Raw genomic sequence first — 45,442 nt, 5'->3', positions numbered from 1 at the left:
CAGCCACCAAGGAGAGTGTCCCGATTGGCAGTGAAATCTGGTTGCTCGGGAAGGCCGAGAGGGATGTGAAACTGGCCGGAGACGCCTGACGGCCAGAACCGGTCACTCAGCCCGGCCGGCAAAATCTGCTAAAGTAGGCGCTCGTTCCCGAAAGAAAAAATGACTTTGCTCCATCGTCTATTGATCTCTGTTGCTGCGCTGCTGATTTGCACCTCAGCCGTCAGCCAAGAAGCGCGGATTGCTAAGGCTGAAGCGATAGTTGATGCGTTTCAGGCAATGGATGCGCGGCAGATCGTCAAGTTCGTGGCCGAAGACCTTGTGCGCCAAAACGGCGACTATCAGTTCCGCGCGCAATACGAAGAATTTCTTTCGGACGTCGCCAAGTCTCCAGAATACAGAGCGGCCAAGGCTTCGGCGTATGCCCGAGTCTTCACCGAAGACGAGTTGGATGGAATATTGGCCCTTGCCAAAAACCCAGTGTTCCAGATGTACCAAGAGAGGAATGCGGAGCTACAGAAAGAATCGCGCTTAGCATTGGCGAGCGTTCTCCGGCCCCGGGCGGTGGAATTCGCAAGGAGGATCGAGGTGCTCAAGGCTGCGGGCACCAAGCGCTAAGGTTTGATGTAAGTTGAGCCGTTTGCCTCCGGCTGAAAACGGCCAGGAGCGGTCGATGGGGAACTACGGTGAATGGCCGCTTAGGATTGAACCGAGTCGGTTGAAATCGACCCATCGGGCACCGATCCCCAGGCAATCCCGCAGGGTGATGCGACGCCCCGTCTTCGGAACCAAACGCTGCTCAGCCGCTGTTGTGGTCTGAGGGCAAGTATGCGGTCGCCGACAGCGCATCAAACGAATTCAACTCTACATTTCCCACGTTGACCGCAGAAGCTTGGCCCGTGATGCCCGCGTGCCACCGGATGTTGAGAAGGCGCTTGCGCCACGTGACGGGGATATTTGGGACGTAGACTGTACACATGAGCTCGCGTGCGTTTCTTCTTTCTGACTTTGAGACATCAGATGTCAAGCGTACTGGCGGGATGTCAGAGATCGTGCGCGCTAAATTGACATCGACAGGCGAGAACTGCGCTCTCAAGTTCTCCAGCCGCGCTGAAGGCGACCCCCAAGCGGCCGCCAGCTTTGCTCGAGAAGGGGCCGCTCTTAGCGATCTGTCACATCGTCATATTGTGCGGCTGCTGGGAATCGGTTCCGATGGCGCGAGAAGATTTCTTGTACTGGAGTGGCTTGAAGAGACCTTGGCCGACTACATCCGTTCCGTGGGACCTATGGAGTGGTCTGTGTTCTACGAGAATTTCGGAAGGCCAATTCTCGACGCGCTCAAACATGCACACGCAAGAACCTATATCCACCGCGACTTGAAACCACTCAACATCATGTTGAGCCGCACGCGTGAGCCCAAGCTGACCGACTTCGGTATTGCACGTTCGACTGAAGATATTCGACTGGGTGTGACGTTTGCGTCAGCGGGATCGCCACCCTGGACCCCGCCAGAACTTGACGATGGCCTTTTCAGCGAGCGACGCGACATTTACTCCTGGGCGGCGATCTGCGTGGCATGCCTGACGGGTCGAGTGGACTTTAGAAGCGTCGCCGAGCTGCGCGCGGCGGCAAAGAGCTTAGGGCAGGCGGCTCCCCAGAAACTATTAGAACGATGCATATCCGATTCGCCGCAAGAACGCCCGGAGACCGTGGGTTTCTTGATGTGGAGTCTCGACGACTTTCACCGCGGGCGCCTGCTTGAAGCTGATCGCGTCCGAGACGTTGGCATCGAGATTTCAGCACAGGCTCATAGGAAGTTGGAGGATCTGCTACCTGCGGCGGCAGACGCCGATGCGCGAGTTCAAAGATTGCTGCAGGATTTCGAGGAGCCGTGCGACGTCTCCCGCCTAAACGAAGGTGACTTGGAGTTCGCCGGTCGTACCCTGGTGATTCGTTCGGCTCGGGGGTCGGCGGATTCGCCATGGCTGATTGCCAAAGATATCCGCGCTGCGTCGCTGGTTGCTGCGGTTACCGCGACCGCCCGTTTGTCCATTCGGCTGGTGGAACGTGGTCCTGGGGCGGATGTTACCCCCGACCTCCGGGCAAACATCAGTTTTCTGGAGTCATTTTTGCTTGCTGCGGAGGAGCGAGAGCAGGAGGATCAACGTCGTAGGGATGAAGAACGCTACTTGAACATGCTTCAGGACATGGTGTCATCTCGCATGCGCGCGTTGCGAGATATGCCTGCGCTTGGGTATGAGGATGGAAAGTGGGACGGGGGCGAATTCGTTGTCAAGATCATTGGAGTGCATTCGCTAAAACCCGGCGAGAAGCGTGTAATTCGTACCACTAACGCAATATTGGTGCTCCAAGTGAGCGGGATTCAGCATGATCGAGCTCGCTTGCGGCCGATCGGTCCGCGGCGCCAGATTCCTGCGGAAGGGTTGCTGCGAATCGACACCGTTGCACAGCGGCGTGCACTGGAGCGCCAAGAGGATGCCATCAAAGTTTTAAGATCAGACATGGCGGTTATACCGTCCCTCCGTCGCTTGATGCTGCGTCCAGCTACAGCAGACATTCCGGAGTCGGGCGGACGGCCAGGTCCTGACGGACTGAGCGAAGACAAGGTTGCGGTATTGGACAGCGCGCTGGGAATGCGTCAACTCATGGTGGTGGAAGGTCCACCTGGAACAGGCAAGACAACGCTGATCACAGCAATCGTCAAGCAGTTCTTGCGTGAGCATCCCGGAAGCCGAGTCCTGATTGCAGCTCAAACCCATATAGCAATCGATCATGTTGTGGGCAAACTTCTGAAGGACGAGTCCTTCGTAGATCATGTGGTACGGGTGGCAAGAGCCGATGAAGATAAGGTCGCCGACGAAGTCCGTCCCGCGTTACTAGATCGATGTCTTGCGCGTTGGTGCCGGAACGCGGCCGAACGCTCGCGGGCATTCCTTCAACAGCGCGGCCTTTCGGTCGGCCTTAATTCATCTGAGGTAGAACTTTCTGTTCGGCTCGAGATGCTGCTTGCTGCGTGCGAGCGCCGGAATAAAGTAGTTTCCTCCATGAGTGTCGCCGCGCAACGCCGTGATGAAGCCGAGACGCTAGCTGTTGCAGCTGCGGAAGCTGACGTGGGAGGGTTGGAGACCGCAACTATCGAGACTGTTACGCTGGCCGAGTTGGACCATGAGCGTGAACTGCTGGGCGAGCGCATTCAACGATTGCGAGACGAACTTCGGACTTTAGGCGACGATGGGCGCCTTTTAGCGGAAGTGCCCGAGGATGAACTGTCGGCCTGGTTGGAAATGCTTGAGCAGCGGAGCGAGGCCTGGCCGGCTTTTCGCAAGGAGCTAGAACTTCAGGTCGCCTGGTTAGACGTCCTTGGCCAGCTAAAGCAGCTTGAAGAAGTCGTCCTTCGTGGAGCTTCTGTTGTTGCTGGCACTTGCGTAGGGTTAGGGAGCAGCGAGGCGTTTGCCAAGACGCGATTCGACCTTTGCATCATCGACGAGGCGTCAAAGGCAACGCCTACTGAGGCTCTAATTCCCATGGTCCGTAGCGAGCGCTGCCTGATCGTCGGCGACCCGCGGCAGCTGCCGCCCTACGACGGCGACACTGTTGAAGTGGAGGGGTACAGCGCTGAGGAATCAAGGGAAACGCTACTCGACTACTTGATCCCTCGTCTGCCTCCAGAGTGCATTGGGCGACTAACTCACCAACATCGCATGTGTGCTGGCATCGGGGGCCTGATCAGCACCTGCTTTTATGAGGGAGCGCTTAGAAATGAACGCCCTGACGCGGATCGACCGGGTTGGCTGCGTAAGAAATTCCCTAAGCCAGTGGTCTGGATTGACACACCGAACTCCCCTCAACAAAGACGGGTTCACACATACACGAATCCTGGCGAGCAAGACGCCGTACTGAACTTGCTAAGAATGATCCAGCACGGAGCGAGTCGTGCGCAGCAGAACGTCTCCGTGGCAGTGATTGCCGGCTATGCAGCTCAGGCGAACGCGCTCGACGCACGTATCCAACGCGACTCTTTCGGCTCGCTGTCGATCGAAGTCGCCACGGTCGACTCGTTCCAGGGTAAGGAGGCGGATATCAGCATCTTTTCGGTAACGCTAAGCAACTCTTTCGACTTTCTGGGCTTTCTCCGAAGCATGAAGCGACTGAACGTCGCGCTCTCGCGGCCCAAAGATCTTCTGGCTATTGTGGGGGACCAGACGTTCTGCTACCAAGTCACCGGAGAAAACCCGTTTGTCGATGTCATCGACTATATAGAGGCTAACCCATCCTCATGCGAGACCCGTCGTGATAGCAAGTGACGCCGTAAGGCTGGCAGCGGCTCACTTGGCGGAGGGCGACGAGGTGCCGTCAGCCGTCGTTCCGGCAGCCATTCCGTACTTCCTGATTCGCCTAACTGCTGTCTGCATTGAACGCCGCGAACTTGGTGTTGTGCGAGAGTTTGCGCTTCGTGCGTTGGCTACAGGACTTGAGACCAGTTCAGATTTGTCTGGATTTTTAGGGATCGACCAGCAAGAAATGGACTTGGAGCTAGATGCGATGCAGTCTGAGATGTTTATTGGAAAGCTGGCGTCTGGAGGATACCGTCTACTGGAGAAGGGAAAACTAGCGATCAGCCGCAGCGGCCTGCCTCGTGTTGTCGAGCGGGAAGCGGCCTGCTATGTGAATGGGATTACGCGACGAATCGAGCAGTCCGTGGGTGAGCTGAGCGCCAAAAGAAGGCTGCCAGGTAGCGCACTTATCCTGCCCTCAGTTCCTTCAAGGCCGCCCAATGTTAATGAACTCGACTTAGCAGGGGTGCGGTCATCAATGCTTCTGGCACGCACCGCGCTCCCCCGACTTTTGGAGGTGTCAAGGCTTGGACGCGTTATTCGGGCTTCAAACCTCTTCGCGCATGGGCATCTTATGGTCCGCAAAGGCGCGCATGCGGTCCCCCTTGTTTGCATCGACGGTGCGGCGGACTCGGATCTCGCGCGAGGGCTCGGTGCCCACCCTGCACTTGAGGCGCTAAAGACATGCATGGAGAGACATGAGAAGCAGGTCCGTCACTCTCTCGGGCAAATTTCTCCGAAAGTTCGCGGGGCGAAGCATGCGCATCAGGAATCAGTCCGCCGTGCGATCGCGACATGCGTGGCCTATGTCCATGCGGAGGCGGAAGCGGAAGCGGAAGCGGTCGCAAATTTTAAGGCCGCTTTCCTTTCTGTAGTCAAAGAAATGGTCCAGGCCACGCATTGGGCGACTAGCCTAGAGTTTGAAGTTCTACTCGTTGCGCTGCTTTTGATGGCTAAGGATCGCCTTCTAATCGTGGCGCCTAGCATTGTGGAACTTCTTGGATTGAGCCGGGGAGCGCTGATGCAGGACGCCGTACGGCGAGGCGTCAAGATTGAACTTTACCTTCCTTCGTCGCAGTTACAGTTGCTGGATCGCCGTCAGGACCTTCGAAGCAGTCTCGTTGGCGTGCAGGTTGAGGAGCTGAAGTCGATTGGAGATTGGTTCGGATTCTGCTGCGACCAGATGTACACGGTCATAGGAACGTCGCGTCCTGAGTCAACCTCCATGGGCAGATTTGACTATGCCTTTGGGGCTTTCATCGTTGACGAGTCGGAGAAATTACTGCGCGATACAGCCATCAAATTCGGAGCGGCTGTTGTGATCAAACCAAAGCGCAGGCGCTTAAGCTGAATGATCGTCAATGCCGCAGAATCAACTTTTTATTTGCACTTCTGGGCTCTTTCGGGGGAATTAATGCTCTGGCGTGCACAGCGGTCGTTCCGATCTATAAGTTCAATGGCCGCAACGGGCCCATTGCGGTCATATGAGTTCCGTTGAATTCCTACGACCACCGATGGACTCCGCACCTTTAGATTACGTCCACCCGCAGCTCAGGTGGTCTGGCCTGTTTTGCCCGACGATGCGAGATTTGGCTCACAACTGGCTCAGCCGCCGCTCAACCTTCAATTTCCGCTTGGGCGAAAAGCGCAATATCCGCGCATCGCGCTACCCAGAGTTGGTCGCGCACGGTCGACAGGTAGTCGAAAAAGCGCCGCAGGTGCTTGAGCCGGAACGCGTGCATCAGGTAGGGGTGCAACGACACATTGAAGACCAGCGGCTGGCGCCGTGACTGCCGCAGCATCTCGTCCACCTGGTCGATGAGCATGTCGGCCCATTCCTCGGGCGTCCATTTCGCGCCGTGCAGGGCGGTGATGTCGTTGGTCGGCCGGGCATAGGGCAGCGCCACAAGCGGGCCGTGCGCGGTCCGCAGCATCACGGGCTGGTCGTCCATCATCCAGTCCATGACGTAGGCGTAGCCGTTGCGCGCCAGCAGGTCCGGCGTGCGCGGGGTTTCGTTGACCCACGGTCCCATCCATCCCTTCGGCGCCTTGCCTTCTTCGGCACGGAGCCGGGCGGTGACGTTCTCGATCATGCGCGCTTCGGCCTCCGCATCCATTTCGGCCTGGCGCTCCGCGTTCGTGTGGCCGTGACCCACGATCTCGTCGCCGCGCCGCCGCAACGCATGGGCGATCTGTGGGCAGCTGTCGTAGATCGCGGTGTTGAGCAAGGCACTGGCGGGCAGGTCGAACTCGTCGAGCAGTTCCAGCAGCCGCCAGATGCCCACGCGGTTGCCCCAGTCGCGCCAGGTGTGGTTCACCACATCGGGTTCGGGCTGGCGCGGGTTCAGCTCGGGGCCCATGCCCTCGCCGAAGGGGAAGGCCTCGATGTTCAAGGCGACGTAGAACGCGAGCCGCGTGCCGTTGGGCCATTCGTAGGTCGGCCGTTCGACGATGGGCGAATAGTCGTAGCGCCCGTGCGTGGGCAGGGCACGCAGGGGCGAAGCAGGGTCGGTCATGGCTGGCCTTTGACGATCAGGGCGACCACGCCGCCGCCCGGTGGGGCCTGCTGGATGGGGTCGCCGGAGACGAAGAAGCGCGTGCTGCCGAACAGGCTGCCCAGCAGGCCCGACTGCGCCGCGCGCATGTGGCTGTCCGGCGAGTACGCGGAGGTGAAGATGCCGGTGCGGGCGCCGCGCACCTGGCCGTCCGGGGTCGGCCCGGCCTTGCTGAAGACGGCCAGAAGGCGCTCGGGCTCGGTCAGTTCGCCGGCCTCGTCGAAGCGCAGGCCCAGCGACATCGCCAGGCGACGGATGGCGGCGGCGTCGAGCATGTCGCGTGGGTGGCAGACGCCCAGGCGCAACGCACCGCCCTGGCCGTCGGCGCCGTCTTTATGGCCCAGCACGACGATCTCGACCGCTTCCTGCTCCGGGCCGGCAAAGGTCATCGCCTTGGCGCTGCGCAAGGTCGGATCGTTCCCGATCGCCTCGGGCGCGATGCGGGCGCGGTCGATTTCGCCGAGCGCCACCGCCGCACCGAGCGCGGCGATGGCTCGGCCCCGGTGCTGGTCGCTGCGATGCGGCGAGCCGGCGCAGCGGCTGGCGAGCAGCGTCGGACATTTCAGGATGGCCAGGCCGACCTGGTCCGCAGTGAGGCCTGCATCGGCACAGGCGGCGGTCACGCAGGCGGCGACCGCATCGATGGCTTCGGGCTCGCCGACGACAGCCGGTGGCAGCGCGGCCGAACGCGCGATGCCCAGGCGCAGCCCCGGGCCGTCATGCGCTTGCGTGGAGCGGCGCTCGATCAGCGCATAGCCACCCGGGGTCGCCACGCCTTCGCAGCCATTGGCCAGCACGGCGACGGCGCGTCCGGCCACAGTCCAGGGCGTCAGCAGCGGATCCAACGCGGTGCGCGACAGTTGCCGAGCGAAGTCGTTGGTGGCCGTGTGGCCCTCGGTCTTGACCAGCACCGCCAGCCGCGCCACCGAATCGGCATCGCCGATCAAGGCCTGCAGCCCGGCGTAGTCGGCCGGGTGGGCCATGTCGAACCAGTGGACTTCGGTCATCGCACGCTTCAGGCGGTTTGGCCCATCATGGCCTGCAGCTTGTCCGGTGCCAGCTCGTCGTGGTTGGCCGTCGCGAAGCGGCGGCCATGCTCGGGGGCATCGTCCAGGAACAGTGCGCGCGTCACGCCGGAGATCACGCGCGGGGCCGTGTACTTGATGTTGCTGTTCGATGCCGCGCTGGGGCCCAACGAGAGCGTCGCGCCCCGCGTGGTCGTGAACAGGTGGTCCAGCCAGGGTGCGCAGCCTGGCGTCTTTTCGGTGAACTCGCCGAAGCGGCCGAGGTAGGGGAAGCGGCCCAGCCGAGGTTCGGCCTTCGCCGCGGTCGGCACATGGCGGTCGGCCCACAGCGCCGCGTACGGCAGCAGCCCGGCGAACTCCGGCCGCTGCGCCAGGTCCACGAAGGCGCCGGTGGCCGCGAAGACGAAGTCGAAGCGCTCCTGGCCCTGCGGCGTGTCGACCAGCACCTGGCCCGCGTCTTCGCGCACGGCCAGCCAGGGCGTCGACGCCTTCATGACGAAGCCGGGCAGGCTGACCGCGCGGTCGAAGGTCGGCACCGGTGGTGGCTGGCCGATGCGGTAGAGCTCCTGCATGTAGGCCCAGCGCTGGTCGTCGGACAGCTCGGGGTAGTGCGCCAGAAAGCCGGCGAACTCCATCCAGCGCCGCGGGTTGGTACGGGGCAGCGCAGGGCGGCGAAAGCACAGCACCGCCTCGCGTGCGCCGGCCTCCAGCGCGGCGATGGCGGCGTCGAAGGCCGCCGCGCCGGAGCCGAGCAGGCCGACCCGCTGGCCCTCGAAGCGGCGGAAGTCGATCGGCCAGTCGCTGGTGTGGGCGTAGAGGTTCTGGGGCAGGTGTTCGCTGATGAAGTCGGGCACGACATGGCCGCCCGAGGCCTCCGCGCCGCCCGAAAAGACCACGGTGCGGGCCCACACGGTGTCGACCCGGTCCCTGCCTCGGACCGTGAGCCGGAACAGCTGGCAGTCGGCCGCGCTGGGCCAGGGCTCCACGGCGGTGACCTCGACCTCGTTGACCATGTCGATGCCGGTCACCTCCCGATACCAGCCCAGGTAGGCCTGCCAGTCGGGGCGGCTGATGCGGAAGAGCTGCTCCCAGCCCTCGGCGCCGTGCTGCGCCTCGTACCAGGCGCGGAAGGTGAGGCTGGCGTTGCCGAGGTCGTGGCCGGTCGGGTCCTTGGGCGTGCGCAGCATCTTCATGCGGCCGAAGGTCATCCATGGCCCTTCCTGGCCGCGCGGGTTCCTTTCGAACACGCGCACGCGGTCGACGCACTCGCGCCTCAGGCCATGCGCGATGGTCAGGCCGAACTGCCCGCCGCCGACGATGGCGCAGTGCAGCACCGCCTCGGGCGCGACGTCGACGCCCATCGCGCGCAGCCGGGCGGGGTCGAAGTCGAGCACCCAGGGCTTGGCGGGATAGGCCAGGTAGCTCAGGTCGCGCTGCACGCGCGCGCTCAGGGCCTCGAGCGAGTCAGAGGGCATGGGGAATCTCCAGGGAGGAAGGGTTGCGACAGAGGCCGACGAACTGCGCCAGCGCCACGGAAGGGTTGTCCAGACGCCAGGACACGGCGAGTTCGAGGGCGTCGTGGCCTTCGAGCAGCGGCCGGTAGACGACGTCCCGCACTTCCAGGTCGCGCAGTTCGTCGCTGACGATGCCCAGGCCCAGGCCGGCCGCCACCAGGCCCAGCACCGTGGGCATGTGGGTGACTTCGTGCGCGATCTGCAGGTTGAGCTTGGCGCGCGTGAGCAGCGTCATCAGCTGCGCATGGAAGCCGGGGCCGAGCCGACGCTGTGGCGTGATGAGCGGCTCGTTGCGCAAGTCGTCGAGCGCGATGCTGCGTTGCCGTGCCAGCGGATGCCGCACGTGCACCGCGACCATGAAGGAGCGCTTGGCAATCACGCGCGAGGTGAGGCCCGGCTCGTTGCGCAGGGCCCGGCCGATGGCGACGTCGACGCGCCGCGCGTACAGCGCCTCGATCTGCTTGTCCGTCAGCATCTCGACCAGCCGCAGCGAGACCTCCGGCATGTGCTCGGCGGCCTGGCGGATCAGCTCGGGCACCACGTCGAACACGCTGGAGCCCGTGACGGCCACCACCAGCTGGCCGGCGGCGCCATGCGCGGCGCGGCGGCTGGCATCGCGCGCGGCCGACACGCGCTCCAGGATGTCGCTGGCGTGCTTGATGAACTCCCGCCCGGCTTCGGTCAGCACGCTGCCGCGCGGCCCGCGCACCAGCAGCGGCATGCCCACCTCGGCTTCCAGCTCCTTGATGGCCTGGCTCAGTGAGGGCTGCGAGATGTGGAGCGTGGCGGCGGCGCGGGTGACGTTCCCGGTCGCGGCAATCGCCTCAAAGTAACGGAGGTGCCGCAGTTCCATCGAAAAGCATTCGGTTCAGGGCGTGGAGCCGGTCGTGCAAGGCGTGCGGGGCGCCGCGCGTCGCGGCCTCGTCGACGGGAAGGTGTGCCAGCACCAGCGCCAGGTCGCGTCGAAGCCAGTCGAACAAGGTGCTGTCGGCCGGGGCGCGCGTCAGTGCCGCGCGGTGCTGGGCCATCTGCACGGAATGGGCGCTACCGGCAGCCATTGCATCGAAGCAGCGTGCGAGGTCCAGGCCCTGCTGGGCCGCAAAGTCCGTGGCTGCCAGCAGGCCGGCGTTGATGCCGGCGATGGCGATCTGGTTGGTCAGCTTGCTCGCCTGGCCTGCACCGGCCGGGCCCAGGTGGGTGAGGGTGGCGCAGTAGGCCGAGAGCAGCGGGCGCACATGCGCGACCGCACCCGGCTCGCCGCCGAGCATGGCCGACAACGTGCCCGCGCGCGCCCCCGCGGCAGCGCCGGAAAGCGGCGCATCGACCCACATGGCGCCAGCCTGCCCGGCGTCGGCCGCGAACTGCCGCGCCGCGGGGACCGAGGTCGTCGTGTGGTCGACGACGCAGAGCCCGGGCACGAGCGCCTCGTGCAACCCGCCCGGTGCCTGCCACAGGCGCTGCAGCGCGGCTTCGTCACTGACGCAGGTGATGACGGCGGCGGCGCGGCACGCGCGCACCGCGTCGCACACCGATCCGGCCGTGAAGACCCGGCCGCCGGGCAGCGCATCGTGCAGTTCCGGCTGGCGGTCCATGCCCCAGACCGGGACGCCGGCTGCATGCAGCCGCAGCGCGATCGGCAGGCCCATCGTGCCCAGGCCGATGAGCAGCACGGGCGTGCGCTCGGTGGGCGGTGCGTCGCCCACTGGGCCGTCCGCGGCCTCGCCGGCGGTGGGCGAGGTCATGTGCGCTCCTCGGGGTGGTAGCGCAGCGAGAGCACGTCGGGCCGCCCGTAGTGCCCGTTGGTGTCGATGACGGCTTTCGACAGCTTGATCATGCGGGCCGGGCAGTCCGCATAGACGATGGTGTCGCCATACACCGGGCCCACCAGCGGCACGCCGGCCGGCGCGATCACCATGCTGCCGCCGCGCGCGTACGAGATGTTGAGCGAATCGCGCATCGGAAAGTCGGCCGGGATCGACGCCTCGTCGATCAGCCCGACCGCGCAGACCACGAAGGCGCCGGCCTCGTTGGCATGCGCGCGGCATGAGGCGTAGCCGATGAAGTGGCTGCCGTCCGGGTCTTCCACCTGCATCTTCGGGCCGCTCCACACGTTGAACGCGCCGGGGTAGAGCGCGATGTGGAAGTCTTCGCCCTGCGAAATCATGCGGGCCCGGGCCAGGGTCATCACATGCTCGCCGCAGATCAGCCCGCCCACGCGGCCGACGGCCGTTTCGTGCACGTAGAGGTCGTCGCCCGCGCCCTGGCCCCAGAAGGCCGCTTCGACGAAGGTCGGCCGCAGCTTGCGGTGCTTGCCGACGATGCGGCCGTCGTCGCCGATGGTGAGCATCGTGTTGTAGAGCGTGTGCACGCCGGGGCGGGCGTCGAGCTCGTTGCAGCCGATGACGACCGTCACGCCGCTCTGTGCCGCCGCCTCGCACAGGCGCTGGCTCTGCACGCTGGGAATCAGCAGGGCGTTGTCGAAGAAGCGGCTGCGCACGTCCATCCAGGCGTGCGAATCGCTGTTCCAGCCTTCGTCCCAGTAGGGGTAGCCGGCCAGCCAGCTCTCGCTGAACACCACCAGCGAAGCGCCGCCCGCGGCCGCCTCGGCGATCTTGCGGCAGGCCTTGTCGATGGAGCGGTCGAGGTCGAGGAAGACGGGGGGTGTCTGGACGATGGCCACGCGCACGCTCTCGCGCCCCGCCATGATCTTGCCGGCGGCACTCATCGTGCGGCCCCGGTAGCGCGCTGCCATGCCCCGACCGGCGCCACCCAGCCGAAGAAGCGCTCGACGTTCCACAGCGTCGCCTGCCGCAGGAAGTCGGGCCCGGCATGGTGCGTCGCATCTTCAAGGAGCAGCACGAAGTACTCGTGCCCGTAGGCATCGCGCAGGCTGGTCTCCACGCAGACGTTCGCGGCCACGCCGCAGAAGACGAGGTTGCGCATGCGCCGGGCGCGCAGCAGCTGGTCGAGGCTGGTTCCGGCGAAGGCGCTGTAGCGGGACTTGCGGATCACCGGCTCGTCGGCCGCCGGCGCCATCTCGTCCACCAGTTCGTAGTCCCAGGTGCCGTCGGTGATGAGCCGGCGTGCCAGTTCGGGCCGCTCGCGCATCAGCACCTGCGCTTCCGACTTGTGCCACACCGGCGCGGTGGCGCCGCCCACGCACAGGTGCATCGCGTCGAAGCCGCTCTGGATGAAGATCACCTGCACGCCGGCCCGCCGCGCCGCCGCGACGGCGGCCACCACCTGCGCCACGGTGCGCGGCGCATGCGCCAGGTCGTAGCCCACGTTGTCGAAGTACCCGCCCGGCTTGAGAAAGCCGTTCTGCATGTCGACGACGATCAGCGCGGTCTCGTCGGTGCGCCATTGCACCGCGCCGGGTCTCGCGTCGATGGCGAGGGTGCCGTCCATCAGGCGCTCCGCTTCAGCGGGTGGATGGTGGCGGTCTGTGCGGGTGCCAGCACCCGGTCGAGGACCCAGTTGTCCAGCGCATGGACGATGCGCTCCTTGGCCGCGAAGCGCCCGGGATGCACGGGGCCGGCGCGCAGGCCGCGCTGCTGTTGCACCGAGATGGCGTTGTCTTCGGCCACCACGCGGTCCTGCCGCTTGTAGTAGCGCTGTGCGACCTCCTCGAAGTCGGGCTGTGCGACGCGCGAGCGCGGGAACATCGAGGTGTGGACGATCCGCGTCTGCTCCGGCCCCATCGGCAGGCACTGAAAGGACCACATCGTGTCGATGGTCAGCGCGAGCATGGTGCCGGGATAGACGAGCATGAAGCGGCTGCCGCGCACCGACTCGCCGTGCAGACTCTCGATGGGGGCGAATCCGCTGTCGCCGTCGAGCAGGGCGAGCGTGCCGTCGTGCTGCTCGAAGATGGCCGTGTACTGGCCGTTGCCGCTCGGCTCCTCGGGATGATTGACGGCCTTGTGGCTGCTGATGGTCGCGCGGTGCACCGTCGGGATGTGGTAGCCCTCCATGAAGTTCTCGACCCACACCTTCCAGTTGCAGGCCACATCGTGCGTGACGATGCGCGTGGCCACCATGTCGCCGAGCTGGTACATCGCCAGCCGGTCGGGCAACTCGCCCAACCATTCGAGCAGCGGCGGCGTACCGTGGTCGAGGCAGACCCAGATGAAGCCGTCGCTGACGCCGACGCGCGCGGCGACCAGAGGGAAATCGGCCCGGTCGAAGTCCTGTGTCGCCTCCATGCCGGCACAGCCGCGCAACTCGCCCTCGAGGTTGTAGCTCCAGGCGTGGTAGGGGCACACGATGGCGCGCTCGTTGCCGCAAGCCTGGCCTGCGGGCACGTCGAGAAGCCGGGCGCCACGGTGCCGGCATGCATTGACGAAGGCGCGGATGTCGCCTTCGCGGTCCCGCAGGATGACCAGCGACAGTCCCGCCTGGTCATGCGTGAAGAAGTCGCCGGTGTTCGGAATGCGATCGGCACGGCCCACCATCAGCCAACTGCGAGCGAACACGGTCTCCAGTTCGCGCTGGAAGAAGCGGGCATCGTGGTAGCAATCGGCCGGCAGGCCATGCGCCTGCAGCAGAGGCTTTCGAACGTTGTCGTAACGGGTCGAATCGAAGATTGCGTCCATGGGAATCCATCCTGCAGAACATTGAGAGGGCCTATGGCGGCCTCTTTGCGCCGCTTTGGCGCGCAGCAAAGCGCATGCCATCCGCTGGGCCCGATTGCGAGCCTTCGGCCGGGGCGCAGGTCAGCCATAGGTATCAGCTATGTCCAGACTTTTTCGCAGGGAAGCTTCAAAGGAAGATCGGATGGCTGCCGCGAAGCACGGTCCTGCGGCTTGGCCAAAGGACCTCGGGGCATGGAATTTGCGGCCGCAGCGCCCATGTATGCCTTCGCGCCCAACCCTTTCATCGAGCCGCCCTCCCTGAGCGATGCGGCCCTGGCGGCGCAGTACGACAACAACAGCGCGGCCCGCAATGCCGACGACCTGGCCGCCCTGCGCGCGCTGTCGGCCGACGCCTTCGCGCACCGCATCGGGCATGCCACGCATCGATTCAGTGCTGGCGACGATGGCTGGGTCGATGTCTTCCTGCCGCCCGGTGCGCCGGGGCCGGTGCCGGCGATGGTCTTCGTGCACGGCGGCCGCTGGCGCCTGAACACCAGCCGCGAGACGGCCTTCTGGGCCGATGCCTGCATGCGGCAAGGCATGGCCTGGGTGGGCATCAACTTCGCCGCGCTTGGCCAGAGCAGTCTGCCGGCCATCGTGGCGGAGGTGGAAGCGGCCATCGCCACGGTCGTCGCGCAGGCGCAGGCCCTGGGCATCGATCCGGCAGCGATCGCCCTGGCCGGCCATTCGTCGGGCGCGCACCTGGCCCTGTCGGCGGCCGTGACAGCGCGCCCGTGGGCGGGCCGCATGCGTGCGCTGCTGCTGCTCGGCGGCATGTACGACCTGCGGCCGCTGGCGCGCAGCATTCCCCAGGTCACCCTGGGCTTCACGCCGGAAGAGGCCGTCGCCTGCAGCCCATTGCTGACACTCGAAGCCTTGGCCCACGCAGCGCAACGGCCGACGCTGCCACCCGTGCTGGTTGCCGTCGGTGAACAAGAGTCGCCGGAGTTCGTTCGGCAGGCGCAGGCGCTGCATTGGCGGCTTAAGAGCCTGGGCGCCCACAGCCGCCTGCTGCCCATCGAGGGCCGCGCGCATTTCGACGCGGCGCTGGAGTTCAACGCTCCCGATTCGCAGATGCGTGCCTTTGTGGCGAGGGCCATCGCGCCCGCGCAAAGCGCCGCATGACGCTGGTGCTGCGCAGCCTTCGCAATGTTCGGCCCGGTGACGCGCCGGCCGATGCGCCGCGCGTGGACATCGGCATCGAGGGTGGCGTGATCCGCTCGATCGGCCTGGCTGGCAGCATTGCAGGGCCGCCCGGCCCAGCGGACCTGGACGGCAGCGGCCTCATTGCCTTCCCGGGCTTCGTCAATGCGCATGCGCATTCGAACGAGATGTTCGAACAGGGCAGTTGCGATGGCGAGCCGCTCGAAGTCTGGCTGGCACTGGCCTATCCGCCGCTGGGCGGCGACGCCATTCCCGTGCGCTGGCATTACCTGCGCGCCATGATGCTGGCGCTGCGTTCGCTGCGCTCGGGGGTGGCCGCGCTGCATGACGACTTCCTCAACCCTGGCGGCGATGAAGAGGCGCTGCAGGCCGTGCTCGACGCCTACGACGATGCCGGCCTGCGTGCCCGCGTGGCGGTCACGCTGTCCGATCGGGCCTACCTCGACGGGCTGCCGTTTGCGCGCTCGGTGTTCGATCATGACCTGAGCGCGCGCCTTGACGCCCACCCGCCGCGCGCGCTGGACGCGCAATTCGATGTGTTCCATCGCGCCCGCCATGCACTGGCGGCGCGGGGCCATTCGCGGCTCGGCCTGTCGCTGGGCCCGCGTGGCCCGCAGCGCTGCACGCCCGCGTTGCTGCGTCGCGTGGCCGACACCGCCGAGGCACACGCGGTGCCCGTTCATATGCACGTGCTGGAGTCGCGTACCCAGGCCGTCACCGCACAGCAGCAATACGGGCGCAGCTTCATCGAAGTGCTCGACCAGGCCGGGCTGCTGGGCCCGCAACTGGCGATGAACCATGCCGTGTGGCTGACCGATGCCGACATCGAACGCATCGCGCGGCGAGGCGCGCGCGTGGTGCACAACCCGCTGTCGAACTTCAAGCTGGCCAGCGGGCGGTGCCCGGTCGGACGGTTGCTGGCCGCGGGCGTGGAGGTCGCCATCGGCACCGACGGCGCCGCGACCGGCGACAGCGTCGACTACCTCGACAGCCTGCGCATGGCCTCGCTCATCCACAAGCTCGACGCCAGTGCGGCGCATCCCGCGCCCGACGCGGCGCGGCTCGTCCGGATGGCCACGGCCGACGGCGCCGCGACCATGGGCAACGCCGCCACCGCTGGCGAGATCGCCGTGGGCCGCGTGGCCGACATCACGCTGCTCGACGCACGCGACCTGGTCTTCGTGCCGCTGCACGACCCGCGCCGCCAACTGTGCTTTGCCGCGACCAGCAGCGCCGTCCATACCGTGGTGGTCGACGGCCGCGTGGTGTTCGCCGATGGCCGTGCCACGGGCGTCGACGAGGCCGCGCTGCGCGACGAGATCGCCGAGGCGGCCGAGCGCTTTCGTCACGAGGTCTTCGCCCGTCGCAGCGCGGGCGGGCCGGTGGTCGACGCGGTGCGCCGCGTGCTGGCCCTGGCCGCGGCCGAGCGTTCCCCATTTCCCCTCTCCCGATAACCGAAGGACGATCCATGCATCGCAGACAACTTCTCCGTTCCGCCTGCCTCGCCGCCGCGCTGATTGCCGGCGCGGCCACGGCCGTGCAGGCCGACACGCTGGACAAGATCAAGAAGGACGGCGTGCTCGTCATGGCCAACGGAGGGGCCTATCCGCCCTTCGGCTATGTCGAGAACGGCACCATGGTCGGCTTCGACATCGACCTGGGCAACGAGGTGGCGCGTCGCCTGGGCGTGCAGCCCAAGTGGGAGAAGATCGACTTCAGCGGCCTCATTCCGGCGCTGAACTCCAGGCGGGTCGACTTGCTCGTCACCGCCATGACCTGGACCGCCGAACGCGCGCAGCGCATCACCTTCTCCACACCGTACTACAACTCCGGCATCGCGGGCGGGGCCAAGCCGGCCGCCAACATCGTCAAGGCGAACGACATCGCGGGCAAGGTGGTGGCGGTGCAGATCGGCAGCGCCGGCGAGCGCTTCGTGCGCGACCTCGGCATCGCCAAGGAGGTCAAGACCTACAACGACTTCCTGCTGGCCTTCTCGGATGTCGAAGCGGGCCGGGCCGACGTCGTGGTCAACACGCTGCCCACCGTGCGCTACAACGCCGCCCGCCGGCCCAGCAAGCTGGCCGTGTCGGAGACCTGGGACAAGCGCGACGTGGGCATCAACACCCGCATGGACGACACGCGTCTGCTGGAGGCGGTGAACGCCGTCCTGGCCGACCTCAAGCGCGAGGGCTTCCTCGACAAGCTCGACGCGAAGTGGTTCCAATGAGCGGCGCTGCGCTCCAAACCCTTGCCGGGCGCCATGGCGCCTTCGTGTCCGACGGCAGCGATGAGGCCTTCGCGCTGCGGCTTCGGCAGGCCCATGGCCAGGCCGGCCCGCTCGCCGGGCTGCGGCTCGCGGTCAAGGACGTGTTCGAGGTGGGAGGCCTGCGCGTGGGCGCGGGGCAGCCGGCCTGGTTCGCCGAACAGGTCGAGGCGAAGACATCGGCTCCCGCGGTGCGCGTGCTGCTGGAGGCCGGTGCGCAGTGGGTGGGCAAGACCGTCACCGACGAGCTCACCTACAGCCTGGCCGGCAACAACGCCCACTACGGCAAGCCGACCAACCCGGCGGCGCCGGACCGGCTGTCGGGCGGCTCCTCGTCGGGCTCCGTGGTGGCCGTCGCGGGCGGTCATGCCGACATCGCGCTGGGCACCGACTGCGGCGGCTCCACGCGGCTGCCCGCCAGCTACTGCGGCGTGTGGGGCATGCGCCCCACGCACGGCCGCATCGCGGCGCAGGGCTGCTTCACGCTGGCCCACAGCTTCGACACCGTCGGCTGGTTCGCCACCAGCGCAGACGCGATGACGCGCGTGTTCGAGCAACTCGCGCGCACGCGTGTCGGCGCCTCGCAGGAGTTCGGCTCCCTGGTGGTTGCCGCCGACGTGATGCCGCTGCTCGACGCACCGGTGCGCGCGGCCTACGTGGCGCTCATCGCCCAGCTGCGCGAACTGGCGCCTGTCACTGTGCTGCCCGAAGGAACCTTGCCCCTGGCCGACTGGGCCAACGCCTTCCGTGTGCTGCAGGCCAGCGAAATCTGGCTGCAGTTGGGCCCCTGGGTGCGCACGCGCCGACCGCCCATGGGGGAGGACGTGACGCAGCGCTTCGACGCCGCGGCGCGGGTGAGCTTCGAGGAAGTGGCCCAGATGCAGCGGCTGCGGATCGACGCCAACGCCACGATGGCGCGCGTGCTGGCCGGCGGCGCCGCGATCGTCTGGCCTACGGTGCCGACGCCGGCACCGGGCCTCGATGCGTCCTTCGACGCGGTCAACGACATCCGCGCACGCTCCTTCCGCATGCTGGCGCCAGCCGGCCTGGCCGGGCTGCCGCAGCTCAGCATGCCGTGGACGCGCAGCGAGGGCGCGCCGGTCGGCCTGTCGGTGATCGGTGCGCGCGGCGACGACGAAGGCGTGCTGCGGCTGTCGCGGCTGCTGTCGGAGCGGCTCGGCCTGGCGGGCGCCGCGCACTGACGGACCCGGCGGATGGATTTCTCCTTCGACGTCTTCCTGGCGGCGATCCCGTCGCTGCTCAAGGGCATGGTGGTCACCGCGAAGATCGCGGCGCTCTCGGCACTGGTCGGACTGGTGCTCGGCACCCTTGGCGGCCTGGCCCGCGTGTCGCCGCGGCGGGTGCTGCGGCTGCCGGCGCTGGCCTACGTCACGCTGATGCGCGCCACGCCGGTGCTGGTCACGCTGCTCTTCCTGTACTACGGCCTGCCGTCGGCCGGGCTGCTGCTCGATGCGACCACGGTGGGCGTGCTCGCCCTGGGCATCACCAACGGCGCGTACATGAGCGAGATCCTGCGCGGCGGCATCGAGTCGATCGACGGCGGCCAGATGCGGGCGGCGCGCGCACTCGGCATGTCCTACCCGCTGGCGATGCGCCGCATCGTGCTGCCTCAGGCCGCGCGCCGCGTGCTGCCGCCGGTGACCAACGAGCTGATCAGCCTCATCAAGAACACCTCGCTGGTCTCGACCGTCGCCATCTCCGACCTGCTGCGCGCCGGCATGGACTTCATGAGCTGGAAGGCCAACACCTTCAGTCCCTTCGCCGGCGTGGCGCTGGGCTACCTGCTGCTGACGCTGCCGCTCATCGCCATCAACGCCTGGCTCGAAAAGCGCTACCGCGTGACGTGACCTGACGCCATGACATTGCCCCACGCGCCCATCCTGCGCATCACCAATCTCCACAAACGCTATGGCGACGTCGAGGTGCTGCACGGCATCGACCTCGCGGTCCAGGCTGGCGAAGTCGTCGTCGTCATCGGCCCTTCAGGCTCGGGCAAGAGCAGCCTGCTCGCCTGCGTGAACTTTCTCGAACCCTTCCACGCGGGCGAGGTGGTGTTCGACGGCCGCCCGGTCGGTTACGGACCGGCGGGCGGCGCCATACGCCAGCGCGTGCCGGAACAGGCGCTGAACCTGCTGCGGCGCGAGCTCGGCATGGTGTTCCAGCAGTTCAACCTGTTCCCGCATCTCACGGTGCTGCAGAACGTGACCGAGGCACCCATCCACGTCAAGGGCATTGCGCCCGCGGTGGCGCGCGCCGAGGCGATGGTGCTGCTGGACAAGATCGGCCTGGCGAGCAAGGCCGACAGCTATCCGCGCGCGCTCTCGGGCGGGCAGCAGCAGCGCATCGCCATCGCGCGGGCCCTGGCCATGCGGCCCAAGCTGATGCTCTTCGACGAGGTGACGTCCTCGCTCGACCCGGAACTCAAGGGCGAAGTGCTGCGCGTGATGCGCGCGCTGGCCGAGGAGGGCATGACGATGCTCGTGGTGACGCACGAACTCGGCTTTGCGCGCGAGGTGGCCGACCGCGTCGTCTTCATGGAGCAGGGGCGCATCGTGGAGATCGGCACGCCGGAGGCGATGTTCACCGCGCCGCAGAGCGCGCGCACGCGCGAGTTCCTGCAGGCCTCGCAGCACGGCTGAGGCCCGGCAGTACTTCAACCCCAAGGAGCCGACCATGACGACCGACGCCGGGCCACAGGCCCAGACCCTGGCCCAGCTGGAGCGCCAAGTGCAGGCCGAACTCGACCTGCTGGCCTACCCGGGGCGCGACTGGGTGCGGCCCGTCGCGCATCCGTCTGGCGCGCATGTGCACGACGTGCTGATCGTCGGCGGCGGCCAGGCCGGCCTGGCTGCGGCCTTCGCACTCCGGCGGGAGGGCGTGGCCGATGTGCAGGTCATCGACGCCCGGCCCGCCGGGCAGGAGGGCGTGTGGGAAGACTTTGCCCGCATGTCGCACCTGCGCACGCCCAAGCGCACCATCGGCATCGAATCGGGCGTGCCCAGCCTGTCCGCGCCGGCCTTCTACCGCGCCTGCTACGGCGATGCCGCCTGGGCGGCCATCGACCGCATCGAGCGGCCGCGGTGGATGGCCTTTTTGCGCTGGTTCCGGCGCATGACCGGCGTGCCGGTGCGCAACGACACGGCCTGCGTCGGGCTCGAGCCCGAGCCCGGGGGCGATCTGCTGCGGGTGCGCGTGCGAGCGACCAATACGGCAGCTGCGCCGGAAGAAGCTTTGCTGGCCCGCCATGTGGTGCTGGCCACGGGTTACGACGGCGCAGGCGCCTGGCGCATTCCCGCACACATCGCCGACGCCGTGGCGCCGCACCAGGTGAGCCATTCGAACGGGCCGGTCGACTTCGCCGCGCTCAAGGGTCGGCGCGTCGGTGTGCTGGGGCACGGCGCATCGGCCTTCGACAACGCCTGCGTGCTGCTGGCCCATGGCGCGGCGTCGGTCGACCTGTGCTTCCGGCGCGAGCGGCTGCCCACGGTCAACCCGCACCGCATCGTCGAGTTTTCGGGCTTTCTGCGGCACTTCGCGGAGCTGGACGATGCCACCCGCTGGCAGGTCAACCGCTTCTTCGAAGTGCACGACCAGCCGCCCACCCAGAACGGCTTCGACCTGGCGCATTCCTTCGCCAACTTCCGCATGCATGCCGGCTCGCCGTGGACGCGCGTGCGGCAGGTGGGCGACGAGATCCATGTGCGCACGCCGCACGCGGACTTCGTCTTCGACCATCTGCTGTGCGCCACGGGCTCGGTGGTCGACTACGACGCGCGCGACGAACTGCGCACGCTCGGCGCCAGCGTGCAGCGCTGGCGCCATCGCTACATGCCGCCGGAGGCAGAGCGCAGCGACGCCATGGGCGAGTACCCGTACCTGGGCGCCGGCTTCGAATACCAGCCGCTCGACCCGGCCCGCGATGCGTGGGTGCGCCGCGTGCACGCCTTCAACTTCTCGTCGACGGTGAGCATGGGGCCGCACACCACGTCGTCCAGCGGCCACAAGTACGCGGTACCGCGGCTGGTGGGCGGCATCACGCGGGCGCTGATGCGCGAGCAGCAGGACGCGCTGCTGCCCACGCTGCACGGCTACCGCGAGGCGGAGCTGGTGTCGCCGCGCCTGTCGGGCGTGGAAGTGCCGGAGGCCCTGTGAGCGGCCGGGTGGCGGTGGTCGGGCTCGGCCGCATGGGCCTGGCGGTGGCGGCCTGCCTGGCGCGCAACGGCTTTGCGCCGCTGGCCTGGGACATCGATCCGGCGCGCACCGGCTTGGCCAGCGACGAGGGGGCTGAGCCCTGCGCGACGGCGCAGGCGCTGTGCGGGGCGCTGGGGCCAGCGGGGCCGGCCCTGTGGTTCAGCGCCGTGACCGATGGCGACGCACTGGGCGCCGTCTGCTTCGGCGATGCCGGTGAGGAGGAGGGCGACGGCCGGATGGCGACCGGCATCGTCCCGCACCTGCCGGCTGGCAGCGTCCATGTGTGCCTCGGCACCATCGGCAGCGCGTGCGCCGAGGCGCTGGCGGAGCGGCACCGCGCGGCCGGCCAGTACTTCGTCGCCTGCCCGGTGTTCGGCCGTCCCGACGAGGCATGGGCTGGCGACCTGACGGCGGTCGTCGGCGTGCCACCCGCGCTGCCGGTCGACCGCCTCGCGGCCGTGCGTGAGGCGCTGGCGGCGTTCGCGCCGCGCGTCTTCGAGGTGCCGGGCCCGGCCGCCGCCTGTGCGGTCAAGCTCGCGGGCAATGGCCTGATTGCCAGTGCCGTGGCCGCCCTGACCGAGGCGATGTCGCTGGTGCGCGCGCACGGCGTGCCTGCCGCGTTGGCGCACCAGGTCTTCACGGCCAAGCTCTTCCGCGGGCCGGTGTACGAGGGCGTAGGGCAGGCCGTCGCGCGGTCGGTCGAGCGGGTGGCGGCCGGGGAAGATTCACCGGCCGATGCACCGGGTTTCACCATCGCCCTCGGCCTGAAGGACCTGCGCTTGGCCGACGAGGCAGCGCGTGCATCACAGGTTGCCATGCCCATCGCCGATGCGGCACGCGCACGCCTGGACGCAGCGCAAGCCGCAGGCCAGGGCGGCCGCGACTGGGGCACGCTGGCGGAAGCGCTGGCCGTTGCTCAGCCCGTCACGAAGCGGTAGCGCACGCCAAAGCGCCGGTCGAGCGCGCAGTTGTGGTGGTCGACCACGTTGGTGTCGGCCAATTCGAGGTTGAAGAAGTCGACCGTCTCGTCCTCGAAGAAGGGGCCGGCATGCCAGGTCCCGCGCGCCAGCATGATGGCCTGGTGGCCTTCCACGCGAAAGGCGCGCAGCCGCGTGATGTCAGGTGGGGCGGCCGGGTCGTCCGGTGCATCGGGCGGCGCCACGGCAATCATCCACGGCCGCCCGCCCGCGGAGGCCAGGCACTGCGTGACGGCGAGGTGCCGTGTGATCTGGCGGAAGACCGGCTCGCGCCGTTCGAGCTTCATGATGTAGAAGCGCGGCGTGCCCCGGTCGAGGGTGAGTTGGGCCTCGTCGTCGCCGAAGGGCTTGCCGTCGTACGCGCTCTCGATCAGCGTGCCGTAGGGCGCGAAGGTCTCGGCGCGGATGGGCTCGACGGGCAGGTCGACGAGCCGCGCGTCGGTGGAGGAGGGGAGTGTCTCGGTCATGAAGAAGAAGGGCGCGGCGGTACGCGCGCTCAGGCCAGCATCCGGTCGCGCCTGGACGGCAGGAAGGCCGGGTTGAAGAGCGTAGCGGCGGTGGGCTTCGACTTCAGGTTGAAGGCGGCGGACACGTCGTCGATCTGCTTGTCCAGCCGGGCCATGTCGATGTCGCCCAGTCCCTGGGCCCGCGTGTTGGGCGAGACGATGCACACATCGATCAGCCCCTTCAGCCGGCGCACTTCGACGGCGGCATTGACCAGCGGCTCGCGCTGACGAACGATGGCCACGCCTTCCTCGGGGTTCGCGATGACCTCTTTCAGGCCCTTGTTGTAGGCCCGCAGGAAGCCGGCCACCGCCTGCGGCTGTTCGGCGATGAACTTGGAGGTGGCGAGGATGGCGTTGCCGTAGACGTTCACGCCGAAGTCCTTGTAGAGGAAGACGCGCAGATCCTCTTCCTTGGCGCCGGCCGCGATCGCGGAGATGAGGCCAGAGGGCTGAAAGCCCGTGACGCCGTCGACGTCGCCGCGCACCAGCATCACCTCGCGCAGGCCGGGGTCCATGCTCTGCCACTTGACCGCATCGACCGGCAGGCCCTGCACCTTGGCGAACAGCGGCCACAGCTTGCGGCCGGCGTCGAACACGGGCGCGCCCAGCGTCTTGCCGGCCAGGCCAGCGGGCGCGGTCACGCCGCTCCTGGTCAGCACCATCACGCCGGCCGGCGTCTGGTCGAGCGTCTGGTAGACGGCCTGCGGACGCGCCACGGCGGGCGCGCCGGAGCCGAAGAACTCGATGAGCGCGTTCACGTCGCCATAGCCCATGTCGTAGCTGCCGCTCGCCAGCCGGTTGACCGCCATGGCCGAGCCGGCGCCCACGTCGAAGGAGACGTCGAGGCCTTCCTTCTCGAAGTAGCCCTTGGCGAGCGAGTAATAGAAGGGTGCGGACTGCCCGTCCACGCGCCAGTCCATCTGGAACCTGATCTTCACGGGCGACTGCGCGCGCCCGAGCGTGGGCAAGGCCAGCGAGGCAGCGGCAAGCGAGGTCTGGGCAAGCCAGCGGCGGCGGGAGAACAACGTCATGGACAGCTCCGGGAGTGTGCGGGCGTTTTCGCAACTCCTGTGCCATTGGGGTGGGCGTTGGGGGTAGCGATAGGTGGGGCTGATGGGGCTGGATTGACGCGCCAGTAATTGGCTGGTTGCGTCGAAACATAGAGCGCAACCTTCACGCCAAATTTTTCATGAGTGGCGTTACCCCTCCATGCTTATCTCTCGATCGGCGGCTTTTGTAGGTCGGCAGACGGCCACGAGCAGTGGCCAACCCAACGCCGTACCTGCAGACTGAACTTGAAAACCCTTAGTCGTATTGCACTCGCCGCTGTGGTCGCCTGCTTGGTCTGCTCGACTCTAGGGATTATGTGGATCGCTCTGACCCACGGGGCGATCGGCGAAGGCGCGGCTGCCTTTTCGGTTGCCCTTACAGCTGCAATCGGTGGGGGGCGTCAGAAGCCACGCGCGGAATATTGAGAGAGCAGTTCACATGACAGACCGAAGTGCGATCAAAAAGTGAGATTCAGTAAGGGCAGTGGCCAGCCGGATTGACCGCCTCGCGTAGCAACGACGTTATCGACTTGAAGCGCCCTGCGCCGTTCAGAGGATGAATCGGGTCACCCTAGAACTGGCGTCCTGTTAAAGTGGGCCTCTGATATCGAGAATTTTTTTCCACAAAAACCGCACTTTAAATGCGCTCTAAGGTCTGTTACGCGACTGGTTTAGCGGCAACACAGGGTACCAACGCTTTGCGTAAATTTTCCATCGCAGATCTGTGAGCGGCAATCGCCCATTCAGGCCTGAATTCAATTGTTAGCGCCATCGCCTTGATGTGTTCTGGCATTGCGTGCGAATTTATAACCGCATCGCGGTACTCGGCAACAGCAGCCTCTTCGTCTATGGTTGCTTCAAAGACTCCTCCAGCGTTTAAACAGTCAAGCATCACTGAGCTGACCACAGACTCACATTTTTGGATTACATCCAGCAAATATTTGCCAAAGGCGAAGAATGTCTTTGTCCTTCGCTGGTTTTGAACTTTTGGTTCTGCAATGATCATCGGGAAGTCGCCATCGATGTGTGCGGCAGAAGTAATGTTTAGCCCGCGGTGAACAACCGCGTTGCGTAGTTCACGGATGTAAGAGTAATTGGCCTCTCCGTCCTGAAACCCATCAAACACAAAGCGCGAGTACAACTGTGCTTCAAAGTCGTTTGGCTGCAGCGCGGTCGTTTCGCGGAAGAGTTCGGTCGCTGCCAGAAGATTCAAGAAGTAGCTAGCGTAGTGAACTCTCATGTCCGTCTGGTCAGTGACGGATAGCTGAGTACGGAATGAGAGCGCCGCGCGCAGCGCAGTCTGTCTCGCGGACATGTACCACGATAGCGAATTCAGCATGTCGCGGTGGGCTACGCTCATTTTCGCCATTGACTCTTCCTATGTACGATTTAAATTGAGTGGGGCTGAAGAGCGTAGCGGCGAGCCATCCCTAAAGGCGACATCACAGACAGGCCGCTCGTAGTCGGTTTCGGACGCCTTAGATTATTTAATGTTAAGCATAGGTCATCCCGCCACAAGCAGCCCTATCGCAATTCCTACGAAACAATAAAAAAGAAAGCCGATCCAGCATAAACCCGTGGTGGTGATGATCCGGGTTCCGTCCCGACGAAAAGAAAGTGCCCCTGCGGCGCCATAGATGCGCTCTTCATTGTTCCGCCGGAATGTCCCTCTCCATCGCCCAAGGCTGATGATTGCGACCACGAATCGCCCGGTCTCCACAAAGATGACCCAGACCACAAGCTCAATCACTGCGTCTGCCAATTTCCCTCCCAGTGGTGCGGGCCGGTCCCGGCGACTGCCGGGGCTTCGGGAGCATAGCGTCAAAGGCAGGGAAGGCCACGCGATCAGTGGTGATCGTCAGTCATGGGGCACTTGGTGTCCCGTATGCGATAGAGGTGAAAGAGAGAGCGGGGCGTGAGTGCGTCTAAAACGCGCTCCCGCACGAAGGCGATCACCCTCGTAGATTTTTTGATGCCTAATCAGCCGCGCCAAGTCAACCCGGTTGAAGCTCCATGCCCGGTTTGGGCCGCTACTCAGGCCGTGCCCGCATCAATAGCCTCCCGGGCCACGAATTCAAACACGCGCGGATCATCCGCATACGCCGCATTGAACCGCATCCACCCCGTCCGCTCCGCAATCGGCCGAAACAGATGCCCTGGCGCCAGCAACAACCCCGCCGCCACCGCCCGCTGCGCGACAGCTACGGCATCGACCCCCTCCGACGGCAACCGCGCCCACAAAAACGGCCCGCCCGCCGGCTGCCCGAACACCTCCAGCCCCGCCTTCGCGAGCCCCGCGCACACGGCCACCTGCGCCTCGGCCAAGCGCTGCGCCAACCGCGCCACGTGGGCGCGGTGCTTGCCCTCGGCCAGCACGGCATGCACCAGCCGCTCGTTCATCTCCGAGCTGGTCAGGCTGTCGCCCATCTTGGCGTGGATGAGCTTGTCGACCATCTCTTCGTTGGCGGTGACGAAGCCCACGCGCAGGCTGGGTGAGACCACTTTGGAGAAGCCGCCCACGTAAATGACCCGCCGCAGCTGGTCCAGGCTGGCGAGCGTGGTGGCGCCGGGCGGCTCCAGGCCGGCCATGACGTCGTTCTCGACGATGGCAAAACCCAGCTGCTCGGCCAGGCGCAGCAACTGATAGGCCTTGGCCGGTGCGCAGGACGAGCCGGTGGGGTTGTGCAGCTGGGTCTGGATGAAGAAGGCCTTGGGCCGATGGCGCTGGGCCAGGGCCTGCAGGGCCGTGAGGTCGGGGCCGTCCTGCAGTCGGGGCACACCGACCAGGCGCGCGCCCAACTGGCGCAGCGTCTCGAAGAGGTTGGTGGACCCGGGGTCGTCCACCAGCACCGCATCGCCGGGCTGCAGCAGGCAGCGGCCCGCCAGGGCCAGGGCCTGGGTGGCGCCGTGGGTCAGCACGATCTGGTGCGGCGGCGCATGGATGGCGCGGGCGCCCAATTGCGCCTCGATCTGCTGACGCAGCGGCAGGTAGCCGTGGGGTGAGCCGTAGCGGGCGAGGGCAGGGCCCTGCTTGCGGGCCAGGCCCGACAGGGCGCGGCGCACGGCGTCCGACTGCAGCCACTCGGGTGGGATCCAGCCGCAGCCGGCGTTGAGCAGCGAGGCGTCGTCCTCGTACACGCGGCGGATCAGCCACAGCGAATCAACCGAGGTGCGGCCCACGAAGGGCTTGCGCCGGGCGGCCTGGCCGGTGGCGTCGCCATGGGCCGCGACGTAGTAGCCGCTGGCAGGGCGGGCCTCGACGTAGCCGTCGGCCACCAGGCGCTGGTAGGCATTGGTGGCCGTCATGGTGCTCACGCCCGACTCGCGCGCCAGTTCCCGCACCGAGGGCAGGCGTGCACCGACGGCGAGCGTGCCGCGGTCGATCTCCAGGGCCAGCGCGTCGCGGATCTGGCGCACCAGTGGCACGTCGGAGTGGGGGTCGAGCGAAATCATGGGAGGTTGACGTGGGAGAGGGCGGGTGGTGGGGCACTGAATGGGTGCATGCGATGCACCTGTCTGTGATCGCGCAGTTGGACTGTTCTAGTGCAGCCTTGATCAACTGTACATACTCAATTGCGGCGATTTTTGTCCCAATCCATCCCCACCGGCAAGCCGGATCTTTCCTGACTTTCCACCGCCTACTTCGGAACCTTCATGCACACCCCCAACCCCTCCGCCGCCCGCCCCGTGAGCCGCCGTGCCCTGTCGAAGTGGGCGGCCTGCGCCGCCATGCTGGTCGTGACGGCCGGCACCGCGCTGCCCGCCGCCGCGCAGAGCACCACGCTCAAGATCATTCCCACCACCAACATGACGGTGCTGGACCCGATCTGGACCACGGCCTACATCTCGCGCAACTTCGGCTACATGATCTACGACACCCTGTTCGGCACCGACGCCCAGGGCAAGATCCAGCCGCAGATGGTGGGCAAGTGGAGCGTGTCCAAGGACAACAAGACCTGGACCTTCCAGCTGCGCGACGGCCTGGAGTTCCATGACGGCAAGCCGGTCACCAGCGAGGACGTGGTCGCCTCGCTCAAGCGCTGGGCCAGCCGCGACACCTTCGGCGGCCAACTGGCCAAGGCCATCGACAAGTACGAGACGCCGGACGCCAAGACCTTCGTCATCCAGCTGAAGGAGCCCTTCGGCCTGGTGACCGAGGCGCTGGGCAAGCCCTCGTCCAACGTGCCCTTCATCATGCCCAAGCGCGTGGCCGACACGCCCGGCGACGTGCAGATCAAGGAGACGATCGGCTCCGGTCCCTACATCTTCAAGGCCGACGAGTTCCGCCCGGGCGAGAAGGCCGTCTTCCTGAAGAACACCAAGTACAAGCCGCGCGCCGAGGCGCCCTCCGGCACGGCCGGCGGCAAGAACGTGTACGTGGATCGCGTGGAATGGCTGTTCATCCGCGACGCGCAGACGCAGCTCAATGCGCTGCTCAACGGCGAGGCCGACATCCTGGAGCAGCCTGCCTTCGAGCAGTACGCCACGCTGCGCAGCAACCCCAACATCGAGCTGGTCGATGCCCAGCCGGCGGGCAACCAGTTCATCCTGCGCTTCAACTTCCTGCACGCGCCCTTCGACAACGAGAAGATCCGCCGCGCCGCCATGTTGGCCCTGGGGCAGGAGGCCTTCCTGCGCACGCAGGTGGGCACGCCCGGACTTACGCGCTACTGCAAGAGCATGTTCCCCTGCGGCACGCTGTACGAGTCAGACAAGACGGGCGAGTACACCGGCATCGCCAACCCGCAAAAGGCCAAGGCTCTGCTGGCCGAGGCCGGCTACAAGGGCGAGCCCGTGGTGCTGATGCGCCCCTCCGACAACGGCACCATCGGCAAGCTGCCGCTGGTGGCCAAGCAGCAGCTGGAGCAGGCCGGCTTCAAGGTCGACATGCAGAACATGGACTGGCAGACCCTGGTGGCCCGCCGCGCCAAGAAGGACGCGCCCTCGGCCGGCGGCTGGAGCATCTTCATGACCTCCTGGACGGCCTCGGACATCCTCAACCCGTTGACCATGGCCATGATGAACGCCACCGGCGACAAGGGCTGGTTCGGCTGGCAGGACGACCCGAAGCTCGAAGCCATCAAGAAGCAGTTCATCGCCGCCACCACCGACGCCGAGAAAAAGAAGCTGGCCGAGGCCGCGCAGCTGCAGGCCTTCCAGAGCGTCACCCATGTGCCCGTGGGCCAGTACAACCAGCCGGCCGCTGTGCGCAAGGGCGTGAGCGGCCTGGTGCCCGCCGGTGCCCAGGTGTACTGGAACATCCGCAAGCAGTAAGGGCAGGGCGGCCATGCTGAGCTTTCTGGGCAAACGCCTGCTCGCCACGCTGCCGGTGATCCTGGTGGTGGCCATCGCGGTCTTCATGATCGTGCGGCTCACCCCCGGCGATCCGGCGGCCATCATCGGCGGCAACAGCGCCACCAACGAAGACCTGGACCGCATCCGCGCGCAACTGGGCCTGACCCAGCCGCTGTGGACGCAGTTCGCCACCTGGGCCGGCCATGTGCTGCAGGGCGACCTGGGCTTCTCGTTCTTTCTGAACAAGCCGGTGGTGGCCCTCATCGGCCAGCGCATCGAGCCCACGCTCTCGCTGGCCATCGGCACCCTGGTGCTGGCCGTGGCCATCGCGCTGCCGCTGGGCACGCTGGCGGCCTGGCGCATGGGCGGCTGGCTGGACAAGGCGGTCATGGCCTTCTCGGTGGCCGGCTTCTCGGTGCCGGTGTTCGTCATCGGCTATGTGCTGATCTACCTGCTGGCGATGAAGCTGCAGTGGTTCCCGGTGCAGGGCTACCGCCGCATCGGCGAGGGTGTGGGCCCCTGGGCCCGGCAGCTGGTGCTGCCCTGCCTGACGCTGGCCGTCACCTACGTGGCGCTGCTGGCCCGCGTGACCCGCGCCGCCGTGAGCGAGGCACTGACCGAGGACTACATCCGCACCGCCCGTGCCAAGGGCATCGGCGAGCGAACGGTGCTCAGCCACCATGCGCTGCGCAATGCCGCCGTGCCGGTGGTGACCGTCATCGGCGTGAGCGCGGCCCTGCTGCTGGGCGGCGTGGTCGTCACCGAGACGGTCTATGCCATTCCCGGTCTGGGCCAGCTGACGGTGGATGCGGTGCTCAATCGCGACTTCCCGGTGCTGCAGGGCGTGGTGCTGTTCTTTGCGCTGATCTACGTGGGCGTGAACCTGCTCGTCGACGTGAGCTACCTCTTCCTCGACCCCCGCATCCGGTACTGAAGCCATGGGCACCTTCCACAAACTCTGGCGCCATGGCGCCGTGCGCGGCGGCACGCTGGTGCTGCTGGTGCTCACGCTGCTGGGCCTGATGGCGCCCTGGCTGGGCACCTTCGACCCCTCGGCGATGGACGCGAACTTCATCACCGTCCCCGCGGGCACGGCCGGCCAGGTCACGCTGCCGGACGGCGCGATGGTGCAGCACACCTTCTGGATGGGCAGCGACAGCGTGGGCCGCGACGTGTGGAGCCGTGTGCTCTACGGCACCCGCATCTCGCTGCTGGTGGGCGTGCTCACCGCCTTCCTCGCCATCGCGCTGGGCTGCACGCTGGGCATGGTGGCCGGCTACTTCCGCGCGGCCGACGCCGTGCTGATGCGGGTGATGGACGGCCTGATGGCCATCCCGGCCGTGCTGCTGGCCATCACGCTGGTGGCGATGCTCGGCGCGAGCCTGCCGACGGTGATCCTGGCCATCGCCGTGCCCGAGGTGCCGCGGGTGACGCGGCTGGTGCGCGCCCTGGTGATCGGCCTGCGCGACGAGCCCTTCGTCGAGGCGGCCCGCGCCCTGGCGACGCCCAATGCCGTGATCCTGTGGCGCGACATCCTGCCCAACGCGCTGGCGCCGCTGATCGTGCAGGGCACCTTCATTGCGGCATCTGCCGTGCTGACCGAAGCCATCCTGAGCTTCCTCGGCCTGGGCCTGCCGGCCGAGGTGCCGACCTGGGGAAACATCATGGCCGAGGGCCGCGTGCTGTTCTCGCAGGCGCCGGGCAACGTGCTGTGGCCTGCGCTCTTCCTGGTGCCCACCGTGCTGGCCATCAACCTGCTCGGCGACGGGCTGCGCGATGTGCTCGATCCCAAGTTCTCCAAGCGCAGCTGAGCGAGGTGTGACCATGAAACCCCTTCCCACCCGCATCGCCGCTGGCGAAGCGCCGCCCATGCCCGCAAGCCCCGTGCTGGAGGTGCGCGGCCTGCAGGTCGCACTGCCCGCCGACGCCGACCGGCCCCATGCCATCGAGCGGCTGGACGTGCGCATCGAGGCCGGCCGCACGCTGTGCATCGTGGGCGAGTCCGGCTCCGGCAAGTCGGTGCTGGCCACGACCGTGATGGCGCTGCTGGCCAAGGGCCTGACCATCACGGCCGGCGACATCGTGCTGGCCGGCGAGACGCTGCTGACGAATGGCAAGTACCTGCCCGAGAAGCGCCTGCGCGCCCTGCGCGGCCAGGTGATGGGCATGGTCTTCCAGGAGCCGATGACGGCGCTCAACCCAGTGCTCAGCTGCGGCGAGCAGGTCGACGAGTTGCTGCGCAACCACACGGCGCTGACGCCGGCCGAGCGCAAGGCGCGCATCCTGGAAGTGTTCGAGCGTGTGCGCCTGCCCGATCCGCACCGCATCTTTTCGAGCTACCCGCACCAGCTCTCGGGCGGCCAGCGCCAGCGCATCGTCATCGCGATGGCGATCATCCTCAAACCGCGCCTCTTGATCTGCGACGAGCCGACCACGGCGCTGGACGTGACCACGCAGGCCGAGATCCTCAAGCTCATCGCCGAACTGCAGCAGGAGCAGGGCAGTGCGGTGCTGTTCATCACGCACGACATGGGCGTCGTCGCCGAGATTGCCGACGAGGTGATGGTGATGCACCGCGGCAAGGTGGTGGAGCAGGGCCCACGCGAGCAGGTGCTGCGCACCCCGCGCGAGGACTACACCCGCATGCTGCTGGCCGCCGTGCCCGGCATGGTGCCGCCGCCGCCGCGCGAGTTGCCCGGCGGCCCGGCGCTGCTGGCGGGCCGCGGGGTCGGCAAGACCTATGTGCGCCGCGACTGGCTGGGCCGCGCCAAGCCCAACACCGCGCTGCAGGACGCAAGCGTCGCCGTGCACCGCGGCGAGACGGTGGGCGTGGTGGGCGAATCGGGCTCGGGCAAGTCCACCTTCGCGCGCTGCATGATCCGGCTGATCGACCCGAGCGAGGGCACCATCACCTGGGGCGACCGCGAGGTGCAGTCGCTGTCGGAGTCTCGGCTGCGGCCGCTGCGCTCGCGGGTGCAGGTGGTGTTCCAGGACCCGAACCGCTCGCTCAATCCGCGGCGCACCGTGGGCTCGTCGATGATCGAGGGCGCCGTCAACTTCGGCCTGGACGTGCCGGCGGCACGCAAGCTGGCCGAGGAGCTGATGGACCGCATCCAGCTGCCGCGCGCTGCGCTGTCGCGCTACCCGCACCAGTTCTCGGGCGGCCAGCGTCAGCGCCTGGCCATCGCCCGCGCCGTCGCCTGCCAGCCGCAGGTGCTGGTGGCGGACGAGGCAGTGTCGGCGCTCGACGTCTCGGTGCAGGCGCAGATCCTGGACCTGCTGCGCGAAGTGCAGCGCGACTTCGGCCTCGGCATCCTGTTCATCACGCACGACCTGCGGGTGGCGGCGCAGCTGTGCGACCGCGTGATCGTGATGAACCAGGGCCGCATCGTGGAGGAGGGTTTGACGGCTGAGGTGTTCGGCCAGCCGGCCCACGCCTACACCCGCAAGCTGCTGGCCGCGGCGCCGCGCACCGAGCTGGGACTGGCGGCCTGAGCAGGCCCAGGCACGAGCGGGCAGAATTTTCGGTTCGACCGACATCCAAACAATAGGAACACACGACATGACATTGGCAATGAGCTGGGACGAATGGGCCGCGCAGGACGCGACGGCCCTGGCCGAGAAGGTGCGCCAGGGCGAGCTCACGGCCGCCGAACTCGCGCAGCAGGCCGCGGCCGGCATCGCGAAGACCAACCCGGCGCTGTCGGCCGTGGTCGAGGTCTTCGAGGACGTGGTGGCCGACCCGCTCAAGGACGGGCTCAATCCCCAGGGTCCCTTCGCCGGCGTGCCCTTCCTCATGAAGGACCTGGGCCCCACGCTCAAGGGCCGGCTGCAGGAGCAGGGCTCGCTCTTCATGCGCGGCAATCGCCCGACCGAGGATGCCTGGCTCACGAAGCAGATGCGCAAGGCCGGCCTCAACCTGATGGGCCGCACCACCACGCCGGAGTTCGGCGTCTGCAGCTCCGCCGAGAACCCGGCCGTCTACGTCACGCGCAATCCCTGGAACACCGACTTCACCACCTGCGGCTCTTCCGCCGGCACCTCGGCCATGGTGGCGGCGGGCGTGGTACCCATGTCGCATGCCACGGACGGTGGCGGTTCGATCCGCATCCCCGCCGGCTTCAACGGCAACATCGGTCTCAAGCCCTCGCGCGGCGTGTTCAGCATCGGGCCGAATTCGTCGGACATCACCGGCTATGTGTCCATCCAGGGCTGTCATAGCCGCACGGTGCGCGACACGGCGGCCTTCGTCGATGCCTGCCGCGGCGGCGCACCCGGCGAATTCATGCCCTACTGGACAACGCCCGAGCCCTACACCCAGCTGATCCAGAAGGACCCGGGCCGGCTGCGCATCGCGCTCTCGCACGAATGGGGCGATTACCGCGCCACGCCCGAGATCGTGGCCGAGCTGGAGAAGGCTGCGCGCTTCCTCGAAGGCCTGGGCCACCATGTCGAATGGGCACTGCCCCAGGCCGACCTGCGCGAAGCCTTCCGCGCGCAGACCACCTGCTACATCAGCAACTTCGCGCAGGTGATCAACGGCCTGCTCGCGAAGAGCGGGCTGGAGCGTCCGCCCGCAGACCTGATCGAGCCGATCAACATCCGCATCTGGGAAGCGGGCAAGGACCTGTCGTACGCAGAGCGCTACAAGATGCAGGCCGTCTTCAACAGCACCGCGCGTGCCTTCGGCGCCTTCTTCGAGGACTGGGACATCATCCTCACGCCCATCACCGCGCTGGCGACGCCGCGCATCGGCACCACCGAGTACCTGACGACCAGCGACAACCCGGACGTGCTGGACTGGTTCGACAACCTCTGGAAGTTCTTCTCGTACACGCCGCTGTCGAACCTGTGCGGCATTCCGGCCATCTCGCTGCCGATGGCGCAACAGGCCAACGGGCTGCCCTTCGGCATCCATGCCCAGGCGCGCCAGGCCAACGACGGCCTGCTGCTGCAGCTGGCGGCGCAGATCGAGCGCGCCCTGGGCGGCCGCTGGAACGACGGCCGCCGCCCGGGCGTGCACGTCACGGCCGCCTGATCGGCCGGGACACGGAAACCTCACGACATGGCGCTGTTCGGCACGCGATCGCTGCGTTCGCTCTTCACGCACCCCGGCTTTGCCGAGGGCGTGCGGGCCATCGCCGGCCCGGCCCTGGGCACGGTGGCCCTGGGCCTGGTGACCGGCGTGGCCATGGCGCGCAGTGGCCTGCCGATGGGCGCCGTGCTGGCCATGTCGCTGCTGGTCTTCGCCAGTGCCTCGCAGCTGGCCTGCCTGCCGATGATCCTGGCGGGCGCGCCGCTGTGGGTGATCGTGCTGACGGCGCTGATGCTCAACGTGCGCTTCGTCGTGTTCAGCGCGCACTGGCGGCGCTACTTCGGCCTGCTGCCGCGGCCGCAGCGGCTGGGGCTGGCCTACCTGGCCGGTGACCCGGTGTATGTGCGCTTCATGCAGCGCTACCCGCGGCGCGCGCCCGACCAGCTGGCCTACTTCCTGGGCCTGGCGCTGTTCAACTGGGCGGCGTGGCAGGTGGCCTCCCTGGCGGGCATCTTCCTGGCTGACGCCATTCCGCCGGACTGGGACCTGCGCTTCATCGGCGTGCTCGCCCTGCTGGGTCTGGCCATGCCCATGATCGCGGACCGGCCCAGCTGGCTGGTGGCCGCGGTGGCCGGCGCCATCGGCTGGATGGGGCAGGGCTGGCCCTTCGGCCTGCAGGTGATCGCGGCCATTGCTGCCGCCATGGCGGCCGGCCATTGGGCCGAACGGCGCCGCCCGCGCATCGCCACGCCATGACCGATCTGCACCTGTGGATCGCCATCCTCGCGCTGGCGGGGGTGACCGTGCTCACGCGCGGCGTGTTCCTGCTGCCGCGCCGGGAGCCGCGCCTGCCGGGCTGGCTGGCTTCGGGCCTGCGGCATGCGCCGCTGGCGGCGCTGATGGCCGTGGTGGTGCCCGAGGTGCTGCGCGGCTCGGCCGGTGCCGCCGTCGCCTCGGGCTGGCACGACCCGCGCTGGCTGGCCGTGGCCGTCTCGGTCGCCTGGTTCTGGTGGCGGCGCGGCGTGACGGGCCCGGTGGTGGTGGGCACGGCGACCTTGCTGCTGTTGCGGGGGTTGGGCATGGCGGGCTGAGGGGGCGCCCGCGTGGCGGGGGCCACAGCGCCGAGATGAGGCACCCCGCGTGCGTCGCACTGGACGGCCTCGATGCGCGCTTTTCCGACGTCGTGCCGCCTGCGCGCATGCGTTCATGCAGCCTATGACTGCTGCACTCCAACTCTCTTCCACCCAGGGCCGTGATCGCTTCCATGGCCGTGTCGTGATCGTCACCGGCGCCGGCTCGGGCATCGGCGAGGCCATCGCCCGCCGCTTTTCCGCCGAGGGCGCCCATGTCGTGCTGGCCGGGGACCATGCCGACAAGCTCGACAAGGTCGCGGCCGATCTCCCTTCCGAGCGCACGTTGGTGCATCAAGTCGACGTGTCCGACCTGGGCCAGGTCAGCGCCCTGGTCGAGGCCACCATCGAGCGCTTCGGCGAGCTGCATGTGCTGGTCAACAACGCGGGCATCGCACCCGAGGGCGACGCCACCGATGCCTCGGCCGAGGACTTCCACCGCACGCTGGCCGTGAACGCCGGCGGTGTCTTCAACGGCGCCAAGGCCGCGATGCTGCATCTGGAGCGCAGCCGTGGCTGCATCGTCAACACGGCCTCGGTGTCCGGCCTGGGCGGCGACTGGGGCCTGGTGGCCTACAACGCGTCCAAGGGGGCGGTCGTGAACCTGACCCGTGCCATGGCGCTGGACCATGGCGGACGGGGCGTGCGCGTGAATGCCGTCTGCCCCAGCCTGACCTTCACGCCCATGACCGCGGACATGCAGGACGACCCGGACACCATGGAACGCTTCAAGGACCGCATCCCGCTCGGCCGCGGCGCCGATCCTGCGGAGGTGGCGTCGGTGGTCGCCTTCCTGGCCAGTGACGATGCCAGCTTCGTCAATGGTGCGTTGGTGCCGGTGGATGGCGGCCTGACGGCGTCCAACGGGCAGCCGCGGATGTCGTAGCCGACGACGCGGCCTGACCATCCTCATGAAAAAGGCGCGCCCGATGGACGCGCCTTTCTTCTTGGCAAGGCTGCATCAGCCCAGCTTCTTGACCAGCACCTGGCTCTTGCGGTCCCAGTTGTATTTCTTCTTGCGCGCCTCGGGCAGCCAGTCCGGGCTCACGGGCTGGAAGCCGCGCTTGATGAACCAGTGCATGGTGCGGGTGGTGAGCACGAAGATGCTGTCTAGGCCGATGGCGCGCGCGCGGTGCTCGATGCGCTTGAGCAGCTTCTCGCCGTCGCCCTGTCCCTGCGACTGGGGCGAGACGGTGAGGGCCGCCATCTCGGCGGTGCGTGCCTCGGGGTAGGGGTAGAGCGCCGCGCAGCCGAAGATCACGCCGTCGTGCTCCACCACCGTGTACTGGTGGATGTCGCGCTCAATCTCGGTGCGGCTGCGCTTGACCAGCGTGCCGTCGCGCTCGAAGGGCTCGATCAGCTGCAGGATGCCGCCGATGTCGTCCACGCCGGCTTCGCGCACCGACTCGAGCTTTTCGTCGATGACCATCGTGCCGATGCCGTCGTGCACGTAGATCTCCAGCAGCAGCGCACCGTCCACCGAGAAGGGCAGGATGTGGTTGCGCTCCACGCCGCCCTCGCAGGCCTTGACGCAATGCTGAAGGTAGAAGGCGGTGTCGGTCGGCTGCTGCGGTGGCGAGAGCTGGGCGAGCCATTTGCGCGCTACGTCCAGGGGCAGCTCGGTGTCGATGGGGTTGTCTTCGCTCACGGGCTGGCTCGGGTCCATGGCGACGCCGGGCACCTCGGTCAGGAAGATCAGCTTGTCCGCCTGGATCGACACGGCCACGCTGGTCGCCACTTCTTCCATCGCCAGGTTGAAGGCCTCGCCCGTGGGCGAGAAGCCGAAGGGCGAGAGCAGGACCATGCTGCCGCCGTCCAGCGCGCGGCGGATGCCGGTGGCGTCCACCTTGCGGACCAGGCCCGAATGCTGGAAGTCGACGCCGTCGACGACGCCGACCGGCCGCGCCGTGATGAAGTTGCCCGAGAGGATGCGCACCGTCGAACCCGCCATGGGTGTGTTGGGCAGGCCCTGGCTGAAGGCGGCCTCGATCTCGTAGCGCAACTGGCCGGCGGCCTCCTGCGCACAGTCCAGCGCCACCTCGTCGGTGATGCGCATGCCGTGCGAATAGCGGGCCTCGTGGCCCTTGGCGCGCAACTGCTCGTTGACCTGCGGACGGAAGCCGTGCACCAGCACGACCTTGACGCCCATGGACTGGATCAGTGCCAGATCCTGTGCAATGGAAGGCAGCTTGCCCGCCGCGATGGCCTCGCCCGCGATGCCGACCACGAAGGTCTTGCCCCGGTGCGTGTGGATGTAGGGCGCCACCGACCGGAACCAGGGCACGAAGGTGAAGTTGAAGACGGCGGACATGCGCGGAGCAGGACTGTGGAAGGTGGAAGCGAAGGGGTGGACGCGAGCCGCCCGTTCAGGCGGCAGCGCGGAAGGGGTCGACCAGCGTCAGGTCGCCGAATCGTCGGCCATGCTGCAGATCTTCGGTGTAGAGCGTGACGGCGCCGCTGCGTTGCGCGGCCTCGATCACCATGGCGTCGAAGATCGAGAGGCCGTGCGCCTGGGCGGTATCGAGCGCCGACTGCACCAGGCGCAGGTCGGTGTCGACCACCTGCCAGGCGCTATAGCCGTCGAGCAGGGCGCGCACCGTGTCGGCTGCAATGCGGTGCTTGCGGGTGAGCACGCTGTAGAGCTCGATGAGCACCTGCGTGCTCAGCACGCCCTCGGCTGCGGTCGCGTGGCGGGCGACGAGCTCGCGCGCCGCGGCCTGCTTGGCCGGCGAGCGCGGATCGACGCAGTACACCAGCACGTTGGTGTCGAAGAAGGCGAGGGGCACGGGCGAAGCGTCAGTCGGCGGAGCGGGCCCGTGCCCGGAAGTCGCCGTCGTACAGCTCGTCCCGCAGGCTGCCGCTGCGTGGCTGCGCTGCCGGCTGCGCCTCGCTGGCAGCGGCGTCGATGGCCGCCATCAGCCGGGCTGTGGCGGCGTCGCGCAGCATCTGGCGGCTGGCCTCGGCCTCGTTGACGTACTGCTGCAGGAACTCCCGCACCTTGGCGCTCAGCGACGTGCCCTGCTGGATGGCGCGCACGCGGGCAGCCTTGATGAGCTGGTCGTCGACGTTGATGGTCAGGTTGGCCATGGGAGCTTCCTCGCAAACTGCTGGGCGCGGCGTTTGGCGCGGCGGCGGGTGTCGGACGAGTCTACACGGAAACATGTGAACCCGTGGGCTGCGATACTCGCCGGGTGCCGCTCCAGATCGACTTTCCCGATTCCCTTCCCGTATCCGCCAAGCGCGACGAGATCGCCGCCGCCATCCAGGCCCATCAGGTGGTCATCGTCTGCGGCGAGACCGGCTCGGGCAAGACCACCCAGCTGCCCAAGATCGCCCTGGCGCTGGGCCGCGGCAAGCTCAACGCGCCCGAGGGCCGCGGCCGGCTGATCGGCCATACGCAGCCGCGGCGGATCGCCGCCAGCTCGGTCGCCAAGCGCATCGCCGAGGAACTGAAGACGCCGCTGGGCGAGGTGGTGGGCTACAAGGTCCGCTTCCAGGACCGACTGAGCCGTGACGCCTCGGTCAAGCTGATGACCGACGGCATCCTGCTGGCCGAGACGCAGACCGACCCGCTGCTCAAGGCCTACGACACGCTGATCATCGACGAGGCCCACGAGCGCTCGCTGAACATCGACTTCCTGCTGGGCTACCTGCGCGAGATCCTGCCGCGGCGGCCGGACCTGAAGGTCATCGTCACCTCGGCCACCATCGATGCGGAGCGCTTTGCGAAGCATTTCGAGAGCCGCAACGGGCCGGCGCCGGTCATCTATGTGTCGGGCCGCACCTTCCCGGTGGAGATGCGCTGGCGGCCCTTCGAGGAATCGCGCGAGTACGACCTCAACGACGCCATCGCCGATGGTGTCGACGAACTCTGGCAGGGCAACGCGGGCGGCGACATCCTGGTCTTCCTGCCCGGCGAGCGCGAGATCCGCGAGGCCGCCGACCACCTGCGCAAGCACCTGGCGCACCAGCCGGTGATGCGCGCGGCCGAGGTGCTGCCGCTGTTCTCGCGCCTGTCGCAGGCCGAGCAGGACCGCATCTTCGAGGGCCACACCGGCCGGCGCATCGTGCTGGCCACCAACGTGGCCGAGACCTCGCTCACGGTGCCCGGCATCCGCTATGTGATCGACGCGGGCACGGCGCGGGTCAAGCGCTATTCCTTCCGCAGCAAGGTGGAGCAGCTGCTGGTCGAGCCCGTCAGCCAGGCCGCCGCCAACCAGCGCGCCGGCCGCTGCGGCCGCGTGGCCAACGGCATCTGCATCCGGCTCTACGACGAGAAGGACTTTGCCAGCCGGCCGCGCTTCACCGACCCGGAAATCCTGCGCTCGTCGCTGGCGGGCGTGATCCTGCGGATGAAGTCGCTGCACCTGGGCGACGTGACGCAGTTTCCTTTCCTGGAGGCCCCGAGCGGCCGGGCCGTGGCCGATGGCTACCAGCTGCTGGGCGAGCTGGGCGCGGTGGACGATGCCAATGAGCTGACCGAGATCGGCCGCGAGTTGGCCCGGCTGCCGCTGGACCCGCGCGTGGGCCGCATGATTTTGGAAGGCCGCACGCGCGGTGCGCTGCAGGAGGTGCTGGTCATCGCCTCTGCCATGAGCGTGCAGGACGTGCGCGACCGGCCGCTCGAAGCGCAGCAGCAGGCCGACCAGGCCCATGCCAAGTTCGACGACGAGAAGAGCGAGTTCAGCGGCTACCTGACGTTGTGGAAGTGGTTGCACGATGCCCGCGGCGGCGCGCCCGTGGCGCAGAATCGGCGCGAGATGGTGGCGGCCACGCAGGGGCCGAAGAAGGCCAGCGCGGCGGTGCTGCCGGTGAGCCAGCGGTTGGCGGTGGCGGAGGGCGGCGGGCCCCCACCCCAACCCTCCCCCAGTGGGGGAGGGAGCAAGAACGCAGGCAGCGCTCGACCCCTTCCCCCTCTGGGGGAAGGCAGGGATGGGGGCTCTCCCGCCCCCCGTCATGGGAGCATCCCCGCCACCCACAAGCTCAGCAACCGCCAGTACGAACAGCTGCTGCGCCAGAACTTCGTCAGCGTGCGCCGCGTGCGCGAATGGCGCGACATCCATTCGCAGCTGCTGACCGTGGTCACCGAGCACAAGTGGAAGCTCAACCCCACGCCCGCCGGCTACGAACAGATCCACAAGTCCATGCTGGCCGGCCTGCTGGGCAACATCGGCTGGAAGATGGACGAGGAGGCCGGCTCCTCCTCGGGCGAATACCTGGGCGCGCGCGGCGTCAAGTTCCACCGCCATCCTGGCGCGCACCTGCGCAAGCGGCCGGGTCGCTGGATCGTCTGCGCCGAACTGGTGGAGACCACGCGCCTCTTCGGCCGCGGCATCGCCAACATCGAGCCGCAGTGGATCGAGGAAGTCGCCGGCCACCTGCTCAAGAAGCAACTGCTCGACCCGCACTGGGAGAAGAAGGACGCCCGCGTCACTGCCTTCGAGCGGGCAACGCTCTACGGCCTGGTGGTCTACAGCGGCCGGCGCGTGGACTTCGCCAAGGCCGACCCGGCCGGCGCACGCGAGATCTTCATCCGCGAGGCCCTGGCCGGCGGCGAATGGGAAAGCAAGCTGCCCTTCCTGGCTGCCAACCGCAAGCTGGTGCGCGAGGTGGAGGCGCTGGAGCACAAGTCGCGCCGGCAGGACGTGCTGGTCGACGACGCGCTGATCTACGCCTTCTACGAGGCCCAGGTGCCCGCCGATGTGGCGAACGGCCATGCCTTCGAGCAGTGGTACCGGCAAGCGAGCGCGACCAATCCCAGGCTGCTGTTCCTCACGCGCGAGGAACTGATGCGCCACCAGGCGGCGGGCATCACGACGCAGGCCTTTCCGCCCCTCGTCAAGCTCGGCGGCGTGGACTGCGCCGCCACCTACCTGCACCAGCCGGGCGATGCGCGCGATGGCGTCACCGTCAGCGTGCCGCTCTTCGTGCTGAACCAGGTGAGCGAAGAGCGCTGCGAATGGCTGGTGCCGGGCATGCTCAAGGACAAGATCCAGGCCCTGCTCAAGAGCCTGCCGCAGAAGCCGCGTTCGCGCTTCGTGCCCCTGCCCGAATCGGCGGCCAGGCTGGCCGAAGCGCTGGGCACCCCCGAGGCCTTCGGCGCCGGCTCGCTCACCGATGCGCTGCTCAAGCGGGTGCGCGACATCACCAGCCTCGACGTCAAACGCGCCGACTTCAAGCTCGACATGCTGCCGCCGCACCTGTTCATGAACCTTCAGGTGGTGGACGAGCACGGCCGGCAGCTGGGCATGGGCCGCAACCTGGGCGCGCTCAAGGGCGAGCTGGGCACCAAGGCGCGGGGCGCCTTCCAGGCGCTGGCGGGGCTCAAGGCCAGGGCGGGGCCTGCGCCCGCGCCGGCTGCGCCGTCGGCGGGCGGCGGCAAGACGGCCGCACCTGCGCCCAAGGCCGCGCCCGGCCCCGCCGCGCCGCCGGCCGGCCAGCGCTACACCGCCTGGACCTTCGGCGAACTGCCCGAGCTGATGGAGGTGCGCCGGGGCGCGCAGACGCTGATCGGCTTCCCGGCGCTGGTGGATGGCGGCGACGCCGTCACCATCGAGGTCTTCGATGAGCCCGAGGTCGCCGCCGCCAAGCACCGCGCCGGCTTGCGCCGGCTGGTGGCGCTGCAGATCCGCGACGCGCTCAAGTACCTGGAAAAGAACATTCCCGACCTGCAGAAGATGGCCGTGGCCTACATGCCGCTGGGCACGCTGGAGGAACTGCGCGCCCAGATCCTGGACGTGGCGCTGGACCGCGCCTTCCTGCAGGAGCCGCTGCCCACCGACGAAGCCAGCTTCAAGCGCCGCCTGGACGAGGGCCGTGGCCGGCTGACGCTGATCGCCAGCGAGGTGGCGCGCCTGGCATCGACCATCCTCACCGACTACGCCGCAGCCCAGCGCAAGATCAAAGACACCAAGATCCAGCCCGAGGCCGTGAAGGATGCGGCCGAGCAGCTGCAGCGCCTGGTCGGCAAGCGCTTCATCGCCGATGCACCGTGGACACAGCTGCAGCATTTCGCGCGCTACCTCAAGGCCATCGTGCTGCGCTTGGACAAGCTGCGGGCCGACCCGGCGCGTGACGCGCAGAAGCTGGCCGAACTCAAGCCGCAGGAACAGCGCTACTGGCGCCTGGTGGCCGAGCGCAAGGGCGCCACGGATGAGCGCATGCGCGAATTCCGCTGGCTGCTCGAGGAACTGCGGGTGAGCTTCTTCGCGCAGGAGCTGCGCACGCCGCAGCCGGTGAGCATCAAGCGGCTGGACAAGGCCTGGCAGCAGATCGTGTAGATCACGAACACCCCCAGGCTGCGCGCTTCGCGCTACGCCTCCCCCCTCGAGGGGGCACATCCAGCGGCCCGGCAAAGCCGGTTCCGCGGATGTTCCCGCTTGGCCTGCGCTGCGGCAATTCGAAGCGGGAGCGTGCGGCGGGCATCTGGCGACTTGCGCGGCTTGCGCGAGTGACGGGTTCAGCCCGCCGGCAGCCACTACACCTGACCGGCAGTCGTCGTGGCGTCGCACCTGCGCGGGCGGGCGTGAGGTCCCAGCCGTGCGATGGCCGATGCGCCGGCGCGCCTAGGTTTCTTCCGGCTGCTCCAGCAGCAGGCGCACCACCCGGCTGATCGCCCGGCCGGTGGCGGCGCGGTTGAGCGTGGGGTCCAGCAGCGTGCGCGCAGCCAGACCTTCGAAGAGGGTGCACATCACGGCCACGCGTGCCTTGAGCTCTGCCGCAGACAGCCCGCGCAGCGCTGGCAAGGGCCGCAGCAGCGCCAGCAGCTCGTCGCGCTTGAGGCGGTCCGCCTGCTGAAGCAGGGCCGCGATGTCCGGTGTGCGGTTGGCCTCGGCCAGGATCTCCAGCTGCAGCCGCGCCGGATCGCCCGCGCAGCGCGCCACGCCGGTATCCACCTCGCCCAGACAGGCCGCGAGCACGCCCTCTGCCTGGCCGCGCTCGCGCATGAGCTGGATGCGCGCCAGCGTGTCCTGCAGGTCCTGCGCCACGATGCCCGCCACGATGGCTTCCTTGTTGCGGAAGTAGTGGTAGACGTGGCCCGGGCTCATGCCAGCCACCTCGCAGATGCGCTGGATGCTCGCCCCACGGAAGCCGTGTTCGCTGAAGCAGCGGGCCGCCGCGTCCAGTACCTGCCGACGGCGCACCCCGCCTTTGTCCTGCGGAGGCGGCTCGGTGTTCATGGCAGAAATCCGTGCTTTCGAGGGCATGCGTCGCAACAAGCTGGAGAGGGAGATGGGGCCATTGTCCCTTCGCCCTCCGGGCGCAAGCCTCGGATTCCTAGAATGAAAATTCTAGAAAATTCATTCCAACTCCTGGAGCCACCATGGACAACCGCTCTCGCCAGGGCGCCGGCCGTCACTTGAAACGGCGCATCGCGCCTCTGGCCTTTGCGGCAGCGGCTGTGCTTGCATCCGCACACGCAGCAGCGCAGGAACAGGTCGACGAAGGCCGCCGCTTCTATGTGGAGGGCGGGTCCAGCGTGCTGCACACGCAATCGACCGACTCGCTGACGGCGGGCGTGATGCTCCCGTCGCAGTTGTTCCCGTCGGTGCCGCGCCAGGCCGGCCCGTTGACCCTGTATTGGGACCTGTGGGCCAGCCATTGGCAGGCGCCGCGGCCGGACGGCTCGAGCGCCGGCTATTCGCAGATCGGCGCCACCGCCATGTGGCGCCACCTGCTGGGCGAGCCGGGCACGCCGTGGTTCGTGGAGCTTGGGCTGGGTGGGACGGTAATGGACCGGCTGTACGAGACGCCGAGAGACCGTTTCAGCACCGCTTTCCAGTTCACCGAGGTGCTGGGCGTCGGCTACCGTTTCGGTGAGCGCCAGGCCTATGAGTTGTCGCTACGCCTGCAGCATTTCTCCAACGCGGGCATCAAGGAACCGAACCCCGGCGCCAACTTCGTCAAGCTGCGTTTCAGCATGGCCTGGTGAAGCGGCGCCGGGGCGGGGCGATCACTGGGACTGGCCGGGCGCGCCCGGGGCGCCGGTGGCCGGCGTACCGCTCCCATTGGCCGGATCGTTGGTGCCTGTGCTGCCCGTAGCGCCCGTGCCGGCGGCACCTGTACCCGAGCCGCTGCTCCCGCCAGGCGTGTTGGTCGTGCCGGTGCCGGGGGTCGAAGGCAGGCCGTTGGCGGCGGCTGGGTTGGGGTCTGCGGCGTCGGGTGCAGCGCCGCTGGTGCCCGCGGCGTTGCCGCCGATGCCGGTCGAGCCACTGCCGCCGGTTCCGGGCGCCATGCCCGTGGCGCCATCGCTGGCGGGCGGGGGCGCGGACTGGCCCATGGGCGGGGCGGGCTGGCCCGGCGCTTCACCGCCGGTTCGGAAGAACGCGAAGATCGCGCCGATCACCAGCACGATGACGACAAGGATGCTCCATCGCATCGCCCGGTTGTTGTCGCGGTCGCCGGTCAGTTCGGGTCGGGTGGCCATCGGTGTTGCTCCTGGAAGGTTGTCGATGGCCCCCAGGCTGGCGCCGACTCCGCCCCCATGGCGTGGGACGTCTTCCGGGCATCGGTAGTCCAACGCACCCCGACGGTGCACCGCCTCAGCCGGCCAGCAGCTTCTGCACCAACTCTGCCGTGGTCCCGGCGGCGTACTTGCGCATCAACCGGGCGCGATGAATCTCCACCGTGCGATGACTGATGCCGAGCACGCGGCCGATTTCCTTGCTGGTCAGCCCCTGCATCAGGTGGGCGGCCACCTCCCGCTCGCGGGGCGTCAACTCGGCCTTGTC

General features: G+C 67.6%; 39 protein-coding genes (1 of these 39 running past the window's edge). 21 read left to right on the top strand and 18 right to left on the bottom strand.

Annotated elements, in window-relative coordinates:
• Positions 1 to 159: 159 nt before the first annotated feature.
• From ABIC63_RS21965 to ABIC63_RS21955, 3 genes are all read left to right on the top strand, one after another.
• Entirely contained in the window at positions 160 to 615 is a 456-nt protein-coding gene (locus ABIC63_RS21965) for a DUF2059 domain-containing protein (protein WP_354321365.1), read from the top strand.
• A 359-nt stretch (positions 616 to 974) separates the two neighbouring features.
• A complete protein-coding gene (locus tag ABIC63_RS21960; protein WP_354321364.1) occupies positions 975 to 4,322 on the top strand; it encodes an AAA domain-containing protein in 3,348 nt (1,115 codons plus the stop codon).
• A 25-nt stretch (positions 4,323 to 4,347) separates the two neighbouring features.
• Positions 4,348 to 5,703 (top strand): hypothetical protein, encoded by a 1,356-nt coding sequence (locus tag ABIC63_RS21955; RefSeq protein ID WP_354321363.1) that lies wholly within the window; start codon positions 4,348 to 4,350, stop codon positions 5,701 to 5,703.
• Between the two features lie 265 nt (positions 5,704 to 5,968).
• Here ABIC63_RS21955 and ABIC63_RS21950 read toward each other — a convergent pair whose 3' ends face one another.
• Genes ABIC63_RS21950 through ABIC63_RS21915 form a run of 8 tightly spaced genes read right to left on the bottom strand, consistent with a single transcriptional unit; the run spans position 5,969 to position 14,041 of the window.
• Complete coding sequence (locus ABIC63_RS21950; protein WP_354321362.1) at positions 5,969 to 6,868, bottom strand: polysaccharide deacetylase family protein; 900 nt, start codon at positions 6,866 to 6,868, stop codon at positions 5,969 to 5,971.
• On the bottom strand, positions 6,865 to 7,914 hold the full coding sequence (locus ABIC63_RS21945) for a ring-opening amidohydrolase (RefSeq protein WP_354321361.1): 1,050 nt from the start codon (positions 7,912 to 7,914) through the stop codon (positions 6,865 to 6,867). Before ABIC63_RS21945 ends, ABIC63_RS21950 begins: the two co-directional genes overlap by 4 nt.
• Positions 7,915 to 7,922: 8 nt before the next feature.
• Positions 7,923 to 9,407 (bottom strand): FAD/NAD(P)-binding protein, encoded by a 1,485-nt coding sequence (locus ABIC63_RS21940; protein WP_354321360.1) that lies wholly within the window; start codon positions 9,405 to 9,407, stop codon positions 7,923 to 7,925.
• Complete coding sequence (locus tag ABIC63_RS21935; RefSeq protein ID WP_354321359.1) at positions 9,397 to 10,299, bottom strand: LysR family transcriptional regulator; 903 nt, start codon at positions 10,297 to 10,299, stop codon at positions 9,397 to 9,399. Before ABIC63_RS21935 ends, ABIC63_RS21940 begins: the two co-directional genes overlap by 11 nt.
• Positions 10,271 to 11,188 (bottom strand): NAD(P)-dependent oxidoreductase, encoded by a 918-nt coding sequence (locus ABIC63_RS21930; protein WP_354321358.1) that lies wholly within the window; start codon positions 11,186 to 11,188, stop codon positions 10,271 to 10,273. The genes ABIC63_RS21935 and ABIC63_RS21930 overlap by 29 nt, the downstream gene beginning before the upstream one ends.
• Positions 11,185 to 12,198, bottom strand: coding sequence for a carbon-nitrogen hydrolase family protein (locus ABIC63_RS21925; protein WP_354321357.1), 1,014 nt, complete (start codon positions 12,196 to 12,198; stop codon positions 11,185 to 11,187). Before ABIC63_RS21925 ends, ABIC63_RS21930 begins: the two co-directional genes overlap by 4 nt.
• Complete coding sequence (locus ABIC63_RS21920) at positions 12,168 to 12,854, bottom strand: isochorismatase family protein (protein WP_354321356.1); 687 nt, start codon at positions 12,852 to 12,854, stop codon at positions 12,168 to 12,170. The genes ABIC63_RS21925 and ABIC63_RS21920 overlap by 31 nt, the downstream gene beginning before the upstream one ends.
• A complete protein-coding gene (locus ABIC63_RS21915) occupies positions 12,854 to 14,041 on the bottom strand; it encodes an aromatic ring-hydroxylating oxygenase subunit alpha (protein WP_354321355.1) in 1,188 nt (395 codons plus the stop codon). Before ABIC63_RS21915 ends, ABIC63_RS21920 begins: the two co-directional genes overlap by 1 nt.
• Positions 14,042 to 14,272: 231 nt before the next feature.
• On the opposite strand from ABIC63_RS21915, the gene ABIC63_RS21910 reads away from it, so the two are divergent.
• From ABIC63_RS21910 to ABIC63_RS21875, 8 genes are read left to right on the top strand one after another with little or no spacing between them, the layout of a single operon-like run.
• Positions 14,273 to 15,205: an alpha/beta hydrolase gene (locus ABIC63_RS21910; protein ID WP_354321354.1), complete on the top strand. Its 933-nt coding sequence runs from the start codon at positions 14,273 to 14,275 to the stop codon at positions 15,203 to 15,205.
• A complete protein-coding gene (locus ABIC63_RS21905) occupies positions 15,202 to 16,698 on the top strand; it encodes an amidohydrolase family protein (protein WP_354321352.1) in 1,497 nt (498 codons plus the stop codon). The genes ABIC63_RS21910 and ABIC63_RS21905 overlap by 4 nt, the downstream gene beginning before the upstream one ends.
• A 14-nt stretch (positions 16,699 to 16,712) precedes the next feature.
• Positions 16,713 to 17,471, top strand: coding sequence for an ABC transporter substrate-binding protein (locus ABIC63_RS21900; RefSeq protein ID WP_354321351.1), 759 nt, complete (start codon positions 16,713 to 16,715; stop codon positions 17,469 to 17,471).
• Positions 17,468 to 18,709 carry an amidase gene (locus ABIC63_RS21895; RefSeq protein ID WP_354321350.1) on the top strand — a complete coding sequence of 414 codons (1,242 nt, stop codon included), beginning with the start codon at positions 17,468 to 17,470 and terminating at the stop codon, positions 18,707 to 18,709. Before ABIC63_RS21900 ends, ABIC63_RS21895 begins: the two co-directional genes overlap by 4 nt.
• Positions 18,710 to 18,721: 12 nt before the next feature.
• The gene (locus ABIC63_RS21890; RefSeq protein WP_354321349.1) at positions 18,722 to 19,375 is read left to right on the top strand and encodes an amino acid ABC transporter permease; all 654 of its coding nucleotides are present in this window, start codon (positions 18,722 to 18,724) and stop codon (positions 19,373 to 19,375) included.
• A 9-nt stretch (positions 19,376 to 19,384) separates the two neighbouring features.
• Entirely contained in the window at positions 19,385 to 20,167 is a 783-nt protein-coding gene (locus ABIC63_RS21885; RefSeq protein ID WP_354321348.1) for an amino acid ABC transporter ATP-binding protein, read from the top strand.
• Positions 20,168 to 20,201: 34 nt separating this feature from the next.
• Complete coding sequence (locus ABIC63_RS21880) at positions 20,202 to 21,680, top strand: FAD-dependent oxidoreductase (protein ID WP_354321347.1); 1,479 nt, start codon at positions 20,202 to 20,204, stop codon at positions 21,678 to 21,680.
• Positions 21,677 to 22,657 carry an NAD(P)-dependent oxidoreductase gene (locus ABIC63_RS21875; RefSeq protein ID WP_354321346.1) on the top strand — a complete coding sequence of 327 codons (981 nt, stop codon included), beginning with the start codon at positions 21,677 to 21,679 and terminating at the stop codon, positions 22,655 to 22,657. Before ABIC63_RS21880 ends, ABIC63_RS21875 begins: the two co-directional genes overlap by 4 nt.
• On the opposite strand, the gene ABIC63_RS21870 is transcribed toward ABIC63_RS21875, so the two are convergent.
• The 4 genes from ABIC63_RS21870 to ABIC63_RS21855 all read right to left on the bottom strand — a co-directional run bounded on the left by ABIC63_RS21870 (position 22,636) and on the right by ABIC63_RS21855 (position 27,704).
• Complete coding sequence (locus ABIC63_RS21870) at positions 22,636 to 23,163, bottom strand: ureidoglycolate lyase (protein WP_354321345.1); 528 nt, start codon at positions 23,161 to 23,163, stop codon at positions 22,636 to 22,638. The two genes, ABIC63_RS21875 and ABIC63_RS21870, sit on opposite strands and share 22 nt — an antisense overlap.
• 29 nt (positions 23,164 to 23,192) lie before the next feature.
• Positions 23,193 to 24,233, bottom strand: coding sequence for an ABC transporter substrate-binding protein (locus tag ABIC63_RS21865; protein ID WP_354321344.1), 1,041 nt, complete (start codon positions 24,231 to 24,233; stop codon positions 23,193 to 23,195).
• A gap of 676 nt (positions 24,234 to 24,909) precedes the next feature.
• Positions 24,910 to 25,491, bottom strand: coding sequence for a hypothetical protein (locus ABIC63_RS21860; protein WP_294365859.1), 582 nt, complete (start codon positions 25,489 to 25,491; stop codon positions 24,910 to 24,912).
• 794 nt (positions 25,492 to 26,285) lie between these two features.
• Positions 26,286 to 27,704, bottom strand: a complete 1,419-nt coding sequence (locus ABIC63_RS21855) for an aminotransferase-like domain-containing protein (RefSeq protein ID WP_354321343.1) — start codon at positions 27,702 to 27,704, stop codon at positions 26,286 to 26,288.
• A 201-nt stretch (positions 27,705 to 27,905) separates the two neighbouring features.
• Here ABIC63_RS21855 and ABIC63_RS21850 point away from each other — a divergent pair, with 201 nt between their 5' ends.
• From ABIC63_RS21850 to budC, 8 genes are all read left to right on the top strand, one after another.
• Positions 27,906 to 29,525, top strand: a complete 1,620-nt coding sequence (locus ABIC63_RS21850; protein ID WP_294365855.1) for an ABC transporter substrate-binding protein — start codon at positions 27,906 to 27,908, stop codon at positions 29,523 to 29,525.
• Between the two features lie 13 nt (positions 29,526 to 29,538).
• Complete coding sequence (locus ABIC63_RS21845) at positions 29,539 to 30,480, top strand: ABC transporter permease (RefSeq protein ID WP_234191973.1); 942 nt, start codon at positions 29,539 to 29,541, stop codon at positions 30,478 to 30,480.
• Between the two features lie 4 nt (positions 30,481 to 30,484).
• Positions 30,485 to 31,357 carry an ABC transporter permease gene (locus ABIC63_RS21840; RefSeq protein ID WP_354321342.1) on the top strand — a complete coding sequence of 291 codons (873 nt, stop codon included), beginning with the start codon at positions 30,485 to 30,487 and terminating at the stop codon, positions 31,355 to 31,357.
• A 13-nt stretch (positions 31,358 to 31,370) separates the two neighbouring features.
• The gene (locus tag ABIC63_RS21835) at positions 31,371 to 33,041 is read left to right on the top strand and encodes an ABC transporter ATP-binding protein (RefSeq protein WP_354321341.1); all 1,671 of its coding nucleotides are present in this window, start codon (positions 31,371 to 31,373) and stop codon (positions 33,039 to 33,041) included.
• A 67-nt stretch (positions 33,042 to 33,108) separates the two neighbouring features.
• Positions 33,109 to 34,584 (top strand): amidase, encoded by a 1,476-nt coding sequence (locus ABIC63_RS21830; protein ID WP_294365848.1) that lies wholly within the window; start codon positions 33,109 to 33,111, stop codon positions 34,582 to 34,584.
• A gap of 27 nt (positions 34,585 to 34,611) precedes the next feature.
• Positions 34,612 to 35,337 (top strand): AzlC family ABC transporter permease, encoded by a 726-nt coding sequence (locus ABIC63_RS21825; protein ID WP_354321340.1) that lies wholly within the window; start codon positions 34,612 to 34,614, stop codon positions 35,335 to 35,337.
• Positions 35,334 to 35,672: an AzlD domain-containing protein gene (locus tag ABIC63_RS21820; RefSeq protein WP_354321339.1), complete on the top strand. Its 339-nt coding sequence runs from the start codon at positions 35,334 to 35,336 to the stop codon at positions 35,670 to 35,672. The genes ABIC63_RS21825 and ABIC63_RS21820 overlap by 4 nt, the downstream gene beginning before the upstream one ends.
• A gap of 124 nt (positions 35,673 to 35,796) precedes the next feature.
• Positions 35,797 to 36,597: a meso-2,3-butanediol dehydrogenase gene (gene budC / locus ABIC63_RS21815; RefSeq protein ID WP_294365842.1), complete on the top strand. Its 801-nt coding sequence runs from the start codon at positions 35,797 to 35,799 to the stop codon at positions 36,595 to 36,597.
• A 75-nt stretch (positions 36,598 to 36,672) separates the two neighbouring features.
• On the opposite strand, the gene argA is transcribed toward budC, so the two are convergent.
• From argA to ABIC63_RS21800, 3 genes are read right to left on the bottom strand one after another with little or no spacing between them, the layout of a single operon-like run.
• Positions 36,673 to 38,022 carry an amino-acid N-acetyltransferase gene (argA, locus tag ABIC63_RS21810; RefSeq protein ID WP_234191966.1) on the bottom strand — a complete coding sequence of 450 codons (1,350 nt, stop codon included), beginning with the start codon at positions 38,020 to 38,022 and terminating at the stop codon, positions 36,673 to 36,675.
• 55 nt (positions 38,023 to 38,077) lie between these two features.
• On the bottom strand, positions 38,078 to 38,497 hold the full coding sequence (locus ABIC63_RS21805) for a PIN domain-containing protein (protein WP_294365839.1): 420 nt from the start codon (positions 38,495 to 38,497) through the stop codon (positions 38,078 to 38,080).
• A 10-nt stretch (positions 38,498 to 38,507) separates the two neighbouring features.
• Complete coding sequence (locus ABIC63_RS21800) at positions 38,508 to 38,798, bottom strand: DUF6364 family protein (RefSeq protein WP_076510341.1); 291 nt, start codon at positions 38,796 to 38,798, stop codon at positions 38,508 to 38,510.
• A gap of 104 nt (positions 38,799 to 38,902) precedes the next feature.
• Here ABIC63_RS21800 and hrpA point away from each other — a divergent pair, with 104 nt between their 5' ends.
• On the top strand, positions 38,903 to 42,991 hold the full coding sequence (hrpA, locus tag ABIC63_RS21795; protein WP_476347991.1) for an ATP-dependent RNA helicase HrpA: 4,089 nt from the start codon (positions 38,903 to 38,905) through the stop codon (positions 42,989 to 42,991).
• 285 nt (positions 42,992 to 43,276) lie between these two features.
• Here the strand turns inward: hrpA and ABIC63_RS21790 are convergent, their stop codons facing one another.
• The gene (locus ABIC63_RS21790) at positions 43,277 to 43,891 is read right to left on the bottom strand and encodes a TetR/AcrR family transcriptional regulator (RefSeq protein ID WP_294365832.1); all 615 of its coding nucleotides are present in this window, start codon (positions 43,889 to 43,891) and stop codon (positions 43,277 to 43,279) included.
• A 143-nt stretch (positions 43,892 to 44,034) separates the two neighbouring features.
• Here ABIC63_RS21790 and ABIC63_RS21785 point away from each other — a divergent pair, with 143 nt between their 5' ends.
• Positions 44,035 to 44,643: an acyloxyacyl hydrolase gene (locus tag ABIC63_RS21785; protein ID WP_017759731.1), complete on the top strand. Its 609-nt coding sequence runs from the start codon at positions 44,035 to 44,037 to the stop codon at positions 44,641 to 44,643.
• Positions 44,644 to 44,664: 21 nt separating this feature from the next.
• Here the strand turns inward: ABIC63_RS21785 and ABIC63_RS21780 are convergent, their stop codons facing one another.
• Together ABIC63_RS21780 and ABIC63_RS21775 are read right to left on the bottom strand one after the other, a co-directional pair.
• Positions 44,665 to 45,138, bottom strand: coding sequence for a hypothetical protein (locus tag ABIC63_RS21780; protein ID WP_294365827.1), 474 nt, complete (start codon positions 45,136 to 45,138; stop codon positions 44,665 to 44,667).
• Between the two features lie 115 nt (positions 45,139 to 45,253).
• Positions 45,254 to 45,442: the end of a PAS and helix-turn-helix domain-containing protein gene (locus tag ABIC63_RS21775; protein ID WP_294365826.1), read on the bottom strand. 408 nt of this gene lie beyond the right edge of the window; only the last 189 of its 597 coding nucleotides appear in the window; its start codon lies beyond the right edge, outside the window; its stop codon occupies positions 45,254 to 45,256.

Origin of the sequence: Pseudacidovorax sp. 1753, from assembly GCF_040544975.1 — a bacterium.
Taxonomy (GTDB): domain Bacteria; phylum Pseudomonadota; class Gammaproteobacteria; order Burkholderiales; family Burkholderiaceae_C; genus Xenophilus.
This window is presented reverse-complemented; position numbering and strand designations above follow the sequence as displayed.

Bases quoted from the DNA above. Each gene is read 5' to 3' on its own strand.
- ABIC63_RS21965 (WP_354321365.1), top strand. From the start codon at position 160: ATGACTTTGCTCCATCGTCTATTGATCTCTGTTGCTGCGCTGCTGATT.
- ABIC63_RS21960 (WP_354321364.1), top strand. From the start codon at position 975: ATGAGCTCGCGTGCGTTTCTTCTTTCTGACTTTGAGACATCAGATGTC.
- ABIC63_RS21950 (WP_354321362.1), bottom strand. From the start codon at position 6,868: ATGACCGACCCTGCTTCGCCCCTGCGTGCCCTGCCCACGCACGGGCGC.
- ABIC63_RS21945 (WP_354321361.1), bottom strand. From the start codon at position 7,914: ATGACCGAAGTCCACTGGTTCGACATGGCCCACCCGGCCGACTACGCC.
- ABIC63_RS21940 (WP_354321360.1), bottom strand. From the start codon at position 9,407: ATGCCCTCTGACTCGCTCGAGGCCCTGAGCGCGCGCGTGCAGCGCGAC.
- ABIC63_RS21935 (WP_354321359.1), bottom strand. From the start codon at position 10,299: ATGGAACTGCGGCACCTCCGTTACTTTGAGGCGATTGCCGCGACCGGG.
- ABIC63_RS21930 (WP_354321358.1), bottom strand. From the start codon at position 11,188: ATGACCTCGCCCACCGCCGGCGAGGCCGCGGACGGCCCAGTGGGCGAC.
- ABIC63_RS21925 (WP_354321357.1), bottom strand. From the start codon at position 12,198: ATGGCAGCGCGCTACCGGGGCCGCACGATGAGTGCCGCCGGCAAGATC.
- ABIC63_RS21920 (WP_354321356.1), bottom strand. From the start codon at position 12,854: ATGGACGGCACCCTCGCCATCGACGCGAGACCCGGCGCGGTGCAATGG.
- ABIC63_RS21915 (WP_354321355.1), bottom strand. From the start codon at position 14,041: ATGGACGCAATCTTCGATTCGACCCGTTACGACAACGTTCGAAAGCCT.
- ABIC63_RS21910 (WP_354321354.1), top strand. From the start codon at position 14,273: ATGGAATTTGCGGCCGCAGCGCCCATGTATGCCTTCGCGCCCAACCCT.
- ABIC63_RS21905 (WP_354321352.1), top strand. From the start codon at position 15,202: ATGACGCTGGTGCTGCGCAGCCTTCGCAATGTTCGGCCCGGTGACGCG.
- ABIC63_RS21900 (WP_354321351.1), top strand. From the start codon at position 16,713: ATGCATCGCAGACAACTTCTCCGTTCCGCCTGCCTCGCCGCCGCGCTG.
- ABIC63_RS21895 (WP_354321350.1), top strand. From the start codon at position 17,468: ATGAGCGGCGCTGCGCTCCAAACCCTTGCCGGGCGCCATGGCGCCTTC.
- ABIC63_RS21890 (WP_354321349.1), top strand. From the start codon at position 18,722: ATGGATTTCTCCTTCGACGTCTTCCTGGCGGCGATCCCGTCGCTGCTC.
- ABIC63_RS21885 (WP_354321348.1), top strand. From the start codon at position 19,385: ATGACATTGCCCCACGCGCCCATCCTGCGCATCACCAATCTCCACAAA.
- ABIC63_RS21880 (WP_354321347.1), top strand. From the start codon at position 20,202: ATGACGACCGACGCCGGGCCACAGGCCCAGACCCTGGCCCAGCTGGAG.
- ABIC63_RS21870 (WP_354321345.1), bottom strand. From the start codon at position 23,163: ATGACCGAGACACTCCCCTCCTCCACCGACGCGCGGCTCGTCGACCTG.
- ABIC63_RS21865 (WP_354321344.1), bottom strand. From the start codon at position 24,233: ATGACGTTGTTCTCCCGCCGCCGCTGGCTTGCCCAGACCTCGCTTGCC.
- ABIC63_RS21860 (WP_294365859.1), bottom strand. From the start codon at position 25,491: ATGAGAGTTCACTACGCTAGCTACTTCTTGAATCTTCTGGCAGCGACC.
- ABIC63_RS21855 (WP_354321343.1), bottom strand. From the start codon at position 27,704: ATGATTTCGCTCGACCCCCACTCCGACGTGCCACTGGTGCGCCAGATC.
- ABIC63_RS21850 (WP_294365855.1), top strand. From the start codon at position 27,906: ATGCACACCCCCAACCCCTCCGCCGCCCGCCCCGTGAGCCGCCGTGCC.
- ABIC63_RS21845 (WP_234191973.1), top strand. From the start codon at position 29,539: ATGCTGAGCTTTCTGGGCAAACGCCTGCTCGCCACGCTGCCGGTGATC.
- ABIC63_RS21840 (WP_354321342.1), top strand. From the start codon at position 30,485: ATGGGCACCTTCCACAAACTCTGGCGCCATGGCGCCGTGCGCGGCGGC.
- ABIC63_RS21835 (WP_354321341.1), top strand. From the start codon at position 31,371: ATGAAACCCCTTCCCACCCGCATCGCCGCTGGCGAAGCGCCGCCCATG.
- ABIC63_RS21830 (WP_294365848.1), top strand. From the start codon at position 33,109: ATGACATTGGCAATGAGCTGGGACGAATGGGCCGCGCAGGACGCGACG.
- ABIC63_RS21825 (WP_354321340.1), top strand. From the start codon at position 34,612: ATGGCGCTGTTCGGCACGCGATCGCTGCGTTCGCTCTTCACGCACCCC.
- ABIC63_RS21820 (WP_354321339.1), top strand. From the start codon at position 35,334: ATGACCGATCTGCACCTGTGGATCGCCATCCTCGCGCTGGCGGGGGTG.
- budC (WP_294365842.1), top strand. From the start codon at position 35,797: ATGACTGCTGCACTCCAACTCTCTTCCACCCAGGGCCGTGATCGCTTC.
- argA (WP_234191966.1), bottom strand. From the start codon at position 38,022: ATGTCCGCCGTCTTCAACTTCACCTTCGTGCCCTGGTTCCGGTCGGTG.
- ABIC63_RS21800 (WP_076510341.1), bottom strand. From the start codon at position 38,798: ATGGCCAACCTGACCATCAACGTCGACGACCAGCTCATCAAGGCTGCC.
- ABIC63_RS21790 (WP_294365832.1), bottom strand. From the start codon at position 43,891: ATGAACACCGAGCCGCCTCCGCAGGACAAAGGCGGGGTGCGCCGTCGG.
- ABIC63_RS21785 (WP_017759731.1), top strand. From the start codon at position 44,035: ATGGACAACCGCTCTCGCCAGGGCGCCGGCCGTCACTTGAAACGGCGC.
- ABIC63_RS21780 (WP_294365827.1), bottom strand. From the start codon at position 45,138: ATGGCCACCCGACCCGAACTGACCGGCGACCGCGACAACAACCGGGCG.